Genomic DNA, 55,456 nt, shown 5'->3' with positions numbered 1-55,456 from the left:
GGGGACGTCTGCCGTTACTACCCCTCGTGCTCCGCGTACGCGCTCCAGGCGGTCCAGCTCCACGGGCTCGTCCTCGGCTCCGTCCTCGCGGCCCGCCGTCTGCTCCGCTGCCACCCGTGGGCGGCCGGCGGCATCGACGACGTCCCGACCTCGATCCCCCTGCACCGACCGGCTTCCGGCCGGACCCGCTTCGCCGTGACGCGAGCCGGGTTCGTCGTGGGCCCTCGAAAGGACTGACCCCACTCCATGGACCTCCTCGGCACGATCCTCTGGCCCCTCAAGTGGGTGGTCGAGCTGCTCCTCGTCGCCTTCCACCAGCTGCTGACCTTCACCGGCATGGAGGCGGCCGCGGGAATCACCTGGGTCCTCTCGATCGTCGGCCTGGTCATCGTCATCCGCGCCGCGCTCATCCCGATCTTCGTCAAGCAGATCAAGAGCCAGCGCCGGATGCTCGAGGTCGCGCCCCAGCTCAAGAAGATCCAGGACAAGTACAAGGGCAAGCGCGACCAGCTGTCCCGCGAGGCGATGTCCCGCGAGACCATGGAGCTCTACAAGAAGACGGGCACCAACCCGCTCGCCTCCTGCCTGCCCCTGCTGATCCAGATGCCGATCTTCTTCAGCCTGTTCTCGGTGCTGAACGCGGCGCAGCACAGCCAGAAGGGCGTGGGCCCGCTCGACGAGACGCTCGCCCGCCAGTTCGGCGAGGCGAACCTCTTCGGCGTCGCACCGCTGCACCAGTCGATCCAGGGCGCACTCGCCGAGGGCGGCCAGGAGCCGGTCATCATCATCGCGGTGATCATGGTCGTCCTGATGACCGCGTCGCAGTTCATCACGCAGCTGCAGATCGTCTCGAAGAACATGTCGCCCGAGGCGAAGGCCTCGCCGACGTTCAAGCAGCAGCGGATCCTGCTCTACATCCTCCCCCTCGTCTTCGCCTTCTCGGGCTTCGCCTTCCCCCTCGGCGTGATGTTCTACTGGCTGACCTCGAACATCTGGACGATGATCCAGCAGTTCATCGTCATCCGGAACATGCCGACGCCGGGCAGCGAGGCCGCCAAGGCCCGCGAGGAGCGCCTGCGCCGCAAGGGCAAGCTGGTCGAGGAGACCACGGCCGCCGGCGACGTCACCCTCGTCGAGAAGAAGGCCGTGCAGCGCACGCAGCCCGTGAGCAAGAACCGCTCCAAGAAGCAAGCCGGAAAGAAGTAGAGCCGCCATGACCGATCCGATGCAGACCATCACCGACGACGCGTCCGCACCCGCGGACGTGGACGCGTCCGCCGTCGACGAGGCGCCCGAGTCCACGCTCTCGCAGCTCGAGGACGAGGGCGACGTCGCCGCCGACTACATCGAGGAGTTCCTCGACATCTGCGACCTCGACGGCGACATCGACATCGAGGTCCGCAACGGCCGCGCCTACCTCTCGGTCACCGCCTCCGGCGACACGAACCTCCGGGTGCTCTCCCGCCCCGACGCCGTCCAGGCACTGCAGGAGCTGACGCGCCTGGCGGTCCAGACGAAGACCGGAGCGTTCTCCCGCCTCATCCTCGACATCGGCGGCTCCCGCGACGCCCGCGAGGCTGAGCTCGCCCAGCTGGTCGACCGCGCGATCGAGCGGATCGAGGACGGCGCCACGTCGGCCTCGCTCCCGCCCATGTCGTCGTACGAGCGCAAGCTGGTCCACGACATGGTGGGCGAGCGCGGCTTCGTGTCGGAGTCGCGCGGCGAGGCGCGCGAGCGCCACACCGTCATCACCCGCGGCTGAACGGCGTGGAGTCGACCCTCGAGGCCGAGCCCGCAGCCGCTGCGGCGATCGCCGGCGACCGCCTGCCCCTCCTGCGGCGGTTCACGGAGGCTCTCGCCGACCAGGGTGAGGAGCGCGGCCTGATCGGGCCCTTGGAGCTCCCCCGTCTCTGGACGCGGCACGTGCTCAACAGCGCCCTGGTGGCCCCTCTCCTGCGTCCGGGACTGGTGGGTGATGTCGGCAGTGGCGCGGGCCTTCCCGGGCTCGTCCTGGCCATCGTGCGGCCCGACGTCCGCTTCGTGCTCATCGAGCCGATGGAGCGTCGCGTCGTCTGGCTTCAGGAGCAGGTGGACGGACTCGGAATCGAGAATGTCTCAGTTCTTCGAGCCCGTGCTGAAGAGGCGGAGCTCGCGGAGCCTCTCGACCAGGTGACCGCTCGGGCGGTCAGCGCCCTCTCGAAGCTGATCCCGCTGACCGCGCCGCTGCTGCGGCCCGGAGGCGAGCTGGTCCTGCTGAAGGGCATCAACGCCGAGAAGGAGATCGAGGCGGCGGCCAAGCAGATCCGTCGTTTCCGGCTCTCCCCGCCCGAGGTCGTCGTGCTCGGCGGCGGCGTGCTCTCCGAGGTGACGAGGGTCGTCCGGGCTACAGTGGGTTGATCGCCACGACGCCGCAGTGAGCCCCCGACTCCTCGTCCGTCGACTCCTCGGTGCTGATGTCCGTCCCACTCGCTGAGCGAAGGTTTCACGTGAAACAAACCGATTCCGCCGGTCTGACCGGAGGCTTCGATTCCTCGACTCCCCTGGCCCGGGAGATCGCGGACATGACCCGCCGGCGCGCACTGCTGAACGCCCAGCCGCTGCCCAAGCCCGAGTCGACGCGCGTCATCACGATCTCGAACCAGAAGGGCGGCGTCGGCAAGACGACGACGACCGTCAACCTCGCCGCCGGGCTCGCCCGCGGTGAGGCGAAGGTGCTCGTCATCGACCTCGATCCGCAGGGCAACGCGTCGACGGCCCTGGGCATCGAGCACCGCGCCGAGACGGCCAGCGTGTACGACGTGATCGTCAACGACACTCCCCTCGCGGACGTCGTGCAGAAGAGCCCGGAGTTCGCCTCGCTCTACGGTGTGCCGGCGACCATCCACCTGGCCGGCGCCGAGATCGAGCTGGTCTCGCTCGTCGCACGCGAGCAGCGTCTCCGTCGTGCGCTCGACCGCATGCTCGACACCATGGACGAGCCGTTCGACTACGTCTTCATCGACTGCCCGCCGTCGCTCGGTCTGCTGACCATCAACGCGTTCGTCGCCGCTCGCGAGGTGCTCATCCCGATCCAGTGCGAGTACTACGCGCTCGAGGGGCTCAGTCAGCTGCTCAAGAACATCGACCTGATCGAGCGGCACCTCAACCCGAACCTCGGTGTCTCGACGATCCTCCTGACCATGTACGACGGCCGCACCAACCTCTCCCAGCAGGTGGCAGCGGATGTCCGAGAGCACTTCCCGAAGGAGGTGCTGCGTGCGGTGATCCCGCGCAACGTGAGGATCTCGGAGGCGCCGAGCTACGGACAGAGCGTGATCAGCTACGACCCGCAGTCGTCCGGCTCGCTGGCGTACCTGGAGGCGGCCGCCGAGATCGCACGACGCGGAGCCCGGAAGACACCCGAGACGGCACACGAAGGAGAGGCACGCTGATGGCGACCAAGCGCACGGGACTCGGCCGGGGGATCGGCTCGCTCATCCCGACCAGCGACGAGTCGCGCTCCCGGCCCGTCGACGTCTTCTTCCCTGATCAGGTCGGCGATTCGGCCCGTGCCGAGGAGCTCCTCGAGGTCCCCGGAGCGCGCTTGGCGCGAATCCCCCTCGCCGACATCACCCCGAATACGGCGCAGCCGCGGTCGGTGTTCGACGAGGACGACCTCGCGGAACTCGTTCACAGCATCCGCGAGTTCGGAGTGCTGCAGCCGATCGTCGTTCGGCCCGTGACGGCTCGCGGCGGAGCGAAGTACGAGCTCGTCATGGGTGAGCGCCGGTTCCGCGCCTCGAAGGCCGCTGGACTGACCACCATCCCCGCGGTCGTCAAGGACACGGCCGACGAGAACATGCTCCGCGACGCGCTGCTGGAGAACCTGCACCGCGCCGACCTCAACCCGCTCGAGGAGGCGTCCGCCTACCAGCAGCTCCTCAGCGACTTCGGGATCACCCAGGAGGCCCTGGCGACGCGGCTCGGACGTTCGCGGCCGCAGATCTCGAACACGCTCCGTCTCCTGCGGCTCCCGGCCGATGTGCAGGCCCGCGTCGCTGCCGGCGTCCTGACCGCAGGACACGCGCGTGCGGTTCTGTCCCTCGACGACGTCGAGATGATGCGCCGCCTGGCCGACAAGATCGTCAACGAGGACCTGTCCGTCCGCGCCGCCGAGGCCGCCGCGGCGCAGATGAAGGCGCCGCGGACGACCACGCGTCCCGTGGTGGAGGAGCAGGGCGGGCACTCCGGACACCTCTCGTCGATCGCGGATCACCTCGGCGACCGGTTGAATACGCGCGTCAAGGTCACCCTGGGCGCACGTAAGGGCCAGATGGTCATCGACTTCGCCACCATCCAGGACTTGAACCGCATCCTCGCCGAGATCGGGGAGCCGACCGAGGTGTCGCTCGCTCCGTAGAGGGCCGGCCTAGCGGCGGCCACTGATTCGCCGTGCGGCTGGCGTGCGCGTGCTCGCGCTGTGTTCTTGGCCGCAATCGCCGATGTGGCGGTATCCGCTCCCCTCGTCGGCACCGCGATCGCAGATCAGCACGCTTGGGGCGATCTTCGAGATGCTTTGTGAGCTGAGGATTCTCGGTTGTCGTCCTCTCTCTGATTGATAGGCCCTTCTGACTGGTACAGTCCGATGAAGTGGTTCCAGGTTCTGCGGGGCCCTGCTTACTCCGGTCCTGGTCGAGAATACGGCTGGTATTGCCGAACGGTGACGATCGCCGGGTATCTGGGGCATTGATCTCTGGATAGAGCAGCGCACGATGCGCCTACATGGCGGTTGAGTAGGCGTGGAGCGCCGGATCTAGGGTTGGCTGAGTTCAGAGATCGTCGGTCTCCGTAGTTCTTGTCGCGTTCAGTGGCTCGCTGGCGGCGCTGGACTGGCACTTGGACTGGTCGCACTCGGTGCGGCTCTCCTCTGCCAGGGGCGACGCCCTCATCGCCGATAGTTGGCGGGAGCAATGTTTCACGTGAAACAGCCGTCCATCCGCCGCTGAGATGAGGACTCCCTTGGCCGACCGTGCATCCCATGTCCCTCGGGAGGAGCGCCTCCTGGGCCTCCAGGCATTGGCTGGCGGGCGGGCAAGTAAGACGAAATACAGTACCCTCCATTTTCGCGGATCGACGCCGATGTGATGAGTGGGTTCGCCGATGTCTTACGGAGGACCCAGTCGGTGGTCGCCCCCAGAGGCACTGAAAGACTCAATGGAAGGGCCGTTTCACGTGAAACGGTGCGCTCTAGGGCGGCCTGGCCATTGAAGAGCTACGATCTCGTCGGGTCAATCAGGAGGCCCTCGTCGGCTGGACTCCCTCCACAGGGCGCAACTTTTCCGATTGAAGTTGCTCAACGGCCGCGGAAGCGTTTCACGTGAAACGCCCCTGCCGAGAACCCTGGACGCACGTGCAGATCATCGTGGGACGGACTTCGACCGCAGTGTTCGAAAGAGATCGCTCGCCTGACTAACGAGATTCAGGCACCACCCCCCGAGGCGGAGTTGAGGTCGGAGAACCAAGCGAGAGGGATCCCTTCCGGCCGTGGGTCTCGATACGTCGCGGTGTGGCTACTCGACGAGCATGGCGACGGGTGCTGGCGTCGATCAGCGTCGATAGAACGAGTTGTTTCCCAGAGATAGCGCGGGTGGCGATTGTGGTGAGCCTCGATTCGACGCACTACTGCTCTTCGCCGGTATGTCTGCTCATATGAGGAAGCGATTGGCGTGGATATCTTGCCCCAGGCAATGCCTCACCTGGTACCCACCGAGGGTGTCCGGGTCTTGATACTCAGCAATGCGCTTCCTCGACCAGCATGACGACGAGGACCAGGTGCCGATGGAAGCCATGGGCCAGGTCGATTCCTGGTGGGTTCAGCGCGACGAGGGGGTCTGACCACGCGGATCTACGGATACTCGACCGGCGCGGCGATGGATGTCTGGCGTTGTGGGAGTCGAGGCGCGGCCTCGGGTTCTTCTCTCGAGTCGGCACTACTGGTCTGCTGACGAAGACCAAGACACGTTGTTGGGCGGCTACTCGACCCATGTCTTAGGAGAAGGGGGCGATCGCAGGTCTCGATATGCCGCGATCCGGCTACTCGTCTGGCATGGTTTCGCGCACTTGTTCACAGCGCTGCAGCCTCGCGACCAGGAGCGGACGCGCAGCGGACCGTTTCACGTGAAACGGCATGGAGTCAGGAGGCGGCGAGCTTCGCGAGGGTGGAGTAGACGTCGCCGAGGTAGCGGCCGGATGCCTCAATGGCCTGGGGAACGAGTGAGGTCTCGGTCATTCCGGGAAGGACGTTCGCGTCGAAGAACCAGGGGAGTCCGGCGTCGTCGATGATGAAGTCGAGCCGCGACAGGTGGCGGAGTCCCAGCAGTTCGTGGATCGCAACGGCCACGCGGGACACCTCCTCCGTGATCTCCGGCGAGATCCGTGCCGGCGTGTAGAAGTGCGTCTCCCCCGCGTTGTAGCGCGCCTCGAATGTGTACTGGCCCGCGACGGGTGCGATTTCGACAGGCGGCAGGGCGAAAGGACCGTCACCGAGGTCGAGAACACCGACGGAGACCTCGGTCCCCTGGATCTGCTGTTCGATGAGCACGACGTCGCCATAGGTGTACGCCTCGACCATCGCTCGCGGGAGCTGCGACGACTCCGTCACGATGCTGACGCCCTGGGCCGAACCGCCCTGAGCGGGCTTCACCACGAGGGAGCCCGGCAGGTGCGCCTCGACCTGCTCCAGAATCCCGGCGGCTCCGAGCTCGCGGAAGGTCTCGCGGGGGAGGGTGACGGAGCGCGGGGTCGAGAAGCCCGCGCGAGCGACGAGCGTCTTCGCGGTCGGCTTGAACCAGGCCAGGCGCGCCGCGTCCGTCTGCGAGCCGACGTAGGCGAAGCCAGCCGCCTCGAGGAGCCCGAGGAGCGCACCGTCCTCACCGCTCGCCCCGTGCACCGCGGGCCAGACGACGTCCGGACGCTTCTGCAGGAGCGTCGAGAGGAGGCCGGCGTCCGGTTCGTGCAGGGAGACGCGGTGGCCCATCGCGGAGAGACGATCCGCCACGCGACGGCCCGACCGCAGGGAGACGTCGCGCTCGTGGCTGATGCCACCGCTGATGACGACGATGTCGAGTGTACGGTCGAGCACAGAGAAATCGGTCATGACCAGGGCTTTCTTATCGAAGGAGCGGTGTCAGGAGACGTTCGGCGGCAGGACGGCGTCACGCTTGCTCGCGTCGGCGTTGCTCAGCCGGCCCGTGCCCGCGAAGGTCGACAGCAGATCGAGCTCTCCGTTGATGACCGTGGCGAGGCGGCGGATGCCGTCACCGATGCGCTCCGGCGTCGGGTAGCAGAACGAGAGGCGGATGTTCTGACGTCCGTCTCCGTTACCGTAGAACGCAGTGCCCGGCGTGTACGCGACGAGCTCCTTCACTGCGCGCGGCAGCATCGCCTTGGAGTCGAGCTCCTCGGGCAGCGTGACCCAGACGTAGAAGCCGCCGTTCGGGTTCGTCCAGCTGAGGCCGGGCAGATGGGTCTGCAGGCCCTTCAGCATCGCTTCCTTCCGCTCGCGGTAGACGCCGCGGAAGGTGTCGATCTGTCCGCGCCAGTCGGCCGTCTCGAGGTACTTCGAGATGACCAGCTGGCTGAAGGACGACGGACTGAGGACGGCCGCCTCGTTGGCGAGGATCAGCCGCTCGCGGATCGCGTGCGGAGCGAGAGCCCAGCCCACCCGGAAGCCGGGAGCGAGCGTCTTCGAGAACGTGCCGAGGTAGATCACTCCGTCCTCCTCCAGCGAGCGCATCGCCTTCGGCGGGACGTCCTCGAAGTAGAGGAGGCCGTACGGGTTGTCCTCGAGCACGAGGATTCCCTCGGACTTGCAGATCTCGAGGATCTCGACGCGGCGCTCCCAGCTGAGGGTCACGCCCGCGGGGTTGTGGAAGGTGGGGATCGTGTACAGGAACTTGATCGTCTTCCCGGCGGCGCGCACGCGGGCGATGTGCTCGCGGAGGGCCGCGGGGATGAGCCCGTGCTCGTCCATGGGGACGTGCTCGACTTCGGCCTGGTACGACCGGAAGATGACCATCGCCGTGACGTAGCTGGGGCCCTCGGAGAGGACGACGTCCCCCGGGTCCAGGAACAGCTTCGAAACGAGCTCCAGGGCGTGCTGAGAGCCCGTGGTGACCACGATGTCGTCCGCGCTGGCGGAGATGCCCTCGAGGGCCATGACGTCGAGGATCTGCTCGCGCAGGACGGGGACGCCCTGGCCCGACCCGTACTGCAGCGCGACGGGCCCCTGCTCCCGCATCACGGTGTCGATGGCGCCGGTCACCAGGTCCTGGGGGAGCGCGGACACGAACGGCATGCCGCCGGCGAGCGAGACCACTTCGGGGCGTGACGCGACGGCGAACAGGGCTCGAACCTCGCTGGCGGCCAGACCGGCCGTGCGCTCCGCATAGGAGTTGTACCAGGGGTCGAGGTTGGTGCCGCGGTTGGTCACGATGGTTCCGCTTCGCTCGGTGGACAGTGTTTCTCCGGCCGGAGCCGGGTGGATCCACAGTACCGGCCGGTCCTGTGCTGCGGCGGGGCGGTCGGGCGCCACCGCAGGGATCGTGGCCTGCGCCCCAGCGGGTCTGTTTCACGTGAAACAGCCCCGGGAACGAGGAGAGCCCCCGTCACGACGTGACAGGGGCTCTCGGAGACCGCAGAGGGCGGTCAGGGGTGCGAACTCAGAGGAACGCGGCCAGGTCGGCCTCGAGGGCCGGCTTCGGCTTGGCGCCGATGACAGTCTTCACGACCTCGCCGTTCTGGTAGACCTTCATCGCCGGGATCGACGTGATCTGGTACTTCGCAGCGGTCTGCGGGTTCTCGTCGACGTTCAGCTTGACGATCTCGATCTTGTCGCCGTGCTCGGCCGAGATCTGGTCGAGGATCGGCGCGACCATGCGGCAGGGGCCGCACCACTCGGCCCAGAAGTCGACCAGGACGGTCTTCTCGGAGTCGAGGACGTCGGACTGGAACGATGCGTCGGTGACGCTCTTCGCGGTGGACATGGTGTTCTCTCCTTCACGAGTCGGCGGGCTGCCGGCTCCGATGTGCGATGACCGGACGGTCAGCGGGTGATGAGCTCGGCCCGGGGTGAGCCTTCGGTGTGGGCGGTGCCATCGGCGAGCGAAGCGAGGTAGTGCTCCGCGTCGAGGGCGGCGACCGTTCCGGATGCCGCGGCGGTGACGGCCTGACGGTAGGTCGGGTCGATCACGTCGCCGGCGGCGAAGACGCCGGGAACGGAGGTCTGGGAGGAGCGGCCGACCACCGAGATGGTGCCCTCGGTGGTGAGGTCGAGCTTGCCGTGCACGACGTGCGTGCGCGGGTCGTTGCCGATCGCGATGAACAGGCCGTCGAGGTCGAGGTGGGACTCGGTGCCGTCGACCGTGTCGCGCAGCTTCACGCCGTCGACGTGGTTCTCGCCGGTGATGCCGGTGACCTCGGCGTTCCAGATGAACTCGATCCTCTCGTTGTCGAAGGCGCGCTTCTGCATGACCTTCGAGGCGCGGAGCGAGTCCTTGCGGTGGATCACGTAGACCTTCGCGGCGTGCTTGGTGAGGAAGGTCGCCTCCTCCATGGCGGAGTCGCCCCCGCCGACGACGGCGATGGTCTTCCCCTTGAAGAAGAAGCCGTCGCAGGTGGCGCACCACGAGACACCGTGTCCCGATAGGCGGTCCTCGTCGTGGAGGCCCAGCTTGCGGTACGCGGATCCGGTCGCGACGACGACGGTCTTCGCCTCGATGCTCTCGCCGGAGCCGAGATGGACGGTCTTGACCTCGCCCTCGAGATCGAGGGAGGTGACGTCGTCGTAGAAGGTCTCGGCGCCGAACTTCTCGGCCTGCGCCTGCATCGAGGTCATCAGCTCGGGGCCGAGGACGCCGTCGGGGAAGCCGGGGAAGTTCTCGACGTCCGTCGTGTTCATCAGGTCGCCGCCGATCTCGACCGACGAGGCCACGACCACCGGGTGCAGCTCGGCGCGCGCCGCGTAGATGGCGGCGGTCCAGCCGGCGGGGCCGGATCCGATGATGACGATGTCGCGCACGGCAACTCCTCGGGGTCTGTACGAGCGGTGACGGGTGGGGCGGGAGCCGAGCACCCGGAGCCGGTCGCTCGAATCGTTCCGCGGCTCCGTGGGCTACAACACATCCTAGGCGGGCACTATTCCGCGGGCCCGGGAGTGCCGGTCGTGCCACGCGCCGCTCGATGCAGCAGCCCAGGAAATGCGATCTGACCAGGCTTTTACCGGAGCAGCATCAGCGGCCGGGTCGGCGGAGCACCGGAGCCAGGACGGCGCGCAGCTCCGGCACCCGGAGGAACCAGAGGACCGCGAAGTAGACGAGCGCCATCACGGTGCCGATCGCGGCCATCGAGAGCAGCGGCTCCACGTAGTTCGAGACGGCGAAACCGCCCGCGCGCGTGCCGCCGAGGGCGACCAGGACGCCGTAGCCGGCGGCGGCCGAGGGCACCGCGGCGAGGACGTACTGCGCGAGCCTCACGAGGATCCGCCTGCCTCCGCGGCCGCCGAGCCGGCGGCGCAGGAGGAGGGCCGCCACGAGGGCCTGCACGCAGATGCCGAGCGAGGTCGCAGCGGCGATGCCGACAGCGGTGCGGTCGGCGGGGAGCCGGAGCACGATCAGGTACCCGGCGACCGCCACGACGACCTGCACCAGGGTGAACAGGAACGGCCGCGCTCCGTCGCTCAGGGCGTAGAACGCGCGCTGCATGATGGCGATCGAGGAGAACAGCGGCAGGGCGATCACGTAGGCCACGGCGATCGCTCCGATGGCCTGCGCGTCCGCGAACGAGTCGGTGAAGACGGAGCCGAACGGCACTGCGACCACGACGATCGCGGCGGCGGCGAAGACGAGCATCATCAGCACCAGGCGGAGCGAGGTGGAGACGTCCGAGCGGAACTCCTTCATCTCCCCCCGTGCGGTGTGGCCGCTCATCTTGGTGAAGTAGGCCATGGCGATCGAGATCGCGATGACCGAGTGGGGCAGCATGAAGATCAGCCACGCCTTCTGCAGCGCCGCGGCCGAGGGCCCCTCGCCGGACGCGGTGGAGGAGACCTGGCTCTCGACGATGCCGGCGACGATGGTCAGCAGCACCGTGGCGAACGACCACAGCGACATCCGCCCGGCCGTGCCGAGGCCGACGCCCCGGAAGCGGAAGTCGGGGCGGTAGCTGAGGCCGACCCTCCGCCAGAAGAGCATCAGGAACAGCGACTGGACGACGATGCCCAGCGTCGCGCTCCCGCCGAGGAGGGTGACCATCGCCGGGGACCACGAGTCGACCGGACGGTTCCCCTCCGGATCGGCGCCGAACAGCACCATGAAGGCGACGAGCCCGGCGATCACCACGACGTTGTTCAGCACGGGCGCCCAGGTGAAGGGGCCGAACGAGCCGCGGGCGTTGAGCACCTCGCCGAGGATCGTGAAGAGGCCGTAGAAGAAGACCTGCGGCAGGCACCAGAACGCGAAGGCGACGGCCAGCTGGTACTGCTCCGGTCCGTAGCCGGGCGCGTAGAGGCGCACGAGCAGGGGAGCGACGACCGTGGCGGCGATCGTGGTCACCAGGAGCAGGCCGAGCGCCAGGGTCAGCAGGCGGTTGATGTAGCCGCGGCCGCCGTCGGCGTCGAGGCCCGCCCGCACGATCTGCGGGACGAGGACGGCGTTCAGAGCGCCGCCCGCGATGATCGAGTAGATCGTGTTGGGCAGCAGGTTCGCCGTCGTGAAGGCGTCCGCGCCCGGCGCGACCGCGGCTCCGATCGTGTTCGCCATGACGATCGACATGATGAAGCCGAGGATCCGCGAGACCATCGTGCCGGAGGCGAGGACGGCGCTCGCGCGTCCGAGGGAGAAGCTAGCCACGCGGGTCCGATCGCTGGTCGTCGAGATCGGGCTGGACCTCGAGCACGGCGTTCGGGTCCTCCTCGTCCTCAGGGGTGTCGCCTCGACGGCGACGGCGGATGTTGCGGAGGATGCCGGCTCCGAAGACGACGACGAGCGCGATCCCGATGACCAGGGTGCCGACGGTCTCCCAGTCGGCGCGGACGCTGGTCGTCATGCCCGTGGGGGTGCCGATGGGGACGCCCTGCGCCGAGGTCAGCTGCAGGCCGAGGCTCGTCTCGCCGTTGCCGACCCGGGCCTTCACGGGGATGAGGACGCGGCCCTGCGAGCGGGCGTCGATCTCGGTGGTCTCGATCGCCTCCTCGTCGATGTCGAGGACGGCGTTCGAGGTCGAGGCCTGGATGCGGACGGCGATCGGCCAGGGGAGCTCGTTGCGGACGTACACGGGGATGCTCGAGTCGCGGGAGACCTGCAGGATGCTGCCGGTCGCGTCGATCGACACCAGCGAGAGCGTCCGGTCGGCCTCGGTCATGGCCACGCCGACGGCGTCGCCCCAGCCGCTGCCGTCTCCGCGCCAGGTCACCGAGAGCAGCGCCAGCACGTCGTTGCGGCTCTTGCCCGACAGCAGCTCCGGCTCCTGCAGCACGGAGGAGAACGCCTCGACCTCGGAGCCGGCGTCGAGCAGGTCGCGCACCCGGTCGAGCCGCGACTCCGACTCCGGCGAGTCGACGACGCTCGCGCCCTCGGTCGCGGGGACGGCGAGGGCGGTGGAGAGGGCGACTCCGCGGGCCCAGGGCAGCGACTCGATCGCGTCGAGGGTCTCGGAGAGGCGCGCGGCGCCGATCGCCGAGCCGCGACCGAGGGTGAGCACGACGTCCGGCGCGGTCCCCTCCTCCTGCACCTCGGCGAGATCGGTGGCGATCTCGGACATGCGGGCGCGCCACTCGGTGTCGTCGGTGGCAGTCGCGGCCGCGTCGAACGCCTCGGTGAGGCGCGAGTCGGCCACGACCAGGTCCGAGTCGCCGACGGTGGCGCGCGAGGTCGTGGTCACCTCCTCCGGCAGCAGGAGACCGGATGAGGGGACGACCGTGCGGTTCATGCCGCTGGCCGCGTAGACGTCGAGGTCCGACCCCCGGAGAGTGCCCTCGTCGGGCCAGGCGACGCTGCCGAGGGAGGTGCTCCAGTCGGAGGCGAGCAGCGACTCGGTGCTCGGACGCGCCGGCAGGTCCTCGGCCGGCTGGTCGGAGTCGACGGCGACCGTGGGCGCCGGGCTGGCGGTGCCGGGGACCGCGGCGAAGCGGGTGTCGTCGATCGCGTACTCGAAGGAGGTGGGAGAGAGGAGGACGGAGAGCCCGGCCTGCGCCTGGGCCGAGACGTCGGCGTCGGCGTACGGCAGGGCGAAGCGCTCGTTCGGCACGGACTGCAGCCGGTCGAGCCAGTCGAGGGCCGACTCCGGAGCGGCGCTGCCGAGGATCCGGATCGAAGCGAGGATGCGCGGGTCGACCCCGATCGTGACGCCCTTCCCCGCGACCGCGTCGAGCTGCCGGGTGAGGGTCCCCGTGCCGTCGGTGTAGTCGGCGAGGGCCTCGGCCGAGAGCAGGCCGTCGGCCGTGTCCGGGACGGTGAGCGGGACGAGGACGCTGACGCCGGTCTCGCGCTCCGGGGCCACCGCGTCGTCGGTCAGCTCGACGGCGGTGCGAGCGGTCGAGACGACACCACCCGGACCGGTGACCGTGACGAGGACGGCGTGGGTGCCGAGCGCGGTCCGGTCGTTGGAGAAGGGGATCTGGTCGACCGGCACGGTGAGGCCGGCCTCGGCGGTGCTGGAGGGCAGCAGGCGCAGCTGGGCGGTCGCACGGACCGGGTCGGTGTCGTTGTCGGCCTCGGCGTCGAGCCAGTCGTGCAGCTCCGCGCGGGTGTCGAGGGTGGCGTAGGAGAGGGCGACCGTCACGTCGGCGCTGTCGATCGCCTCGGTGGTGCCGTTGCGCACGGCGATCGAGAGCTCGAGGTCCTGGCCGGGCCGCAGGACGCCGTCACTGCCGGCCCCGGCGGTCGTGGTGACGGTGCCGGGAGCGGGCGTCGAGGTCGCCGTCGCGGCGGCGACCGGGGCCGCGAGGGCGGGGGAGGCCACGCCGGTCAGGCCGAGCGCGAGAGCGGCGGCACCTGCCGAGCGGAGCAGGAGGAGGGCCGCCCGCGAGCGGCGGGAGCGGAGGGAGGGGTCGCGCCGATGCATCGGACTCACTCGGCCTCCATGCGGGTGATTCTACGGGCAGCCCTCCTCGGGGCAGGCGGTGCGTCCGCTGTGCAGGCGGTTCCCCCCCCGTAACCCCCTGGCACGGTCACCCGCTGCCGGGACACCCCCCGCCACTAGGATCGTGCGAATGCACAGCGTCCAGACCGCTCTCGAGACCCTCCGCGCGCTCGCGGGGACGCCCACGGTGACGCGGCTGGCGGAGGCGTTCGCAGCCCAGGGCCACGAGCTCGCGCTGGTCGGCGGCCCGGTCCGCGACGCCTTCCTCGGCCACGGCGTGCACGACCTCGACTTCACCACCTCCGCACGCCCCGACGACATCGTGCGGATCGTCGCTCCGATCGCCGAGGCGCACTGGGACATCGGCCGGGCCTTCGGCACGATCGGCGCTCGCGTGGCCGGCGAGACGGTCGAGATCACGACCTACCGCAGCGACAGCTACGACGGGGTGAGCCGCAAGCCCGAGGTCGAGTTCGGCGACTCGCTCGAGGGCGACCTGGTGCGGCGCGACTTCACGGTCAACGCGATGGCGCTGCGGCTTCCGGAGGTCGTCCTCGTCGATCCCTCGGGAGGAGTGGAGGACCTGCTCGCCGGCCGGCTGCGCACCCCCTCCCCCGCCGACCTCTCCTTCGGCGACGATCCGCTCCGGATGCTCCGCGGCGCGCGCTTCACCTCGCAGCTCGGCTTCCGCACCACCGACGAGGTCGAGTGGGCGATGGCCGAGCTCGCCGGACGGATCGACGACGTCTCGGCGGAGCGCGTGCAGGAGGAGCTGCGGAAGCTCCTCGCGACCGCCACGCCCCGTGCCGGCCTGGAGCTGCTCGTCGACACCGGTCTGGCCGGTCGCTTCCTCCCGGAGCTGCCCGCGCTGCGCCTGGAGCAGGACGAGCACCACCACCACAAGGACGTCTACACCCACAGCCTCACCGTGCTGGAGCAGGCGATCGCGCTGGAGGAGTCGCGGCACCCCGGAGCCGCGCCCGACGTCGTGCTGCGGCTCGCCGCCCTCCTGCACGACATCGGGAAGCCGGCCACGCGGCGGCTCGAGCCGGGCGGAGCGGTGAGCTTCCACCACCACGACCTGGTCGGCTCCAAGCTCGCGATCAAGCGGATGCGCGCACTGAAGTTCGACAACCAGACGACGAAGGACGTGGCCCGCCTCATCGAGCTGCACCTGCGCTTCTTCGGGTACACGGACGGCGCGTGGACCGACTCCGCGGTGCGCCGCTACGTGACCGACGCCGGGCACCTGCTCGAGCGGCTGCACATCCTCACCCGCGCCGACGTGACCACGCGCAACCGCCGCAAGGCCGACCGGCTCGCGCACGCCTACGACGACCTCGAGGCGCGCATCGCGGAGCTCGCCGAGAAGGAGGAGCTCGCCTCCAAGCGCCCCGACCTCGACGGCACGCGGATCATGGAGATCCTCGGCCTCGCCCCGGGCCCCGAGGTCGGGCAGGCGTACCGGTTCCTGTTGGAGCTGCGGCTCGAGGAGGGTCCGCTCGGCGAGGAGGTCGCGACGCAGCGGCTCCGCGAGTGGTGGGCGTCGCGCTGAGGCGCTGAGCCGGGCCCCGTGCTCGCCTCGCCCTGCGCCCGGGATGGTGCGCCTCGAGCGGATCCGTCCGGCGCGTCGCGGCGGTCCTGTTGTAGTCTGTACAGGTTGTCCACGACCAGACGCACTCGCGTCCGCGGGAGTGGGCAGATGCTACATACCCTCCTGTCACGGAAATACCGTGGCCGTTCAGTCCGAAGGAGGTGGGTTAGTGACGCATCAGTACGAGATCATGGTCATCCTGGACCCCGAGATCGATGAGCGCACCGTCGCTCCGAGTCTCGACAAGTTCCTCAACGTCATCCGCACCGATGGTGGATCCATCGACAAGGTCGACGTCTGGGGCCGCCGTCGTCTGGCGTACGAGATCAACAAGAAGTCCGAGGGCATCTACGCCGTCGTCGACTTCACGTCGACCTCCGCCGCAGCGAACGAGCTCGACCGTCAGCTGAAGCTGTCCGAGGCCGTCATGCGCACCAAGGTGCTGCGGGCCGAAGAGGGCATCGCCCAGGTCGCGGCCGCCGCGAAGCTCGCCGACGAGAAGGCCGCCCGCAAGGCCGCCAAGGCCTCGGCCGCTCCCAAGGCGTAGCGCTCATGGCCGGCGAGACGATCATCACCGTGGTGGGGAACCTCACCGCCGACCCCGAGCTGCGCTACACGCAGGGCGGGCTCGCGGTCGCGAACTTCACCATCGCCTCCACGCCGCGCACCTTCGACCGTCAGGCGAACGACTGGAAGGACGGCGAAGCGCTGTTCCTCCGCGCCTCCGTCTGGCGCGAGTTCGCCGAGAACGTCGCAGGAACGCTGACCAAGGGCAGCCGCGTCATCGCGACCGGCCGCCTGAAGCAGCGCTCCTACGAGACGAAGGAAGGCGAGAAGCGCACCAGCATCGAGCTCGAGATCGACGAGATCGGGCCCTCGCTGCGCTACGCGACCGCGCAGGTCACGCGCGCCTCCGGTGGAGGCGGACGCGGCCAGGCCGGTGGCGGCCAGGGCAACGGCGGTCAGATCGGCGGCGGCCAGGGCGGCTTCGGCGGCGGCGGTCAGGGGGGCTCCGGCAACGCCGGCGGCAACCGTGGCGGTCAGGCCGAGGAGCCGTGGGCGCCGAGCGCTCCCGCCGGTGGCGACGTGTGGAGCACGCCGGGCAGCTACAACGACGAGACGCCGTTCTGAGCCTCGGCTCGGACGCTCTCCTCACCTGAATCACGCCTCCCCCGCACCGCGATCGCTCGCGGCGGGGCAGGGGCGAACCAGAATCTAAGGAAACCACTATGGCTGGAAAGAGCAGCGGCGACCGCCGCAAGCCGATCCGCGGCAAGGGCGCGAAGAACGCGGCCCCCGCGAAGTCGGTCCGCGTGGGTGTCATCGACTACAAGGACGTCGCGACCCTCCGCAAGTTCATCTCGGAGCGCGGGAAGATCCGCGCCCGTCGTATCACCGGCGTCTCCGTTCAGGAGCAGCGCCTCATCGCCCGTGCCGTCAAGAACGCCCGCGAGATGGCGCTCCTGCCCTACGCCGGCAGCGGAAGGTAGGTAACGGTATGTCCAAGGTCATCCTGACCCACGAGGTCGACGGACTCGGCTCGGCCGGCGACGTCGTCGACGTGAAGAACGGGTTCGCCCGCAACTACCTCATCCCGCAGGGCTTCGGCGTCGCGTGGACCCGCGGTGGCGAGAAGCAGGTCGAGCAGATCAAGTCGGCGCGAGCCGCTCGTGAGCACAAGACCATCGAAGAGGCCCAGCACACCAAGCAGGTCCTCGAGGCCAACCGCGTGAAGCTGACGGTCAAGGCCGGCAAGGACGGCCGCCTGTTCGGCTCGGTGAAGACCTCCGACATCGCGAACGCGGTGGCGGCGGCAGGATTCGGCGAGCTCGACAAGCGCAAGATCGTCATCTCGAACGCGATCAAGCACGTCGGCGAGCACGAGGCCGTGGTGCGTCTGCGCGACGACATCCAGGCCACTGTGAAGCTGCAGGTGGTCGCGGCCAAGTAAGGCCGCGAGAACGCCGCGGAGGGCGGTGCGACGGGACTTCCGAGTCCCCTCGCACCGCCCTTCGTCGTTCCCGTTCTCCACAGCTCCATCCACATACACCCTCCGGCGGGACCAACCTTCACTGTGGTCTTGAGACTCTTTTCCCCACACACCTGTGGAAAGCAGGAAATGCCTGGTCAAGAGCCGGAAAAAACTTGCTGAGGGCCGCTGATCCCACAGGGTTGTCCACACGTTGCCCACAGTGGGCCCGGCGTTTCCCCTCGGTTCTGCACAGCTCTCTCCACAGGGCGGTTTGCGTGCCGCGGGCGGCGGTCCGTAGGGTGGCGCAGCGCCCCGCGAGGGGTGCGGGCAGGCGCCCGCGCGCCGCTGTCGGAGGTCGCTGGTAGACCGGATCCCGGCACCGGCTCGACCGGACGCGCAGCACCCGACAGGAGGAGGCGAAGGCATGACGATCGCGCACCTGGCGGTACCCGGCTCGGACGGACGGGACGGTCGCGGTGACCGCGGCGAGTCGCGCGGGAACGAGCGGACCCCTCCGCACGACCTCCTCGCCGAGCAGTCGGCGCTGGGCGGCATGCTGCTCTCGAAGGACGCGGTCGCCGATGTCGTCGAGAGCGTCAAGGGCACCGACTTCTACATCCCCAAGCACGAGATCGTCTTCGACGCGATCCTCGCCCTCTACTCGCACGGCGAGCCGACCGACGTCATCGCGGTCACCGACGAGCTCACGAAGCAGGGCGAGCTGCAGCGGGCCGGCGGCGCCGACTACCTGCACACGCTCACCTCGATGGTCCCCACCGCGGCCAACGCCGGGTACTACGCCTCCATCGTCGCCGAGCGCGCTCTGCTGCGCCGCCTCGTCGAGGCGGGCACCCGCATCGCGCAGATGGGCTACCAGGGCGAGGGCGAGGTGCTCGACCTGGTCAACACGGCGCAGGCCGAGATCTACAACGTCACCGGCTCCGAGACGGCGGAGGACTACGTCCCGCTGACCGACGCGGTGACCGTCGCGATCGACGAGATCGAGGCGGCCGCTCACAAGGACGGCAGCTTCACCGGCGTCCCCACCGGCTTCGCCGACCTCGACGACCTGACCAACGGCTTCCACGCCGGGCAGATGATCATCGTCGCCGCGCGCCCCGCGCTCGGAAAGTCGACGCTGGCGCTCGACTTCGCCCGCGCCGCCGCGATCAAGCACAACATGGCCACGATCTTCTTCTCCCTCGAGATGGGGCGCAGCGAGATCGCGATGCGCCTCCTCTCGGCCGAGGCGTCCGTGCCGCTGCAGCACATGCGCAAGGGCACGGTCGACCAGCGCGACTGGACGACCATCGCCTCCACCCGCGGCCGGATCAACGACGCGCCGCTCTACATCGACGACTCGCCCAACATGACCCTCGTCGAGATCCGGGCGAAGTGCCGCCGGCTCAAGCAGCGGGTCGGGCTCAAGATGGTCGTCATCGACTACCTGCAGCTGATGACCTCCGGCAAGAAGGTCGAGAGCCGCCAGCAGGAGGTCTCGGAGTTCTCCCGTGCCCTCAAGCTCCTCGCGAAGGAGCTGCAGGTGCCGGTCATCGCGCTCTCGCAGCTGAACCGAGGCCCCGAGCAGCGCGCCGACAAGCTCCCCGCCATCTCGGACCTCCGCGAGTCCGGCTCGATCGAGCAGGACGCCGACATGGTGATCCTCCTGCATCGCGAGAGCGCCTACGAGAAGGACAACCCGCGCGCGGGCGAGGCCGACCTCATCGTCGCCAAGCACCGCAACGGCCCGACCCGCACGGTCACTGTGGGCTTCCACGGCCACTTCTCGCGCTTCGCCGACATCCCGGCGGTCTGACGTGACAGGCGCCGCTGCCGTTCCCGAGCCCGTCGACGTCCCGCTGGGCGGCGGGTCGATCCGCCTGGGCCAGTTCCTCAAGTTCGCGGGGATCCTCTCGGGCGGCGAGGCCAAGGAGGCGGTCGCCGAGGGGATGGTGACCGTCAACGGCGAGGTGGATCTGCGCCGCGGGCGCCAGCTCGCCGTCGGCGACGTCGTCGGGTTCGATCGGAACCGCTTCCGCGTCTGCGAGTGAGGGCGGCCGCCCCTCGGCGGTGCGATCGGCCGAGACGCCGCGGAACGGATGAGACGCCGCTCAGAGGCGGCCGCGTCGGCGTGTTGAGCGGTGGCTCGGCGCACACTGGCTCCTGGACATCCCGGGACGACAGGAGACGCGCGTGCAGCTCGGCATTCACTTCATGAACTTCACCCTTCCGGGCGGAAGCGCGGGGATCGCGCCGATCCTCGGAGCGACCGCGCGGACGGCCGAGGACGTCGGCTGCGCCTGGTTCACGCTGATGGACCACTACTTCCAGATGGAGCACTTCGCGACGAGCGAGGATCCGATGCTCGAGGGCTACACCTCGCTCGGCTTCGTCGCCGGCCGGACGGAGCGGATGCGGCTGGGGCTCCTCGTCACCGGCGTGACGTACCGCCATCCGGGACTGCTCGCGAAGATCGTCACCACCCTCGACGTGCTCTCCGGCGGGCGCGCGATGCTCGGCATCGGCGCCGCCTGGTACGAGCGCGAGCACCTCGGGCTCGGCGTGCCCTACCCGCCGCTGAAGGAGCGGTTCGAGCGGCTGGAGGAGACGCTGCGGATCTGCCGTCAGATGTGGAGCGATGACGACGGGCCGTTCGAGGGGACGCACTACCGGCTGGCCGAGACGCTGAACCACCCGGCGCCGATCCAGCAGCCCGGCCCGCCCATCCTCATCGGCGGCGGCGGAGAGAGGAAGACGCTGCGGCTGGTCGCGCAGTACGGCGACGCCTGCAACCTGTTCGGCACCGGCGCGGACGACGTGGCGCACAAGCTCGACGTGCTGAAGCGGCACTGCGACGACCTCGGGCGCGACTACGCGACGATCACGAAGACCATCACCGGGGGCGGCGATCCGATCGGCGACCCCGACGGCTTCGTCCGCGCGATGGAGGAGTACGCGGCTCTGGGGATCGACCACGTGCAGCTGGCGCCGGCCGGGCCGGATCCGGAGGGGTACGTCGCCCGGCTGGGCGAGGGCGTGATCGAGCGGGTGGCGGCTCTCGGCTGAGGGCTCCCGGGCCGCGCGGCACCCGGACCGGCGCCGGTGCCGCGGGCGTCACCGCTGATCCGCTCCGCCGGCCGGGTCCGCCGTCACCGGCGCGAGGACTCCAGTGGCGGCCATGTCCCGGGTCGGGGGACGCCGTCGGCGGATCCTGCCCCCCCGTCAGGGTCGCGGCGTAGACGCGGGCGAGGAGCGCGACCTACGGTTCGAGCCTCCCACCTCGGGTTGTTGAGCTCACGCTGACGTGGGCAGATCGCTGGCCTCATGCCGCACGTGTCCTCTCGCACCTCGCTCCGCCGTCATCGGCAGGACCGCAGAAGAGGGGCGATCGGGACGGGTGTCGTCCTCGCCGTCGTGGGCGCCGCGCTCTTCGCCGGCGTCTCGGCGCAGGCGGCCACTGCTCCCGACCTCGGCACGGCGGAGGACTACTCGGTCCTGGCCGCGTCGACCGTGACGAACACGGGGTCGAGCGTCCTGGACCAGAGCGTCGGGGTCAGCCCGCTGACCGCCGTCACCGGGTTCCCGCCCGGACGGACGGACGGAGTGATCCACCGCGGAGACGCGGAGGCGGCTCAGGCCCAGGCCGACGTGGGCACCGCCTACGGACAGCTCGCCTCGCAGGCGACGACCGCGCAGATCGGCGCCGAGATCGGCGGCAGCACGCTGAAGCCCGGGGTCTACACCGCGGCCGGACCGGTCGGAGTGACGGGGACGCTCACGCTCGACGCCGAGGGCGTCAACGAGGCGGTCTTCGTGATCCGCGCCGCGTCGACGCTGACGACGGCCTCGTCGAGCACGGTGGCCCTGATCAACGGAGCGCAGGCCTGCAACGTCTACTGGCAGATCGGCAGCTCCGCGACGCTCGGCACCGACTCGGACTTCGTGGGCTCCGTGCTCGCCTCGGCCTCGATCACGGTGACGACGGGCGTCTCCGTCGAGGGCCGCGCACTGGCCCGCACGGGAGCGGTCACGCTCGACTCCAACGACTTCACCGAGCCGGGCTGCGAGCCCTCCGACGGCGGACCGTCGCCGACGGCTACGCCGACCGTGACGCCGACGGTCACGCCGACCGTGACGCCGACCGTGACGCCGACGGTCACGCCGACCGTGACCCCGACGGTCACGCCGACCGTGACGCCGACCGTGACCCCGACGGCACGCCGACCGTGACGCCGACCGTGACCCCGACGGTCACGCCCACCGTGACGCCGACGGTCACGCCCACCGTGACGCCGACGGTCACGCCGACAGTCACACCGACCGTGACGCCCACGGTCACGCCGACGGTGACCCCGACCATCACGCCGACCGTGACCCCGACGGTGACCCCCACCGTCACGCCGACCGTGACGCCGACGGTCACACCCACTGTCACGCCGACCGTGACTCCCACCGTCACCCCGACGGTGACTCCCACCGTCGTGCCGACGGTGACTCCGACGGTGACTCCCACCGTCGTGCCGACGGTGACTCCGACGGTGACTCCGACGGTGACTCCGACGATCGCGCCCACCGTGGCTCCGACGGTGACTCCGACGATCGCGCCCACCGTGGCTCCGACGGTGACTCCGACGATCGCGCCCACCGTGGCTCCGACGGTCACGCCGACGACCACGCCGACGGTGACCCCGACCGTGGCTCCGACGGCGACTCCCACCACCACGCCGACGGCGACCCCCACCCCCACGCCGACCGCGACGCCCACGGCCTCGCCCACTCCGACCGCGACCACAGCGCCGCGACCGGCGCCCTCCTACGCCGCGGTCGTTCCCGTGTCCGGGTCGAACGGTCCCCGCGGTCCGGCTCTCGCCTCGACCGGAGTGGACGCCGCAGCGACGGCGACCGCCGGAGTGCTGGGCCTGCTCGCCCTGCTCGCCCTGCTCGGCGGCGGTCTGATGCTCCTCACCCTCCGACGCCGCGGTGAACGCACCGGGAGCTGATCCCGGCTGATCACCGGCAGCTGATCACCGCCAGGCCGTGCGCCGGACTCCCGAGGGGTCCGGCGCACGTCTGCGCCCACGATCGCGCTCCGCCCGTCCCTCCGGTGTCCTCGCCGATGCGCGCTGGCCCGCTCGTGCGTCGAGACGCCGCTCCGAGCGTCGGGACACCGCTGAGCAGGCGGTGTCCTCCGCGTTCTCGCGGAGGGCGGGGGCGTCAGCCGGAGGACTCCCGCGGCACGAAGCGGACGGGCATGGCCTGCACGCCCGCGGTCGGACGTCCGTGGATCGCGTTCGAGAGCTCCTCCGCGGCGGCGCGGCCGAGCGTGTCGAGCATCATGTCGATGCTCGAGAGCGGCGGGCGGGCGGCCTCGACGAGGAGGTCCCAGTTGTCGAAGCCGACGACGGCCACGTCCTGCGGAACCCGCCGACCGGTCTCGCGCAGGTGGTCGAGGGTGCCGCGGGCGATCTGGTCGCTCGCGCAGATGATCGCGTCGAGGTCCGGATGCGCGCGCAGCAGCGTCTCGGCGCACTGGCGGCCCCAGCTCTCGGACCACTGCCCGAAGAGGACGCCGCCGCCGACCAGCGGCAGCCCCGCCTCCGTCAGCGCCTGCTCGACGCCCCGGGCGCGGTCGTGGGCGGCGGTGTAGCTCGGCTCGCCGTTGACGAGGGCGATCCTCGTCCGTCCGCGCTCGATCAGGTGGCGGGCGGCGAGGACGCCGGCCTGCACGTTGTCGGGCGTGAAGGAGGAGTCGCGCGGATCCTCCGAGGGCGCATAGGCGTAGACGACCGGCACCGGGATGGTGCGCGTGATCGAAGGGCGCGGGTTCGTCGTCCGGCCGAGCACCACGATCCCGTCGACGCGCTTGGCGAGCAGATTCTTGATGTGGTGCTGCTCGCGGATCGAGTCGCCGCGGGCGTCGCAGAGGAGCACCGACGTCGATCCTGCGCCGAACGCGTCCTCGGCGCCGAGCAGCACGGGGAGCACGAAGCGGTTGTCGAGATCGTTGGTGAGCATCCCGATGGTGCCCGTGCGCCGGGAGTTGAGGGCCTGCGCGAACGGGTTCGGGGTGAAGGAGAGGGCCTCGGCGGCGTCCAGCACGCGCTGGCGGGTCTCGGCGCGCACCTGGTCGCGGCCGTTGAGCGCCTTGGAGGCGGTGGCGATCGAGACGCCGGCGGCGGCCGCCACGTCGGTGAGCGTGATGGTGCCGGTGGGCTTGCGTGGTGGCACCGCGCCTCCGTTCCGGGCCCGGCGGGCCGCCGCGTCGATCCTCGCACGACTCCGGCGAAAAACCGAAAAGACCGAAAAGGTCGCATCTCTTGACGCGCTGACCGCCCCTGCTTAGGTTTACCCGACAGAAAGTAGTTTCGGCCCGGCGTAGACGATCGGGACGACTGCCGAGGAATCCATCAACGACGAAGGGATCATCCGTGAAGACGAGGAAGCACGCTCGGGGCCTCGCCGCCGCCGTCCTGCTGGGGACGGCCGCCGCCGCACTGACCGGCTGCGCGAGCGGCTCCGGGGGAGACTCCGGCTCCGCCGCGGGAGGCAGCTACACGTTCTGGGACCCGTACCCCCAGTTCGACGAGTCGTCCGACTGGGCGAAGCTCATCGACTCCTGCGGGACCGAGGCCGGCGTCACCGTCGAGCGCACCGGCTACGACACCACCGACCTGACCAACAAGGCGCTGCTCGCCGGCCAGCAGGGCAACTCGCCCGACCTCCTGCTCGTCGACAACCCCGTGGTCTCGACGCTCGCGGAGTCGGGCATCCTGACCACGACCGCCGAGTCCGGGCTCTCCACCGACGGGATCGACGCGAACATCCTCGCGGCCGGCCAGACCGGCAGCGACACCTTCGGCGTGCCGATCGGCGCCAACACGCTCGCGCTGTACTACAACAAGGCCGTGCTCGAGAAGGCCGGCGTGGACGCCGCCTCCATCACCGACTGGGCCGGGCTGACCGACGCGCTCGAGGAGGTCACCGCCTCCGGTGGCAAGGGCATCACGTTCTCCGGCATCGGCACGGAGGAGGGGACCTTCCAGTTCCTGCCGTGGTTCTGGGGCTCCGGCGCCGAGCTGACCGACCTCGACTCGCCCGCCGCGGTCGACGCCGTCTCGCTCTGGAGCGACTGGCTGGAGAAGGGCTACGCGCCCAACTCCGTGATCGGCAACACGCAGACCACGAGCTGGCAGGAGTTCGAGACCGGCGAGTACGCGTTCGGCGAGAACGGCACCTGGCAGCTGGCCAACGCGAAGGCCTCGGGCATCGACTACGGCGTCCTGACCATCCCGTCGAAGGACGGCGGAGCGGCCCCCGCACCGACCGGAGGCGAGTTCCTCACCCTCCCGGTGCAGTCGGACACGGCGCGCTACGAGACCTCGAAGCAGATCGCCGAGTGCCTGACCTCGACGGAGAGCCTGGTCACGACCGACAACACGCTCTCGTACATCGCGCCGACGGCCGAGGCGCAGCAGGAGCAGGTCGCCGGCAACGCCGACCTCGAGCCGTGGGTCACCGCCGTGCAGGCCGCGAAGGGCCGCACCTCGGACGACCTCGGCACGAAGTACCCGAAGATCTCGGAGCAGCTGTGGGGCGCGGTGCAGACCGTGCTCAGCGGCTCGCAGTCTCCCGAGGACGCCCTGAAGGCCGCCCAGTCGGCCGCCGAATCCGCCACGAAGTAGGACGACCGGGGGCTCCCGCTCCCCGAACGAGGTCCCCCCGGCCGGTGCTCCGCGCACCGGCCGGGGGGACGGGAGAGACCATGACCACTGCCACCGAGACCGCCCGCCTCCTGCGGCGCGGCACCGAGCCGCCGGCCCCGCCCGCCCCGGCCGCCGAGAGCCGTCGGCGCCGCCGGCGCCCCGAGGGCGGCCGCCTGGTCGCGTGGGCGTTCCTCGCCCCGCTCGTCGCCTACCTGCTCGTCTTCTACGCGTTCCCGCTCTACCGCAACCTCGAGCTGAGCCTGAAGGACTACACGGTCCGCTCGTTCGTGCAGGGGAACGCGCCCTTCGTCTGGTTCGACAACTACGTCCAGGTGTTCCAGGACGCGACCTTCGGCCCGGCGCTGCTGCACACGGCGGTCTTCACCGGCGTCTCGCTCCTCTTCCAGTTCACGCTGGGGCTGGCGCTCGCCGTGTTCTTCTACCGCCGCTTCCCGCTGGCGAGCACGCTCCGGGCGCTGTTCCTGGTGCCGTGGCTCCTGCCGCTGATCGTCTCGGCCTCGACCTGGTCGTGGATGCTCAACAGCGACTCCGGCATCGTGAACGCGTTCCTGGAGTCGTTCGGGATCGGCCAGATCAACTGGCTCACCTCGCCGACCACCTCGCTGATCGCGGTCCTGATCGCGAACATCTGGATCGGCATCCCGTTCAACCTGGTGATCCTCTACTCCGGCCTGCAGAACATCTCGCAGGACCTCTACGAGGCGGCCTCGCTCGACGGCGCGACCGGCGCCCAGCAGTTCTGGCGGATCACGCTGCCGCTGCTGCGGCCGGTGTCGGCGATCACGATCCTGCTCGGCCTCGTCTACACGCTGAAGGTGTTCGACATCATCTGGATCATGACGAAGGGCGGCCCCGCCGACTCCTCGACCACGCTCGCCACCTGGACGTACCAGCTCGGCTTCGGCTCGATGCTGCCCGACTTCGGACCGGCCGCGGCCGTCGGCAACCTGCTGATCATCCTGGCCCTCGTCTTCGGCCTCGTGTACATCCGGGTCCAGCGGAAGCAGGCCGACTCGTGACCGCCCGCCGCCCCTGGTACCTGACGGTGGTCGGGATCGCCCTCACGGCGGTCATGCTGTTCCCCGTCTACTGGATGATCAACGTCTCCCTCACTCCGACCGGCTCGATGCGGAAGGATCCGCCGGACTGGTTCCCGTTCTCGCCCACGTTCACTGGCTACCAGGCGGTGCTGAGCGAGCAGCTGCCCTACCTGGGCACCAGCCTCGTCGTCGGCCTCGGCACGGTGCTGCTGACCGTGGCGATCGCCGCTCCCGCCGCCTACTCGCTGGCGAAGCTGCGGCCCCGCGGCGGGCAGGCCCTCTCGTTCGTGCTGCTGATCGCGCAGATGATCCCGGCGATCATCATGGCGATGGGCTTCTACGCCATCTACCTCAACCTGGGGCTGCTCAACTCGATCCCGGGCCTGATCGTGGCCGACTCCACCATCGCGGTGCCGTTCGGCGTGCTGATCTTCACGGCCTTCATGTCGGGGATCCCCGACGAGCTCACCCAGGCGGCCCGGATGGACGGAGCGAGCGCCTGGCGCACCTTCACCTCGGTGATCATGCCGATCAGCCGCAACTCCGTCGTCACCGTCTCGCTGTTCGCGTTCCTCTGGGCCTGGTCGGACTTCATCTTCGCCTCGACGCTCGACAGCGGCGGGAAGCTCCAGCCGATCACCCTCGGCATCTACAAGTACATCGGCAACAACAACCAGGAGTGGAACTCGATCATGGCGACCGCCGTGGTCGCCTCGCTCCCGGCCGCCGTCCTCCTCGTCGTCGCCCAGCGGTACGTCTCGGCGGGAGTCACCGCCGGCGCCGTCAAGGACTGACCCGTCCCTCCAAGGAGACACCGTGACCCTCACCGCCCCCACCGCCACCGCCCTCGGCGGCCCGGTCGCCCCCTCGCGGAGCGTGCTCCGGCCGCTCCGCCAGGACGAGATCAGCCTCACCGGCGGCTTCTGGAAGCACTACCAGGACCTCAACTCCTCCGCCGTCATCGAGCACTGCCGCTCGTGGATCGAGCGCGTCGGCTGGGCCGGCAACTTCGACCGCGCGGCCGACGGCTCGATCTCGTCCGCCGAGGGCGGCGACGCGCACGCGGGCATCGAGTTCGTGGACTCCGAGGTCTACAAGCTCCTCGAGGCCATGGCCTGGGAGCTCGGCCGGAGCGACGACGCCGGGCTGCAGGAGCGGTACGACGACCTCGTCGCGCGGGTCGCCTCCGCCCAGGACCCGGACGGGTACCTGCACACGAGCTTCGGCCGGCCCGGCCAGCGTGCGCGCTACTCCGACCTGGAGTGGGGCCACGAGCTGTACAGCTTCGGGCACCTGATCCAGGCCGCCGTGGCGCGGCTGCGCACCGGTCACGACGACCTCCTGCCGCAGGTCGCCCGGCGCCTCGCCGACCACGTGCATCGCGAGTTCGGGCCCGAGGGGAGGGTCGCCGTGTGCGGCCACCCCGAGATCGAGCCGGCGCTCGCCGAGCTGGCGCGGGCGACGGGGGAGGAGCGCTACCTCGAGCTGGCCCGCCTCTTCGTGGAGCGGCGCGGGACGGGGACGCTGAAGCCGATCGCGTTCGGCGCCGAGTACTTCCAGGACGACGTGCCCGTGCGCGACGCGGAGGTGCTGCGCGGCCACGCGGTGCGGGCCCTCTACCTCGCCTCCGGGGCTCTCGATGTCGCGGTCGAGACCGGCGACGCCGAGCTGGAGGAGGCGGTCCGCCGCCAGTGGGAGGCGACCGTCGAGCGGCGCACCTACGTCACGGGCGGGATGGGCTCGCACCACCAGGACGAGGCGTTCGGCGCCGACTACGAGCTGCCGCCGGACCGCGCCTACGCCGAGACCTGCGCGGCGATCGGCTCCACGATGCTCAGCTGGCGGCTCCTGCTCGGCTCGAACGAGCACCGCTACGCGGACCTGATGGAGCGGACGCTGCTGAACGCGGTGCTCCCCGCCACCCGCGACGACGGCCGCGCCTTCTTCTACACGAACACGCTGCAGCAGCGCGTCGACGGAGTGGCGCCGGACGAGTCGCGCGAGACCGACCGCGCGCAGTCCAGCCTCCGCGCGCCCTGGTTCTGGGTCTCGTGCTGCCCGACCAACACCGCCCGCACCCTCGCGAGCGTCGAGCTCGGCTTCGCGACCGCCACCGACGACGGGGTGCAGCTCCACCAGTACGGCGCGTACGAGGTGCGCACCGGAGGCGTCGCGCTGCGCGTCGAGACGGAGTACCCGGCCGACGGCGAGATCGTCGTGCGGATCCTCGAGGACGCGGAGTTCGCGTTGACGCTGCGGGTGCCGCCGTTCGCGCGGGGCTCGGCGCTGCTCGACGGCGAGCCGGTCTCGACGCCGACCGTCACCGTCCGCCGGGCGTTCTCCGCCGGCGACACCGTGCGGCTCTCGCTGCCGATGACGGCCCGCTTCGTCGCCCCGCACCCCCGGATCGACGCGGTGCGCGGCCAGGTCGCCCTCGAGCGCGGGCCGTTCGTGCTCGCGATCGAGTCGCTCGACCTGCCCGAGGGCCTGGACACCGAGCACATCGCGGTCGACGCGTCGGTGCCGCCCGTCGTGACGGCGGAGGGAGCGCGCGTGTCCCTCGTGGCGCGGGAGGCGGCATCCGGCTGGCCCTACGGCTCCGTGCCTGTGGAGGAGGGGCGCCGCTTCGAGGCGGAGTTCCGGCCGTACCACCGCTGGGCGAACCGCGGACCGTCGACGATGCGGATCTGGACGCCGACGGCCTGACGGGCACCGCTCGCGAGAACGCAGAAGTCGTCGCACTCGAGCGCGAATGCGACGACTCCTGCGGAGTGGCTGCCGTTGCGGCGCCTGCGCTCAGATCCAGCCGCGCTCGCGGGCCTCGATGACCGCGCGCTGGCGGGTGTCGACGTCGAGCTTGCGCAGGATCGACGAGACGTGGTTGCGGACGGTGCCGGAGGAGAGGTGCAGCGCCGCGCCGATCTCGCCGATCGTCTCGCCGCGGGAGCCGGCGCTGAGCACGTCGAGCTCGCGGTCGGTCAGCGGGCTGCGCGTGCTCGCCAGGGCGTCGGCGGCGATCTCCGGATCGACGTAGCGGCGTCCGCTCGCGACCTGGCGGATCACCTCGGCGACGTCCTCGACCCGGCGCGACTTCGGCAGGAAGCCGCTGACGCCCGCTCCGAGCGCTCGCCGCAGGACCCCCGGCCGCGCGTGCCGGGTGACGACCACGACGCGCGTCGCCGAGACCCGGCGCAGCCGCTCCGCCGCCTCGATCCCGTCGAGCCCGGGCATCTCGACGTCGAACAGGCACACGTCGGGCTGCAGGCGCAGCGCCTCCGCGACCGCCTGCTCGCCGTCGCGGCACTCGCCCACGATCTCGAGGTCCTCCTCGAGGCGGAGGAGCGCGGCCAGCGCCGTGCGGATCATGTCCTCGTCGTCGGCGATCAGCACCCGGATCACGAGTCGCTCCCCACCGGCAGGCGCGCGTCCAGCTCGAAGGAGCGGCGGACCGCCCCGGCGCGCAGCGTCCCGCCCGCCCGCTCGACCCGCTCCGCCATGCCGAGGACGCCCGAGCCGGTCCCGTCCGCCTCCTCCGCGTCCGGTGCCAGGTCGTTCACCGCCTCGAACCGCCACTCGTCCCGCTCCCGCGCGAGCCGCAGCCGCGCGCTGGAGCCGCCGCCGTGCTTGAGGATGTTGGTCGTCGTCTCGCGGACCACCGGCCCGAGCGTCTCGGCCGGCGCGTGAGCCGCCGCCGGGTCGACCTCGAGCTCGACGCGGAGCCCGGCCGAGCGGAGCAGGTCGGCGGCGTTGGCCAGCTCGTCGGCGAGCGGGACGCTGCGGAAGCGCGTGGCGAGCTCGCGGGTGCCGGTGCGGGCGCCGTCGACCGAGCGCTGGGCGGCGCGCAGCTGCTCGAGAGCGGCCTCCGGGTCGCTGCCGAGGAGGCGCTCGGCGAGCTCGAGCTGCAGCGCGATCACCTGGAGGTGGTGCCCCTGGAGGTCGTGCACGTCGCCGGCGAGCAGCAGGCGCTCCTGCGCGGCGGCGAGTCGGCCCTCGGCGGCGCGCGCCCGGTCGAGCTCGCGGACGATGTCCCACCACCACAGCGCGCTGACGACCGTCAGGGGCAGCAGCGTCGCGAACAGCAGGAGGGTCGAGAGCGCGGCCGACGCGTCCGGCGCCGCGCGCGTCTGCTCGAGCACCGCCGCGACCGCGAGGACGATCGTGCAGAGCACCATCACCCGGAGCCGCACCCCGCTCTGCCAGGGCAGCACGGCGACCAGGGTCGCGGCGAGCGAGAGTCCGAGCGCGAGGCTCCCGGCGGCCGTGCCGGTGAGCGCGGCGGCCGCCACTCCGAGGCAGAAGACCAGGGTCGGCGCGGCCCGGAGGCGCACCGGGCCCTCGCGGTCGGCGCGCCGGTACGCGAGCGCGGTCGGCGAGAACACCGCGACCCAGGCGGCCGCGCCCAGGAAGTAGGCGGCCTTCCGCCACTCCTCGGCCTCGGCGCTCAGCACCGCCACGGACCAGACGGCCAGGACGACCACCACGAAGGAGGCGGCTGACGCGAGGGTGTACCACCAGGTCACGGCGACGCCGCGGCCTGCGCGCACGGGCGGATCCGCCTCGGTCGAGTTCACCATGCGGCCCAGGCTACGACCATGACACTTGTCACCCCTCGGGCCGTCGATCCTCCCGGGAAGCGGTGATCCGGCGGCACTGCCGTGGCGCTCCCGGACACGGTCGGATGGAGGAGTCCCGAGAGCCGGGGCCACGTACCGGAAGGCACGACCATGACGATCATCAGCGACGCGATGCTCGGATTCCAGGACCTGATCGGCCGCGTTCCCGAGCTCGTGCAGCCCCTCGTCGTCGCCGCGGCCGGGGCCGTCCCCTTCATCGAGGGCGAGGGAGCGGCGAGCATCGGGATCATCGGCGGCATCCACCCGGTCGTCGCCGGGCTTGCGGGGGCGATCGGCAACTTCGTCTGTGTGGCGCTGCTCGTGCTGCTGGGCACCGGCGTCCGCTCGGCGATCACGGGCCGCTCGGAGGCGAAGCGGACGACTCCGCGGCGCGAGAAGTTCCAGCGGGCCTTCACCCGCTACGGCGTCCCGGGCGTGAGCCTGCTGGGGCCGCTGCTGCTCCCGACGCACTTCACCGCGGTGATGCTGGCGGGCGCCGGAGTCGGCCGCGGGCGGATCCTGCTCTGGCAGGGCGTCGCGATCGCGCTGTGGACGACGGTGCTGACGGTGATCGTCGGGCTCGCGGTCTCGGGCGCGACGCAGGCGGGCTGAGCGGGCCGGACACGGTCCTGAAGCGTGCGACCCCGGTGGCGCAGAGGCGTCCGCGCCATCGGTCAGCGCCGGATGCGCCGTCCCGGTCCGCCGTCCGGGTCCGCCGGGCCGGCGGACTGCAGGTGGGTGTGCAGGCGGATGAGGGTGTCGCGCAGCCGGGTCTTGACGGTGCCGAGCGGGATTGACAGCTCCTCCGCGATCTCGGAGTGGCTGTACCCGCGGACGTAGGCGAGGTAGAGGACGTCGTGGTGGATGGCGGCGAGCTGCCGGATCGCGCCGGCCGCGGGCGCCAGGGCCAGCCGGACGTCCGAGCGCTCCCACTCGTGATCGCGCCGCCGGTCGAGGACCGTGTACTGCAGCTCCCGGCGCCGCGCCGACCGGTCCGCCCGGGCGCGGTCCACGGCACGGCGGTGCGCGACCTGGGCCAGGAAGGCGAGCACGGGACGGCCCGGGTCGAGCGAGCGCGCGGTGCGCCAGAGCTCGAGGTAGACCTCCTGCGCGACCTCCTCGGCGGCGGCGCGGTCGTCGAGCACGGCGTCCGCGACGGAGACGACCCTGCCCGCGGTGAGCGAGTAGAGCTGCCGGAAGGCGGTCCGGTCGCCCGCGCAGACCCGCAGCAGTAGGGCCGCTGACCGCGCAGGGCCGTCCCCGGGCTCACGCCGCTTGCCCGTCATCGTCGACACAGGGCTCAGCCTGGCACCGCGGACGCGCTCCTCCCGAGGTCGTGCCCCGAGAGGTGGCCCCCATTAGAGGCTCACTTCTGCTCGCGTCCGCTGATGTGCGCCGCCCGACCCCCACTCTGCCCAGGGCCGGCCGTGCGCAACCGAGGCCCGGAGCGTCCGACAGTGGCCATCAGGCCGGTGCCGGGCCGCTCGACCTCGGTTGCGGACGGGCTCAGGCGGCGACGCGCGCGTTCGACTGCGCGAGGAGAGCGACCGAGCGCAGGCGCGCCTCCGTCTGCAGCGACGCGTGGGCGACGATGACCTCGTCGGCGTCGGCGGAGCGGGCGAAGTCGGCGGCGTAGTCGGCCACCTGGTCGCCGGTGCCGACACCGGTGTAGGTGGTCATGCTCGCGACGTGGGCGCCGATCGGGGCGCTGAGCAGGGCGTCGAGCTCCTCGTCGTCGAAGGTCTGGCCGACGGGGATCTGCCCGCTCTGGCGCAGCAGCATCATCAGGCGGGCGCGCTTCATCTGCGCGAACTGCTCCTGCGCGTCCTCCTCGGTGTCGGAGGCGATGGCGTTCATCCCGGCGATCACGTAGGGCGCGTCGAGCTGCTCGGAGGGGCGGAAGCCGCGGCGGTACTCCGCGACGGCCTGGTGCAGCGCGTCCGGAGCGAAGTGCGAGGCGAACGCGTACGGCAGGCCCAGCGCGGCTGCGAGCTGCGCGCCGAAGAGCGAGGAGCCGAGGATGTAGAGGGGGACGCGGGTGCCGGCACCGGGCGTCGCGCTCACTCCGGGGATGCGGGACTCACCGGCGAGGAACGCCTGCAGCTCCAGCACGTCCTGCGGGAAGCGCTCGGAGGAGTCGGGGTCGCGGCGGAGCGCGCGGAAGGTCGCCTGGTCGCTGCCGGGGGCGCGGCCGAGTCCGAGGTCGATCCGTCCCGGGTGCAGCGTCTCGAGGGTGCCGAACTGCTCGGCGATGGTGAGCGGGGAGTGGTTCGGCAGCATGACGCCGCCGGAGCCGAGGCGGATCGTGGAGGTCTGCGAGGCGACGTGCGCGATGAGCACCGAGGTCGCGCTGGAGGCGATGCTCGCCATGTTGTGGTGCTCGGCGTACCAGACGCGGCGGTAGCCGTTCCGCTCGGCCTCCTGGGCCAGGGCGACGGAGGCGGCGAAGCTGTCGCGAGCGGTCTCACCGGGGGCGATGGGGGCGAGGTCGAGGATGGAGAGGGGAACGCTCATGGTGAGGGCAACGCCCGCGACGGCTCCGGTGTTCCCGTCGCGGGCGCCGTCCTCACGCCTCGGGGATGTCGCGGCCGTACGCCTCCAGCGTCACGGCCTCGGGCTCCGGTCCGCCGCGCACGCCGGCCTCGAGGGCGTCGATCCGGGCGAGCTCCGAGCCGGAGAGCGCGAAGTCGAACACGTCGATGTTCTCGGCGATGCGCTCGGGGCGGGTCGACTTCGGGATGACCTGGCGGCCCTCCTGCAGGTGCCAGCGGAGCATCACCTGCGCGGCCGTCTTCCCGTACTTGGCGCCGAGCTCGAGGAGCACCGGGTCGTCGAAGCTGCGGCGCGGGGAGTCGCGGTAGGCGGTGATGCCGCCGATCGGCGACCAGGCCTGGGTGAGGATGTCGTTCTCGCAGCCGAAGCGCTCGACCCGCCGCTGCTGGAAGTACGGGTGAACCTCGAGCTGGTTCACCGCGGGGACGACGTCGGTCTCGGCGAGGAGGCGGGTGAGGTGCTCGACCATGAAGTTGCTCACGCCGATCGCCCGCACCCTCCCGTCGGCGAGCAGCCGCTCGAGCGCCCGGTAGGCGTCGAGGGTGCGGTCGAAGGCCTCGGGCAGGGCCTGGTGCAGGATCAGCAGGTCGATCCGCTCGACGCCGAGCTTGCCCGCGCTCTTGTCGAAGGCGTGCAGCGTCTCGTCGTAGCCGTAGTCGCTGATCCACACCTTCGTCTCGAGGAAGACGTCGTCGCGGCCGGCGATCGCCTCGCCCACCTCGCGCTCGTTGCCGTAGGCCGCCGCCGTGTCGATGTGCCGGTACCCCGCGTCGAGCGCGGCGGCGACGGCGGCGCGGGTCTCGTCGGGCGGAGTCTGGAAGACGCCGAGTCCGAGGGCGGGGATCTCGACACCGTTGTGGAGAGTGAACGTGTTCATGAGCCCACGCTACGTCCGCAGACGCCGAGTCGCCCGGGAAGCCGCGCGCGACTCCTCAGGCGACCCCGTCGCTCCGGCCCTGCTCAGCCGTCGATCGGCAGCAGGATCCCCTTCACCGTCTCGTCCGTGGCGAGGAACTCCTGCACGGCCGGGTCCTGGAAGGCCTGGACGAGCTTCTTCACGTTCTCGGTGTCGCGGTACTTCGAGCCGATGGTGAGCTGCCCGGCGAAGTCGTCGGGGGCCTGCGGGGCGAAGATCTGCTGCTCGATCGGGATGCCGGCGGCGAGGTAGTACTCGGTGTAGCCGACGGCCGCGTCGAGGTCCGGCAGCGCGCGCGATTGGGCGGCGAAGTCGAGCAGGGTGAACTGCAGGTTCTTCGGGTTCTCGGCGATGTCGTCCTGGGTCGCGGTGCCAGGCTCCGTGCCCGGCTTCAGCGTGATCAGGCCGGCGTTCTGCAGCAGCCAGAGGCCCTGCGCCTCGTTGGCGGGGTCGGAGTAGAGCGAGACCGTGCCGCCGTCGGGGATCTGGGAGACGTCGGAGTACTTGTCGCTCCAGAGCCCGAAGCCCCAGCGGAAGACGGGGGTGGCCGCCTCCTCCTCGAAGTCGGGGTTGGCCTCGAGCACCTGTCCCAGCCAGAGCTTGTGCTGGTAGACCGTGGCCGCGACCTCGCCCTCGCTCACCGCGCGGTTGATGGTGTTGCTGTCCGAGAGCCCCTTGAAGGCGACGGTGATGCCGTAGCGCGGCGCCACCTCCTTCGCGACGAAGTCGACCAGGGCCTGCTCGGAGGCATTGCCCTCGGCGGTCGCGACGTAGAGCGTCGCTCCCTCCTGCTCGTTGGCCGAGACGGCGGGGGAGAGGAGCGGGACGGCGATCGCGGAGGCGACGCCGACCACGACGACGGCCGCTCCGGCGATCCAGGGCCAGCGGCGCTTCTTCTTGAGATCGAATCCGAGGTCGTCGGGAGTGGACATGGCGGTGCCTTTCGAAGAGGGGGTGCGCGGGCGCGCGGGAGGGGCGCCCGAGGGCGCAGGAGGAGGAGTGGTGGTTCTAGACGGCGGCCGCGACCCGGGGCGCTCGCCGCGAGCGGGAGGCGCCGGGCGTGGTCGCGCGGACGAGGGCGTCGCCGGTGAGCTGCACGGTCGCGACGGTGGCGACCAGGATCACGATGGTGGCGAGCATGACGGTGGTGTCGAAGCGCTGGTAGCCGTAGGTCACCGCGACGTAGCCGATGCCGCCGGCGCCGATCGTGCCGGCGATCGCCGAGTACTCGATCATCGCGATCGTGTTGATCGTCAGGCCGCCGATGATCTGGGGCACCGCCTCGCTCAGCTGGGCGGTCCGCACCACCTGCAGCCGCGACGCTCCGGAGGCGCGGGCGACGCGGGTGAGCGAGAGCGGCACGCTGCGCAGCGCGTTCTCGACGATCCGGGTGAAGAAGGCGATCCCCGCGATCGACATCGGCACGACGGCGGCCGCGATCCCGATGTTGGTGCCGGTGATCAGGCGCGTGAACGGCATGATCGACGCCATCAGGATGAGGAACGGCAGCGAGCGGCCGACGCTGATGACGGCGCTGAGCACCTGGTGGGCGGCCCGGTTCTCGGCCAGCCCGCCCGGAGCGAGGTTGTGCACGAGAGCGCCCAGCGGCACGCCGACCAGCACCACGATCGCCATGACGATGCCGACCATGATCAGCGTCTCGCCGAGCGCCGGCAGCACCAGCGCGGGGATCTGCTCGAGCGGGACTTTGTTGTCGAGGTGGAGGATCATGCCGCCACCTCCTCGGCGAGGACGCGCACGCCGGCGGGCCGGACCGACAGGCCGAGCTCGGCCGCCGCACGGGTGAGCCGCGCCTCGTCGACCGGGCCGAGCCCGATCGTCGCGTGGCCGACCGCCTGCCCGTCCACCGTCTCGATCGCCGCGCCGAGCAGCGAGACGGGGCCGACCGCCTCCGCGAGCCGGGTGACCCAGTCGGTCGGCACTCCGGAGCGGGAGTAGCCCACCACCCATTCGCCCAGACCCGGGCCGGGCGCGACGGAGGGGCGCACCGGGTTGAGGGCGAGGCCGAGCGGGGACGCGGGGTCGCGCAGCAGGTCGACGAGGCGCCCCGACTCCACGATGCGGCCGTGGTCGAGGCGGGCGACGGAGTCGGCCACCTGGCGCACCGTCTCCATCTCGTGGGTGATGAAGAGGATCGAGAGGCCCAGGTCGTCGCGCAGCTCCTTCAGGAGCGTGGTGATCGCGGTGGTCGAGGCGGGGTCGAGGCCCGAGGTCGCCTCGTCGGAGAGCAGCACCGAGGGGCGGAGGGCGAGCGCGCGGGCGATGCCGACGCGCTGGCGCTGACCACCGGAGAGCTGGTGCGGGTAGTAGCGGGCGCGGTCCGAGAGGCCGACGCGCTCGAGCAGCTCCGCGACGCGGTGCTTCGTCTCGGCGGCGGTGACGCCGAGGTACTCCAACGGCAGGGCCACGTTCTGCTCGGCCGTGCGGCGGCTGAAGAGTCCGTCGGACTGGAAGACGGTGCCGATGCGGCGGCGGGCGACGCGCAGCCGCTCCTCCGAGAGCTGCGAGAGCGCCTCCCCGTTGACGACGACCGTGCCCGAGGTGGGCCGCTCGAGGAGGTTCACGCAGGCGGCGAGCGTGCTCTTGCCCGCACCGCTCGGGCCGACGACGGCGAAGATCTCGCCGGTCGCGACCGAGAAGTCGAGGCGGTCGAGCACGGTCGCCGGACCGTACGACTTGCTGAGCTGCTCGAGCCGGATCATCGCGTTCCTTCGGACGGGTCGGGCGGCCGCGGCCTCTCCGCGTCGTCCCGGACACGATGATGGAGCACCGCGGGCCCGCCCGTCCCGGCCCGCGTCGCCCGGCGTAACCCTTCGTCGCGGGGCGTAACAGTGCGCGGGGCGGAGGGGGTCGCGGCCGCGAGACGCGACAGGACCGCCGCGGCCGGCAGCACGCGGGCTACCGTGACCGGATGCAGCCGAAGTGGGAGTCGACGACCATCGAGCGCGCCTTCGACGAGGGGTGGTCGGACGAGCCGATGGGGACGAAGGAGAAGTTCTGGCTCGTCGCCGACGGCGATCTGTGGCTCTTCAAGTTCGCCCGCCAGCGAGGAGACGAGACCCGCGGTGAGGACTGGGCGGAGTGGGTGTCGTTCCATCTCGCGCGGATGCTCGACGTCCCGTGCGCGGAGGTCCGACCTGCGACGGTGGGCGGTCGGCGCGGAATCATGTCGAGGAACGTCATCGAGCGCGAGCAGATCCAGAGCCTCGAGATCGGGAACAGCCTGCTGCGCCACTCCGATCGCCACTACGACCACGCTCGGAGGCGGCCCAACGACCGCTACACCGTCGATGCGGTGAGACGTGCTCTCGACGGCGTCGACGCTCCTGCAGGCTTCGACGCCGTCGCCGGACTGAGCGGTTTCGACGTGTGGGCGGGCTACCTGCTGTTCGATGCCTGGGTAGCTGGACGGGATCGACACGACGAGAACTGGGCCGTCATCGCCGGACGCGGTCATCGGACCCTCTCGCCCTCGTTCGATCACGGCAACGCCCTCGGGTTCCAGGAGACCGAGGAGAAGCGCGCCGCCTGCATCGCCGATGAGGCTCTCTTCGACCGGTGGGTGCGGAGAGGAAGGAGTCACCATTTCGCCGGAAGACCGCTGCTGGTCGACCTCGCAGCGGAGGCCCTCGCGGCGGCCTCTCCGGAGGCGCAGGCGTTCTGGCCTGCTCGGCTCCGAGCGGTCGATCCCTCTGCGGTCCGCGAGGTCCTCGCGGCGGTTCCTCCGACCCTGATGTCGGAGACGTGCGCTAGTTTCACGGAAGGACTGCTGGCAGCGACACGGAGGAGGATCCTCGATGACTCTCCTCGTTGATCGACCGGCGCCGCGTCCGACCCCTGGTGTCCGCGAGCTGCTGCTCGTCTGGCAGAACCCTCGTACTCGCCGGTTCCTCCGCGCGGCGGTGCTGTCCGTCGGGGTCGACGGCTTCCTCTTCCGGTACGAGCCGGCGGCTGTCGCCGACGAGGACTTCTTCCCGCTCGCGGAGTTCCCCCGTGTGGACGCGGAGTACCGGAGCTCGTCCCTTCCGCCGTTCTTCGCCAACAGGGTGATGTCGTCCGAGCGCGGCTCGTACGAGGAGTACCTGGGGTGGCTCGGTCTCGAGGCGGCGTCCCCCGACCTCCCCGTCGAGATCATGGTCCGGACCGGCGCGGCGCGAGCGACCGACACCTTCCATGTCGTGGAGAAGCCTCTCCGCACCGCGCAGACCCTCATCAGTCGTTTCTTCGTGGCGGGAGTCCGCCATCGGGCCGAGCTCCCGCTTCCGGTGCTGCCTCTCGAGCAGGGCGACGGGCTGGTCCTCGTGCCCGACGCCTCGAACCTCCGCAACCCGGAGGCCTACGAGGTGGCCTCGGTGTCCGGCGAGCGGATCGGATGGGTGCCGGACTGGCTGTGCGGTGAGGTCGCCGCGCTCATGGCGTCCGGATGGGAGGTCGAGGCGGTCGCCGAGAAGGTGAACCCCGAGGCCCCGTCCCACGTCCAGGTGCTCTGCCGGATCACCGCGACCCTGCGTCACTGAACCCGCTCCCGCTCAGCTCGCGGCGGCCGCCGCGCGGGGGCTCTCGGCGCTCGCCTCGCGGTCGAAGCGCTCGCGGCTGAAGACCTGGTCGGCGGTCGTCAGGGCGAGGCCGATCACGCCGGCCAGCTCGCCCAGGTCCGATGTGTGGATGGTCAGGTGCCGCGTGGCGAGCGGGTGGGTGCGCAGGTAGACGCGCTCGCGCAGGCCCGACATCAGCACCTCGCCGCAGTCGCCGAGCTGGCCCGAGATCACGATGGTCCGCGGGTTGAGGATGTTGACGAGGTCGGCGACCGCCTCGCCGAGGACGCGGCCGGCCTGGCGCACCGCCTGGGTGGCGCGCATGTCGCCGCGGAGCACGCGGGCCGTGACGTCGGCGACGTGCTTGATCGAGGGGTCGTCGGCCGAGAGGTCGCGGACGAGGGCCCAGCCGCTCGCATACGCCTCCACGCAGCCGGCGTTGCCGCAGCGGCAGGGCAGCGGATCCGCGTCGACCGTGCCCGTGACCGCGCGGGTGTGGCCGATGTCGCCGGCCGCGCCGACGGCTCCGCGGATCGTCGCTCCGTTGAAGACGAGGCCCGAGCCGATGCCGGTGCCGAGCTTCAGGCTGATCAGGTTGTCGGAGCCGTGGTGGCGCGACTCGGCGAGGGCGCGGGCGTTCGCGTCGTTCTCGATGACGACCTGCACGCCCTCGTACGGCTCGGCGAAGTAGCCGGCGATGTCGAAGTCGTCCCAGCCGGTCATGATCGGCGGGTTGCGCACGCGCCCGGCGGCGAACTCGACCGGCCCCGGGACTCCGACGCCGATGCCGGCGACCGCGTCGCCCTGCTGCAGCCGCTCGAACGCGGCGATCACCAGCGAGAGCACGGCGTCCGGTCCCTCCCAGACGTCGACGACGCCGCTCTCGTGCCGGAGGGGGGTGCCGCGCAGGTCGCAGGCGGCGGCGACGAATCCGCTCGCCCCGATGTCGGCGGTGAGGAACACGGTGCCGACCAGGTTCATCGCGAACATGCTCGAGGGGCGCCCGCCGGTCGACTCGCCGCCGGTGGTGGGGGCGATCAGGCCGAGCTCCACGAGGGTCGCGAGGCGCTGGTTGACGGTGGAGCGGGAGAGCCCCGTCTGCTCCATCACCGCGTTGCGCGAGATCTCGCCCTGCTCGCGGAACAGCGCGAGGACGTCGGCCACGTGCGAACCGGCCTCGCCGGTGGAGTACCCCGTCATCGCTCCCCCTCTTGTCACGGTCAGCGTACATGCCTGCCGACGGGAAACCTGAAGTTCCCCGACTTTCGTATTGCGGTAACGCGAAAGCCCCGGTAGTTTTCACACACCGGCACGCAGTGGTGCCACTGATCCTCAAGGATGACGATGAACCGCACAGCACGCCGCCTCCTCCCGGTTCTCGCACCGGTCGGCGCCCTCGCACTCCTCCTCACCGGCTGCGCCTCGGGTGGCGACACGGCCGCCGGCGGCTCCGGATCGACCAAGGTCGCCGCGGTCATCAAGGGCCTCGACAACCCCTTCTTCCAGGCGATGGAGAACGGCATCGAGGACACCGCGAAGGACGACTCCGTGGACGTCTCGGTGCAGGCCGCCGCCGACATCGGCGACACCACCGGCCAGGCCGACAAGCTCACCACCGTCGCCGGCCAGGACTTCGGCTGCCTCATCGTCAACCCGATCAGCGGCACGAACCTGGTGCAGGCCCTCGCCTCCGCCACCGGCAAGACGATCGTCAACATCGACAGCCCGCTCGACCCCGACGCGGTCGAGGCCGCGAACCTCGACGTCACCACCTACATCGGCACCGACAACGAGGCCGCCGGCGGCAAGGCCGGCGACTTCCTCCTGCAGCAGCTGCCCGCCGGCTCCGAGGTCGCCGTCATCGGCGGAGTCTCGGGAGACGTCACCAGCGCCGCCCGCGTCGACGGCTTCACCGCCGCGATCGGCTCCGACCTCACCGTCGTCCAGGAGGCCGCGGCCGACTGGAAGCGCGAGGTCGCGCTGACCAAGGCGACCGACATCCTCGCCGCGAACCCCGACGTGAAGGCGTTCTTCGCCGCGAACGACGACATGGGCCTCGGCATCGTCAAGGCCGTCGAGAACGCGGGCCTCACCGGCTCCGTCCAGGTGGTCAGCGTCGACGGCAACGAGGACGCGCTGCAGTCCGTGAAGGACGGCGGCCTCACCGCCACCGTCGCCCAGTACCCCTACGCGATCGGCCAGCTCGGCGTGCAGGCGTGCGAGGCCGTCGGCGCCGGCGAGGAGATCCCCGCCGAGATCGAGTCGCCCACCGCACTCGTGACCTCCGAGACCGCGGAGCAGGCCCTCGGCGCCTTCCCCCAGCCGTTCGAGGAGTTCGACAACCCGCTCGCCGCGCTCGTCCCCAGCAAGTAGGACCTCCCGCCCATGGCAACCCAGGAAGCGACCATGACCTCAGTCACCGCCCGACCCCCGGCCAGCGCCTCCCCGCTGCTGGCGAACCTCCGTCAGCTCAGCTTCTGGGCTGAGAACGCCGCACCGATCGGGCTCGTCGCCCTGGTGATCGTGTTCTCGATCGCGACGCCGACGTTCCTCAGCCTCGGCAACATCAAGGCGATGCTCGTCGCCGCCGCGATCCTGGTCATCCTCTCGATCGGCCAGTCCTTCGTCATCACCACCGGCGGCATCGACCTCTCGATCTCGGCGACGATGACCGTCGGAGCGGTCGGCTTCGGCATCGGCTGGAGCGCCGGCTGGGGCTTCTGGCTCTCGGCGCTCGCGGCCCTGCTCTTCGCGGGGCTGATCGGAGTGATCAACGGCTTCCTGATCGCGAAGGGCAAGGTCACCGACTTCATCGCGACACTGGGCACGCTCTCGGTGGCGACCGGCCTCGCGCTGATCGTCTCCGACGGCAAGCCGATCACGGTCGGCAGCCCCGAGCTGCTCCGCCTCACCACCGGCTCGATCGGGATCATCGGCTACCCGATCATCCTGGCCGCGGTCATCGGAGTCGTCGCCTGGGTCGTCATGTTCCGAACCCGCTTCGGCCTGCACGTGCAGGCGGTCGGCGGCAACGAGGAGAGCGCGGTCGCCAACGGCATCAAGGCCGGACGCGTGCGCATCGCGGTGTACATCATCGCCGCCGTCCTCGCCGGAGTCGGCTCGCTCCTCCTCGTCGCCCGCGTCGGCGCCGCGGAGCCGGCCATCAACACGCAGTACCTGCTCAACTCCATCGCGGCCGTCGTGCTCGGCGGAGTGAGCCTCACCGGCGGCAAGGCCAAGATCGTCGGCCCGATCATCGGAGCGTTCCTCCTGACCGCGCTGACCAACGGCCTGACCCTGCTCGGCGTCTCGCAGTTCTACCAGCCCCTCGCCGTCGGCCTGGTGGTCGTGCTCGCCGCCCTCATCACCCGCTACCAGAAGAAGTGAGCCCAGCCATGACCAGCGACATCCTGCTCGAAGCGCGGGACATCAAGAAGTCCTTCGGCGGCGTCCACGCTCTCAAGGGAGCGTCGATGTCGATGCGCCGCGGCGAGATCACCGCCCTGATCGGCGACAACGGCGCGGGCAAGTCCACCCTCGTCCGCTGCCTCTCCGGAGTGCACCCCGCCGACTCCGGCACCATCACCCTGGACGGCGACGTGGTGCACTTCACCACTCCGCTCGGCGCCCGGGACGGCGGCATCGAGACGGTGCACCAGACCCTCGCCCTGGTCGAGGACCTGACCGTGTGGCAGAACTTCTTCCTCGGCCGGGAGCTCACCAAGGGCGTGCCCGGGGTGCGGTTCCTCGACCGCACGCAGATGAAGAAGACGGCCCAGGAGCTGCTCGGCGACCTCGCCGTGAACGTCCCGCCGGTCACCAGCAAGGTCCGCCGCCTCTCGGGCGGCCAGCGCCAGGCGGTCGCGATCGCCCGGGCCGCGGGCTGGGGCAGCAAGATCGTGATCATGGACGAGCCGACCGCGGCGCTCGGTGTCCAGGAGACGGCGCGCGTCGAGAAGATCATCCTCAAGCTGCGCGACGCCGGAGTGGCCGTACTGCTGATCAGCCACAACTTCGACCAGGTGATGCGTCTGAGCGACCAGGTGTGGGTGATGCGCGCGGGCCTCGCCGTCGCCGGCCGCCGCACCGCCGAGACCAGCGGCGACGAGCTCGTCTCGCTGATCACGGGCGCGAAGGCCGCCTGATGCACCCCGAGTTCCTGCACCGCGGGAGCACGGAGCGCTCGTCGCCGATCGGGGTCCACGCGGGCCTGCTCGTCGGCGACTGGACGCCGGAGTCGGGGCGCCGCGCGATCGGCGCCGCCGCCTCGATCGGCTTCGACCTGATCGAGATCCCGGCGCCCGACGACCCCGACGCCTCCGCGTGGACCGCCGATCTGCTCGACGAGCACAGGATCGACGCGGTCGTCTCGCTCGCGCTGGACGCCGACTCCGACATCACCGACCAGGCCACGGCCGGCCGCGGCGAGGAACGGCTGCTGGCGGCCGTGCGGTTCGCCGAGGCGATCGGCGCGCGGTACGTCGGCGGAGTCACCTACTCGGCCATGCGCAAGTACGAGCACGCGGCCGACGCGGCTGCCCGCTCGCGCTCGCTCGACGTGCTGCGGAGGGTCGCCGCGGCCGCCGCTCCCGCCGACGTCGTCGTCGGAGCGGAGTACGTGAACCGCTACGAGAGCAACCTGCTGAACACGGCCGCCCAGACCGCCGCGTTCCTCCGCGAGCTCGACGCGCCGAACGTGCTCCTGCACCTCGACACCTTCCACGCCCACCTCGAGGAGGTCGACCTCGCGAGCGCCGTCCGCGACGCCGGCGACCTGCTCGGCTACCTCCACGCCTCCGAGAACCACCGCGGAGAGCTGGGCACCGGGAGCACCGACTGGACCGGGCTCGCGGCGGCGCTCGCCGACTCCGGCTACCGCGGTCCGCTCACCCTCGAGAGCTTCTCGCCCGCCGTCCAGCCCCCGGCCTCGGCCGAGGGCATGGGTCTCTGGCGCGAGCTCTGGCACGACCCCGTCGCCCTCGCGACCTCCGGCCACGCATTCCTCGCGGACCTGCTCGACACCGACCCCGCGGCCCGACGCCGCCCCTGAACCTCTCGAACCAAGGAGCACCACCATGACCACGAACCCTCTCGGAGTGCACGCCCTCGTCTTCGCCGGCGGCACCACCCCCGACGAAGTGACCGCGACGATCGAGCAGACCAAGGCGGCCGGATTCGACCTGCTGGAGCTCTCGCTGCACGACGTGCAGAACCTCGACACCGCCTCCGCCCGCGCCGCACTCGAGGCGAACGACCTCGGCATCGTCTGCTCGCGCGGCCTCGCCTTCTCGGCCGACGTCTCCAGCGACGACCCGGAGGTGGTGGCCCGCGGCGCGAAGCTGCTCGCCGACTCCCTCGAGACCACCCACGCGCTCGGCGGCACCCACTTCACCGGCGCCCTCTACAGCGCGCTCGGCAAGTACAGCGCGCCCCTCTCGGCCGCCGGCCGCGCGAACGTCGTCTCGGTGCTGACCGACCTCGCCGCCGAGGCTGCGACGAAGGGCATGACCCTCGGCCTCGAGATCTGCAACCGCTACGAGACCAATGTCATCAACACCGCCGCGGACGCCCTGCGCCTCGCCGACGACATCGGCGCCGACAACGTCCTGATCCACCTGGACACGTACCACATGAACATCGAGGAGGACGACTTCTTCCGCCCGGTGCTGCTGGTCGGGGATCGTCTCGGGTATGTCCACATCGGCGAGAACCACCGCGGCTACCTCGGCAGCGGCCACCTCGACTTCACGACGTTCTTCCACGCCCTCGCCGCGATCGACTACCGCGGACCCATCACCTTCGAGTCGTTCTCGTCGGCCGTCGTCTCGCCGACCCTCTCGAACGACCTGGCCGTGTGGCGGAACCTCTGGAACGACGGCCCCGCGCTCGCCCGCCACGCCCACGGCTTCCTGGTGAACGCGCTGGAGAGCAGCCGTGGCGAGGCCTGAGACCGAGGTCGCGCCCGACGCGGTGCGGCCCGGCCTCGACGAGCTGGCCGGGCGCGCGCTCGCGCTGACCTCGCCGGGCCGCCGCGCGATCGTCGCGATCGCCGGCAGCCCCGGGGCCGGCAAGACCACGCTCGCCCGGGCCGTGGTCGCCCGCGCGAACGAGCTCGCGGGGGAGGGGACCGCCGCCTTCGTGCCGATGGACGGCTTCCACCTCGCCAACGCCACGCTCGACGAGCTCGGCCGCCACGACCGCAAGGGCGCCCTCGACACGTTCGACGGCTGGGGCTTCCTCGCCCTGGTGCGGAGGCTGCGCGCCGAGACCGACCACGTCGTCTACGCGCCCACCTTCGAGCGCACCGTCGACGAGGGAGTGGCCGGCGCGCTGGCGGTGCACCCCTCCGCGTCGCTCGTCGTGCTGGAGGGCAACTACCTCCTCGTCGACGAGGGCCCGTGGGCGCTGCTGCGCGCCGAGTTCGACGAGGCCTGGTTCTGCGCGACTCCCGAGACCGAGCGCTTCGAGCGCCTGGTCGACCGCCACGTCTCCTTCGGCCGCGCCCCCGAGGCGGCCTCCGCCTGGGCCTCCGAGGTCGACGGGCGGAACGCGCTGCTGATCGAGGCCACTCGCGACCGCGCCGACCTGATCGTATCGGGGACGGCGGCGGGGGTGGTCTGATGCCGGACGGGCCGAGGGGCTGTCCGCTTCGGGGCGCGACGTGGGCTCTCGGGCGTGTCCGGCCGGTCGGCCGGTCGGACGACGGAGGACCCGTCGCCCGGCGGATGCGGTCTCGAGGGGTCGGTGTCAGGCTCGAGGGATGGACGACTCGACACGGAACTCCTTGGAACAGCCCGCTCCCACCACCCCGCCGGCCGCTGCGCCCCCCGGAGCCGGGCAGCCGCCCCTCCCCGTCGCTCTCCTCCTCCTGCTGCGGCGGAGCGACGGGCGGCCCGCGGCTTCGTCGGGCGCTCTCGACACCGTCCTGGCCGCCTCCGTCCTCGCGGAGCTCTCCCTCCAGCGGCGCGTCGAGGTGGACGCCGGAGTCGTCGCCCTCGGGCCGGAGCGGTCCGCGCTCGGGGACGCCGTGCTCGACGGGGCCCTCGGGTGGATCGAAGCGGAGCGAGCACCGCGCAGCGTCTCCTGGTGGATCGCCCGCCTCACGCGGAGGGAGCTGCATGCCGCCCTCCTCGAGCGGGTCGCCGCCGTGGAGCCGGCGGAGGACGAGCGGCTGCGGATCCGGGTCGCCGAGGTCCTCGCGGCTCGGACGGCGCCCCTTCCGTCGGACGCGGCGCTCATCGGCCTGCTCGACGCGGCCGGAGCGCTCTCGCCGAGGCCCGGCATCCCGGACCGGCAGGCGATCCGGTCGCTCGCGGCGCAGCACTGGGCAGGGCCGGCGGCCGCCGCCGTCCTCGCGGGAACCGCCGCGAGCGTCACGGGAGCCGCGGTGATCGCGGCGACGACGACGGTCACGATCACCGGCATGTGATCCGACGCGTGCGGCTCGCTGAAGCCGCGCGCCCCTACTCCGCCGGGTAGTCGGGCGCGACGAAGACGCAGAACGGGTGGCCCGCCGGATCGGCGAGGACGTGGAGCGCCTCCTCCGGGTCGTCGCTCCTGTCCTCGATCAGCTCGGCGCCGAGGGCGAGCGCCCGAGTCTTCTGCCGGTCGAGCTCGTCGGCGTCCGCGACCATGAAGTCGAGGTGCAGCTGCTGCGGGACGGGCCCCTCCGGCCAGGTCGCGCGCGGCAGGGCGGCCACCCGCTGGAACGTGAGCTTCGCGCCGTCGGCGGTGACGATCGCGACCCACTCCGCCTCGTCGTCCGAGCCGTCCGCGGGCGGCTCGTCGCCGGGGCGGTACTCGCCGCCGAGCAGGGCGAGGTAGAAGGCGGAGAGGGCGCGAGCGTCCTCCGTGTCGAGGACGACCTGGCGCAGGCGCATGCGGGCAGGGTACCGCCGGACGGCACCGGAGAGGGATGACGTGCTGTGCGGGACGGCTGCGGCGGGCCGGGCGTCGTGGGTCGCGGCCCGACGTCGGCGGAGAAGGGGGTCCCTGCCCCGACACGGCAGGCAGGCCCCTCTCGGCCGAGGTCGTGCAGCTCTCCGACCGCGCCGCCCTGCCACTCCGCGCCCGCTTCCTCAACCCCTCCCGGCTCCCGGCCTCGCGCCAGGGCCCGGCGCGTACTGTGGCGGCTGACTCACGACGGCTACGAGGGAGACACCATGACGGAGCAGATCGGAATCCCCGAGGCCGCGGCACTGGGGAGCGAGCGGCGGAGCATCGCGATCCTCGGAGCGGGCGGCGACCTCACCGAGCGGCTGCTGCTGCCGGGCCTGGGCCGGGTGGCCGAGCTCGCGCGCGACCTCGAGCTCACGCTGATCGGCGCGGCGCGCACGCCCCAGACCGACGAGGAGTGGCAGAGCCTCGTCCGCCGCAGCCTCGAGGCGGCCGGAGTCGCCGCGCACACGGTCGAGGCCCTCGCGTCGCGCGCGCGCTTCGTCGCCACCGACGCCTCCGACCCGGAGCAGCTGAAGGCCCTCCTCGACGCCTGCCCGTCGACTCCGGTGCTCTACGTCGCCCTGCCGCCGGCGATGGGGCACAAGGTCGCCGCCTCGCTCGCCGAGCTCGACCTGCCCGAGGAGCTGGTCGTCGCCATCGAGAAGCCGTTCGGCGAGGACCTCGACGACGCGATCGCCCTCAACGCGGCGTTCGCGAAAGTCCTCCCCGAGAGCCGCCTCTGGCGCATCGACCACTTCCTCGGCAACGCGACCGTGCTGGGGATGCTGGGCCTGCGCTTCGGCAACAGCCTGCTCGAGGCGAGCTGGAGCGCCGAGTGGATCGAGAAGGTCGAGATCGTCTACGACGAGACGCTCGGCATCGAGGGCCGCGCGGCCTTCTACGAGAAGACCGGCGCGCTGCGCGACATGCTGCAGAGCCACCTCCTGATGGTGCTCGCGCTGACCACGATGGAGCGCCCCGACGAGGTCGCGCCCGACGAGGTCCACGCGCGCATGGCCGAGGTGCTCGGCGCCGTGCGGCTCTGGCGCGACGACCCCTCCTCCGCCCGCCGCGCCCGCTACACCGAGGGCCGCGTCGACGGCCGCTTCTTCCCCTCCTACATCGACGAGCCCGACGTCGACCCCGAGACCGGCACCGAGACCCTCGCGCAGCTGCTGCTCCAGGTCGACACTCCGCGCTGGGCGGGCGTCCCCTTCGTCCTCCGCTCCGGCAAGGCGATCGGCGACCCGCGCCGCGAGGTGGCGATCCACTTCCGCGCCGCCACGCCCCCGCGCGGCCTGCAGGCGGCCGAGGGCGACGCCGGGACGGTCCTCCGGATCGGCCTCAAGGGCGGCGACGTCAGCCTCGACCTGGTCGTGAACAGCGCCGACGAGCTGACCGATCTCGAGCGCACCACCCTGACGGCGCAGCCCGGCGCGGCCACGCTCGACCCCTACGCGCAGGTCCTCGCCGGGATCCTGCAGGGCGACACCCTGCTCTCGGTCCCGGGCGACGTGGCCGAGCAGTGCTGGCGCATCATCACTCCGGTGCTCTCCGCCTGGGCCGCGGGCGACGCTCCGCTGGACGAGTACGAGGCGGGGAGCGCGGGGCCCGAGGGCTGGTGAGCGCGCGGTGAGGCGGGCGGGCTGAGGCGTCGGCGCGTGGCGTGATGCGGGGTCGGGTCCGCCGACGCCGGTCGCGTCACCTCCCGCCCGGCTCCGCTGCTAGCCGTCCCGCTGGTCGACCCGTCCCGCCGGTCGACCCTCCTGCCGGTCGACCTTGCCGCCCATTGACCCTCCCGCTCGTTGACCCTCCCGCCGGGGGAGACGGGATGCTGGAGGCATGGTGGGCATCGGGGAGTACGCAGGCATCACGGGTCTGAGCGTGAAGGCGCTCCGGCACTACGACGAGAAGGGCGTGCTGGTCCCGGCGGAGGTCGACGAGCGGTCGTCGTACCGCCGGTACGCCGACGCCCAGGTCCGGGCCGGAGTCGTGATCAGCGCCCTCCGGAGCGCGGGGGTGCCGCTGCCCGAGGTCGCGGCGGCGACTCGAGCCGGCACCGCGGCGGCGACTCGAGCCGGCACCGCGGCGGAGGCGCTGCTGGCGCACAGGGAGCGCGTGCTCGCGGAGCGGGAGCAGGAGGACCGGGCGTTCGAGGCCGCCGAGGTGACGCTGCGGGCGCTCGCCGTGCCGGTCGAGGTCGCCGAGCGGACGATGCCGGCGCAGCCCTACGTCGGCCAGGTCCTCACGATCGCGCTGGACGAGGCCGACGGGCCGGGCGACGACGAGGCGAACGAGATCCTCGGTGTGCTCGCCATTCGAGTGCACGCGGCAGTGCTCGGGCCGACGGGACGTTTCTGGACGGCGCTCCGGGCGGGCGAGCCGGGTTCGGCGGAGCTCGTCTGCTGCTGGCCGACGTCGGCGGAGGCGGAGGGCGACCTCGCCGATCTCGCCGCGATCCTCCCGGCGCGCACCGAGCTGGTCGCCACCTGGCGCCCCCGCGACGGGGAGGAACTGCCCGAGGGGACCCTGCATCCGGCGATCGTCGCGCTCTTCGACGCCGCCGGAGACCGCGGTCTGCGGCTCGACGGGGTCGAGGTGCGGCAGACGGTGCTGGGGGAGGGGCCGGAGGACGTGGCGGTCGAGGTGTCGCTGACCGTCGCGGGGTGAGCGGAGGGCGGGGCGTGCCTCAGGTGGGCCGGGTGCCAGCGCTCGAGGACCGGCTCGGCAGGACCGGCTCCTCAGGACCGAGCGGAGGCAGGTGTGGCGCCGTCCGGCCGATCCCGCGCCACTTCGTGCCGCGGTCCGGGCCGTCTCCGTAGGCTCCGACGCATGACGAGCGGAGTCGAGGCCGGAGTCCATCGCGGTGACGAGCGGACGGTCCTCGACCGCCCGTGGTTCGCGGTCGCGGCCTCCCTGGTCTTCGCCTTCGGCTGGCTGGTGATCCCCGGCGTCGGCTGGCTGATCGGCGCCGTCGCCGTTCTCTGCAGTTCGGCGTGGACGCGGTCCGAGAAGGGATCGGCGCTGGCGATCCCGCTGGTCGCGGCCGCTCTGGTCGGCAGCGGGGTCGGGCTCTTCTACGGTCTGCACGGCGCGCCGAGCTCCAGCCTGACGACGTGGACGGCGTTGGGTGCCGGGATGCTGGCGGGAGGCGCGGCGACTGCGCTTCTGGGGGTCCGACTGTGCGCTCGGGCACTCCGCCGGCCGGAGGAGTCCGCTGGGGGCTCGCTCTCGGCAGCTGCCCCGGCCTCGGGCGCGCACGACGTCAGCTGAGAGGAGGGGCGTGGGCTCCTGAGGGAGGCCGCCCTGTCTCAGCGGAGGTTGTGCGGCCGCTCGCCGGCCCCGCTCGCGTCGTAGCGGAGCCGCACCAGCTCAGAGCCCGGCAGAACCGTCGCGTCGAGGAGGCGCAGCCCGTGCTGCGGCGCCCCGGAGTAGAGCGGCGTCCCGCCGCCCGCGAGTCCTGCGCCGACGAGGACGATCAGCTCGTCCACCAGGCCCTGCTCGAGGAGCGGGTTCCAGGTGGTGCCGCTGCCGAACATCAGCAGGTCGCCCTGGTCGCCCTGCTTGAGCAGCTCGATCTCGGCCGGACCCTGCTTCCGCGGCACGATCCGGGTGGTGGCGGCCCACGGCGCCTCCGGATCGGGAGCCAGGGAGTCGCTGATCACCAGCGCGTCGAGCGACGTGACCAGCCGCGCGGTCTCGTGCTCCCGCTCGCCCGCCGTCCCGTCCGCGGCGACGGCGCTCCAGCTGTCCCAGTTGTCGCGGAACCAGCGGCCGCCGTAGACGAGTGTGCCCGCGCGGCGCAGCAGCTCGAGGTTGCGGTCGTTGAACGCGTCCTCGAACGGCAGCGCCGAGAGGTCGTGCCCGGGCCCCTCGAAGCGGCCGTCGAGCGAGGTGAGGACGGAGACGACGAGCCTGCTCATGCGGGGGATGCTACTCAGGCGGGGGTGCCGGGTGAAGGGGCGCGGAGGGCCGCGAGCCGGAGGAAGAGCGGCGGGGGCGACTCATCCGGCAGGGGTGTCCGAGAAGCGTCGGCAGCGGTGTTCCCGATCACCTTTCGATACGCGGCTGGATAGTGTCGAGCCGGGAAAAGGCGTCTACGGGGAACAGGTACAGGTGATGGTCGAGCGACCGGAGTTGGACAGGGCGAAGGAGAGAGTCGCGCGAGCTGCCGGCGATCTGAGCAAGCGTGCGCGGAGCGCTACGACGCAGGTGATGGAGCAGGCCGGCGATCTCCGCGAAGCAGCCGCCGAGAAGTTCGGCCCGAGGAGCCTCCAGTCGTACGAGGAGGTCACGGCCGAATACAACCGCGCCTTCACGGCGATGAGCGACGACGGGCTCTCCCTCCTCCGGCAACGCGAGCGCTCCACCGACCTGATCGCTCTCGTCGAGCTCGTGGTGAACAGCATCGCCAACACGCCCAAGTCCTTCAGCAGGGACTTCGAGCAGATCGAGCTCGACAGAGCCCGGTTCCTGGACGCCGAGGAGATCGCCCGCGCGGATCTCGTCGCTGCACGGAAGTCCGCGGCGGGAGCGGGCGCCGGTGTCACCGCCGGCGCGGCGATCGCGAGCGTCGCGCCGACCGCCGCCATGTGGGTCGCCACCACGTTCGGCACCGCGTCGACCGGGACCGCGATCTCGACCCTGTCCGGTGCCGCTGCGAGCCAGGCCGCCCTGGCATGGCTCGGCGGCGGGGCCGTCGCTGCCGGTGGCGGAGGGACCGTCGCGGGAGGAGCGCTGCTCGCGCTGGCCGGCCCGGTCGGCTGGAGCCTCGCAGGCGCCGCCGTCCTCACCTCGGTCGTCCTGTTCACGAAGAAGAAGTTCGAGAACCGCGAGACGAAGCACGAGATGCTCACCGCCGTGATGCGGAACATCGCGCAGGTGCAGGCGATGGACGCGCAGATCGACGACCTCCTCCAGCGCACCGCCTCTACTCGAGAGCTGCTTCTGAAGGTCTACGGCGAGGCGCTGCCGCTCTTCGGGGCGGACTTCGCGACCCTGGCTCCCGCTCAGCAGTCGCAGCTCGGCGCGCTGGTGAACATCGCGAAAGCGAGTGCGGCACTGCTGAGCGCCCGTGTGGAGCAGGCCGCCGACGATGCCTGATCTCGCCGACGTCGCCCGAAGCACTCACGAGCAGGCCGTCGCCGCCTGGGTGGGCTACCTGAACCAGGTCCGCGTCGATCGACTCATGGGCGCCCTGAGCAGGCAGGACCAGAACCTCTCGACGGCTCTCGACCATCTGGATACGGCCCTCCTGCACATAGGCGACGTGGTCTCGTCGAACCGCGGTGGAGTGAAGGGCGCGCACGGATTCATCGCCGAGGTCGCCGAGGTCGGCATCGGCAACGCCCGCGCCGCTGTGCTCGGGGAGACCGGCGGCAACTCCTGGGTGAACGACAACGGCCCTGTCGATCTCATGCGGAACGGCCTGCTGATCCAGCAGAAGTTCTCCACCGCCGGCGGGCGGTTCGGCCTCGGCGCGATCACGGAGCACCTCGAGAGGTACCCGGACTTCGTGAGGAACGGCGGCAGGTACCAGATCCCGAGCGACCACTTCGAGGCCATCCAGAAGCTGCACGCGATGTCCGCCGAGGATGCAGCGAAGCTCCTCTCCCGCAGCGGGGACGGCCCGTCCCTCCGCGACTGGAACCGTGTGGAGGCCTTCTTCTCGAGCGAGACGATCGACATCGCGGCACTCGAGCCCTCCCGGCTGGAGTACCGGGACGTGCAGCTCGGTGCGTACGCCGACACGTTCGCGGCGGAGGAGGGAAGGATCACGGCGACCGACGAGGCCGCCCGCACGGCTGCCGTTCGGGAGAACCGGGCGACGGTGCGCCAGGGCGCTCAGGCCACCGTCGTCGCCGCCGGGATCGAGGGTGGGACCGCATTCGTCTCCGCGGTCCTCGCCAAGCGCCGCGAAGGCACGAAGCTCAAGGAGTTCTCGGCCGACGACTGGAAGGACATCGCGAACGCCTCCGGTCTCGGCGCGGTGAAGGGCGGTGTCCGCGGTCTCACGATCTACTCACTCACCAATCTCACTGCGACGTCGGCCGCCACGGCGAACACGGTCACGACCGCCGCGCTGGGGATCGCGGGCCAGGCGAGCAGGCTGCGAGCGGGCGACATCTCCGAGATCGAGTTCATCGAGAACTCCGAGATCCTCTGCCTCCAGGCCGGCATCAGCGCGCTGTCCTCGGTCGTCGGGCAGGTGCTCATCCCGGTCCCCGTCCTCGGCGCCGTCATCGGCAACACCGTCGGCTCCGTCATGTTCAGCGTCGCGTCGTCCTCGCTCTCCGCCCGGGAAGAAGCGCTCATCGCCGGATATCTCGAGGATCAGCGCTCACTCGATCAACAGCTGGCCGCCGACTACGCCGATCTCCTGGCGAAGCTCGAGACGAGCATGCTGCACTTCATCGACATCCTCGACCGGGCGTTCTCTCCCGACATCGAGGTCGCGCTTCTCGGGGCGATCGACCTCGCGGCCCGAGTCGGGGTGCCCTCGGAGGAGATCCTGGACACCGACGAGAAGGTGAACGCGTACTTCCTCGACTAGGTGCCTGCGGGGCGGGGCCGGACGTCGTTCGTGGCGGGGGCGTTGTGCCGGCCTGGCCCCACGTGTTCCGGATGGTGCTGCCGGCACGCCCGCCCCGCACCCCTCCTCACATCGCTGCTCCCAGCGCCTCCCGCAGCGTCGCCCGCGCCCGCGCGTGCCGGCTCCGCACCGTCGCGGCGCGGAGGGACAGGATCTCGGCCGCCTCGGCGAGGGAGAAGCCGTCCCAGTAGACGAGGGTGATGATCTCCTGGTCGACGGGCTTCAGCTGCGCGATCGCGGCGCGGACGTCCTCGGCCGCGTCGTCGGCCGGCGCGGGCGGAGTGATGCGGAGCTCCTCCGCCAGCCGCTCGACGAGCGCGCTCCTCCGGGTCGCGGTGCGGCGCTGGCCCGAGAGCACCCGCCGTGCGACGCCGAACGCCCACATCCGCGCGCGCGTCTCGTCCTCGGGGATCGACCGCTCCTTCCGCCACAGGATCAGGAGGGTGTCGCTGAGGAGGTCCGCGGCGTCCTCGGGGCTCGCCGTCCGCCGTGCGAAGTAGCGGAGCAGGTCCGGCGCCTCCCGCTCGACCAGGGCCGTGATCTCGGCCTCCCGGTCGCGCGCGGGGGAGCGGACGACGCTGCGCGCGATGGACGGCGCCGCCTCGCCGGCGCTCATCACAGCTCTCCCGTGCAGTCGGTGCTGCCGCCCAGGCCGCCGTCGCCCTCGACGATCACGCCCTCGGGGATCGTGTCGAGGATGTGGTCGTCCGCCGCGGTGATCCAGGCGCGCCAGCGGATCGTCTCCTCCGAGAGGCCGGGGCCGTCGCTGTTCATGTCCGAGGCCAGCCAGGCGGGGTCGGTCGTGTAGGCGAGCGCGTCGTCGTGGATCCGCTGGCCGATGCCGTTCCAGTCCTGCGCGCGCAGGTAGTCGGTCGCGGAGGTGGTGACCTCGCGGTAGTCGATCTCTCCGTTGAAGTAGTCGATCGAGCACGACACCGCCGCGCCGGAGTCGGTGGTGTAGCTGATCGGGATCGTGAAGTCGGGGACCGAGCGAACGTCGGTGCCGGCGCTGGTCGCCAGCACGAGACCCGGGACGAGGAGGACGGGAGCCGCCAGCCACCACGCCCTCGACCGCGCGGGACGGCGGGGCGCGCGTTCGCGGGTCTCGGCGATCACGCTGTGCAGGGCGGTGCGGACGCCGGGCGCCCGGTCGTCGGTCGCGGGGTCGCTGCGGGAGAGGAGGTCGTCGAGTGTGCGTCGCGTCATCGGGTCCATCCTTCGTCGGTCGGGTGTGTACCGAGTACGTGGCCGGGTGGGGCCCGAGCGTTGCACGGGACCTGACGGGAGGAGTGAGCCGAGCCGGTCGCGCGCGCTCACTTCTTAGAACTCCTTCGCGAGGACCCGTCAAAAGGCGCCATATTCGGCTTCACCCCGGTCCTTTTCTCATCGGTTATGGCCCCGACAAGGGGGGCTCACTTCTCTATGGCGAGAGGGAGGCCGACCTATACGTTCATCTTCGGAAGCCCGCGGGGAATGCGTGCTCCCCTCCGGAGTCTGGGGCCTCCGCACTCGCTGCGACATCCGTGTCGTTCGTCGTGTCGACGTTTCGCTCATCTCCACGATCGACAACACGACTGAGAAGCAGAACCATGGCTTTCACGACCCGGCGGCGCCGCCACTCACGGCACCGATCGCCGTCGCGCCTCGGAATGCGGGCCGTCGTCTTCGCGACGATCGGCGCTCTCCTCGTCGGCTCGTGGGGGCTCGGCGACGTCTCCGCCTCGTCTCCCGCTCAGGCCGCGAACCAGGCGGATCCGGTCGCCGGCGACGCCCCCGCCCTTCTCCCGACGCCGGCGACCGGATCCGCCTGGTTCGCGGCCTGAGCGGGAGACGAGGCGGAGAC

Annotated in this window: 56 protein-coding genes (1 of these 56 cut by a window edge); 35 read left to right on the top strand and 21 right to left on the bottom strand. The window is 71.2% G+C overall.

Annotated elements, in window-relative coordinates:
- From yidD to C5C35_RS03475, 6 genes are all read left to right on the top strand, one after another.
- A protein-coding gene (gene yidD, locus C5C35_RS03500) for a membrane protein insertion efficiency factor YidD (RefSeq protein WP_244230695.1) crosses the window boundary here: on the top strand, positions 1-237 show its 3' portion. Its footprint begins 117 nt before the window's first position; only the last 237 of its 354 coding nucleotides appear in the window; its start codon lies beyond the left edge, outside the window; its stop codon occupies positions 235-237.
- 9 nt (positions 238-246) lie between these two features.
- Positions 247-1,206 carry a membrane protein insertase YidC gene (gene yidC, locus C5C35_RS03495; RefSeq protein ID WP_104222681.1) on the top strand — a complete coding sequence of 320 codons (960 nt, stop codon included), beginning with the start codon at positions 247-249 and terminating at the stop codon, positions 1,204-1,206.
- A gap of 7 nt (positions 1,207-1,213) precedes the next feature.
- Positions 1,214-1,762 (top strand): R3H domain-containing nucleic acid-binding protein, encoded by a 549-nt coding sequence (locus C5C35_RS03490; protein ID WP_244229531.1) that lies wholly within the window; start codon positions 1,214-1,216, stop codon positions 1,760-1,762.
- Positions 1,763-1,767: 5 nt separating this feature from the next.
- Entirely contained in the window at positions 1,768-2,397 is a 630-nt protein-coding gene (gene rsmG / locus C5C35_RS03485; protein ID WP_181133770.1) for a 16S rRNA (guanine(527)-N(7))-methyltransferase RsmG, read from the top strand.
- Between the two features lie 164 nt (positions 2,398-2,561).
- A complete protein-coding gene (locus C5C35_RS03480; RefSeq protein ID WP_104247021.1) occupies positions 2,562-3,431 on the top strand; it encodes a ParA family protein in 870 nt (289 codons plus the stop codon).
- Positions 3,431-4,399: a ParB/RepB/Spo0J family partition protein gene (locus C5C35_RS03475; RefSeq protein ID WP_104262574.1), complete on the top strand. Its 969-nt coding sequence runs from the start codon at positions 3,431-3,433 to the stop codon at positions 4,397-4,399. The genes C5C35_RS03480 and C5C35_RS03475 overlap by 1 nt, the downstream gene beginning before the upstream one ends.
- A gap of 1,773 nt (positions 4,400-6,172) precedes the next feature.
- On the opposite strand, the gene C5C35_RS03470 is transcribed toward C5C35_RS03475, so the two are convergent.
- The 6 genes from C5C35_RS03470 to C5C35_RS03445 form a co-directional block, all read right to left on the bottom strand.
- Positions 6,173-7,135 carry an ATP-grasp domain-containing protein gene (locus tag C5C35_RS03470; RefSeq protein ID WP_104262573.1) on the bottom strand — a complete coding sequence of 321 codons (963 nt, stop codon included), beginning with the start codon at positions 7,133-7,135 and terminating at the stop codon, positions 6,173-6,175.
- A gap of 30 nt (positions 7,136-7,165) precedes the next feature.
- Positions 7,166-8,470, bottom strand: a complete 1,305-nt coding sequence (locus C5C35_RS03465; RefSeq protein WP_104233029.1) for a PLP-dependent aminotransferase family protein — start codon at positions 8,468-8,470, stop codon at positions 7,166-7,168.
- Positions 8,471-8,699: 229 nt separating this feature from the next.
- Positions 8,700-9,023 (bottom strand): thioredoxin, encoded by a 324-nt coding sequence (gene trxA, locus C5C35_RS03460; protein WP_104247024.1) that lies wholly within the window; start codon positions 9,021-9,023, stop codon positions 8,700-8,702.
- Between the two features lie 59 nt (positions 9,024-9,082).
- A complete protein-coding gene (trxB, locus tag C5C35_RS03455) occupies positions 9,083-10,057 on the bottom strand; it encodes a thioredoxin-disulfide reductase (protein WP_104225794.1) in 975 nt (324 codons plus the stop codon).
- 211 nt (positions 10,058-10,268) lie between these two features.
- Positions 10,269-11,885 (bottom strand): murein biosynthesis integral membrane protein MurJ, encoded by a 1,617-nt coding sequence (gene murJ / locus C5C35_RS03450; protein ID WP_258068993.1) that lies wholly within the window; start codon positions 11,883-11,885, stop codon positions 10,269-10,271.
- Positions 11,878-14,097: a DUF6049 family protein gene (locus tag C5C35_RS03445; protein WP_104262572.1), complete on the bottom strand. Its 2,220-nt coding sequence runs from the start codon at positions 14,095-14,097 to the stop codon at positions 11,878-11,880. Before C5C35_RS03445 ends, murJ begins: the two co-directional genes overlap by 8 nt.
- Before the next feature lie 148 nt (positions 14,098-14,245).
- On the opposite strand from C5C35_RS03445, the gene C5C35_RS03440 reads away from it, so the two are divergent.
- The 9 genes from C5C35_RS03440 (at position 14,246) to C5C35_RS03400 (ending at position 21,911) form a co-directional block, all read left to right on the top strand.
- Positions 14,246-15,670, top strand: coding sequence for a CCA tRNA nucleotidyltransferase (locus C5C35_RS03440; protein WP_104262571.1), 1,425 nt, complete (start codon positions 14,246-14,248; stop codon positions 15,668-15,670).
- 208 nt (positions 15,671-15,878) lie between these two features.
- Positions 15,879-16,256 carry a 30S ribosomal protein S6 gene (gene rpsF / locus C5C35_RS03435; protein ID WP_068207796.1) on the top strand — a complete coding sequence of 126 codons (378 nt, stop codon included), beginning with the start codon at positions 15,879-15,881 and terminating at the stop codon, positions 16,254-16,256.
- Positions 16,257-16,261: 5 nt separating this feature from the next.
- Positions 16,262-16,840, top strand: coding sequence for a single-stranded DNA-binding protein (locus tag C5C35_RS03430; protein ID WP_104222691.1), 579 nt, complete (start codon positions 16,262-16,264; stop codon positions 16,838-16,840).
- A gap of 98 nt (positions 16,841-16,938) precedes the next feature.
- Positions 16,939-17,199, top strand: coding sequence for a 30S ribosomal protein S18 (rpsR, locus tag C5C35_RS03425; protein ID WP_055784551.1), 261 nt, complete (start codon positions 16,939-16,941; stop codon positions 17,197-17,199).
- Between the two features lie 8 nt (positions 17,200-17,207).
- A complete protein-coding gene (rplI, locus tag C5C35_RS03420; protein WP_104222692.1) occupies positions 17,208-17,660 on the top strand; it encodes a 50S ribosomal protein L9 in 453 nt (150 codons plus the stop codon).
- A gap of 445 nt (positions 17,661-18,105) precedes the next feature.
- Complete coding sequence (gene dnaB, locus C5C35_RS03415; protein ID WP_104225797.1) at positions 18,106-19,497, top strand: replicative DNA helicase; 1,392 nt, start codon at positions 18,106-18,108, stop codon at positions 19,495-19,497.
- A 1-nt stretch (position 19,498) separates the two neighbouring features.
- On the top strand, positions 19,499-19,732 hold the full coding sequence (locus C5C35_RS03410) for an RNA-binding S4 domain-containing protein (protein ID WP_104247028.1): 234 nt from the start codon (positions 19,499-19,501) through the stop codon (positions 19,730-19,732).
- Between the two features lie 142 nt (positions 19,733-19,874).
- Entirely contained in the window at positions 19,875-20,747 is an 873-nt protein-coding gene (locus tag C5C35_RS03405) for an LLM class F420-dependent oxidoreductase (protein ID WP_181127373.1), read from the top strand.
- Positions 20,748-21,014: 267 nt separating this feature from the next.
- Positions 21,015-21,911, top strand: coding sequence for an ice-binding family protein (locus C5C35_RS03400; RefSeq protein ID WP_258065774.1), 897 nt, complete (start codon positions 21,015-21,017; stop codon positions 21,909-21,911).
- On the opposite strand, the gene C5C35_RS16875 is transcribed toward C5C35_RS03400, so the two are convergent.
- The gene (locus C5C35_RS16875) at positions 21,862-22,473 is read right to left on the bottom strand and encodes a hypothetical protein (RefSeq protein ID WP_181127374.1); all 612 of its coding nucleotides are present in this window, start codon (positions 22,471-22,473) and stop codon (positions 21,862-21,864) included. The genes C5C35_RS03400 and C5C35_RS16875 overlap by 50 nt on opposite strands.
- 422 nt (positions 22,474-22,895) lie before the next feature.
- Positions 22,896-23,909, bottom strand: a complete 1,014-nt coding sequence (locus C5C35_RS03390) for a LacI family DNA-binding transcriptional regulator (RefSeq protein WP_104237753.1) — start codon at positions 23,907-23,909, stop codon at positions 22,896-22,898.
- A gap of 200 nt (positions 23,910-24,109) precedes the next feature.
- On the opposite strand from C5C35_RS03390, the gene C5C35_RS03385 reads away from it, so the two are divergent.
- From C5C35_RS03385 to C5C35_RS03370, 4 genes are all read left to right on the top strand, one after another.
- Positions 24,110-25,363: an extracellular solute-binding protein gene (locus C5C35_RS03385; protein WP_104262569.1), complete on the top strand. Its 1,254-nt coding sequence runs from the start codon at positions 24,110-24,112 to the stop codon at positions 25,361-25,363.
- A gap of 80 nt (positions 25,364-25,443) precedes the next feature.
- Positions 25,444-26,424 carry a carbohydrate ABC transporter permease gene (locus tag C5C35_RS03380; RefSeq protein WP_104247032.1) on the top strand — a complete coding sequence of 327 codons (981 nt, stop codon included), beginning with the start codon at positions 25,444-25,446 and terminating at the stop codon, positions 26,422-26,424.
- Entirely contained in the window at positions 26,421-27,239 is an 819-nt protein-coding gene (locus tag C5C35_RS03375; protein ID WP_104222699.1) for a carbohydrate ABC transporter permease, read from the top strand. The genes C5C35_RS03380 and C5C35_RS03375 overlap by 4 nt, the downstream gene beginning before the upstream one ends.
- Positions 27,240-27,261: 22 nt before the next feature.
- Positions 27,262-29,151 carry a glycoside hydrolase family 127 protein gene (locus tag C5C35_RS03370; RefSeq protein WP_104262568.1) on the top strand — a complete coding sequence of 630 codons (1,890 nt, stop codon included), beginning with the start codon at positions 27,262-27,264 and terminating at the stop codon, positions 29,149-29,151.
- A gap of 90 nt (positions 29,152-29,241) precedes the next feature.
- Here C5C35_RS03370 and C5C35_RS03365 read toward each other — a convergent pair whose 3' ends face one another.
- Positions 29,242-29,844, bottom strand: coding sequence for a response regulator transcription factor (locus tag C5C35_RS03365; protein WP_104222701.1), 603 nt, complete (start codon positions 29,842-29,844; stop codon positions 29,242-29,244).
- Positions 29,841-31,019 (bottom strand): sensor histidine kinase, encoded by a 1,179-nt coding sequence (locus tag C5C35_RS03360; protein WP_104262567.1) that lies wholly within the window; start codon positions 31,017-31,019, stop codon positions 29,841-29,843. Before C5C35_RS03360 ends, C5C35_RS03365 begins: the two co-directional genes overlap by 4 nt.
- Positions 31,020-31,169: 150 nt before the next feature.
- On the opposite strand from C5C35_RS03360, the gene C5C35_RS03355 reads away from it, so the two are divergent.
- Positions 31,170-31,670 (top strand): small multidrug efflux protein, encoded by a 501-nt coding sequence (locus C5C35_RS03355; RefSeq protein ID WP_104262566.1) that lies wholly within the window; start codon positions 31,170-31,172, stop codon positions 31,668-31,670.
- 62 nt (positions 31,671-31,732) lie between these two features.
- Here C5C35_RS03355 and C5C35_RS03350 read toward each other — a convergent pair whose 3' ends face one another.
- From C5C35_RS03350 to C5C35_RS03325, 6 genes are all read right to left on the bottom strand, one after another.
- Positions 31,733-32,344: a sigma-70 family RNA polymerase sigma factor gene (locus C5C35_RS03350; protein ID WP_258066358.1), complete on the bottom strand. Its 612-nt coding sequence runs from the start codon at positions 32,342-32,344 to the stop codon at positions 31,733-31,735.
- Between the two features lie 220 nt (positions 32,345-32,564).
- Positions 32,565-33,572 (bottom strand): LLM class flavin-dependent oxidoreductase, encoded by a 1,008-nt coding sequence (locus C5C35_RS03345; protein ID WP_104222705.1) that lies wholly within the window; start codon positions 33,570-33,572, stop codon positions 32,565-32,567.
- 52 nt (positions 33,573-33,624) lie between these two features.
- Positions 33,625-34,488, bottom strand: a complete 864-nt coding sequence (locus tag C5C35_RS03340) for an aldo/keto reductase (protein ID WP_104222706.1) — start codon at positions 34,486-34,488, stop codon at positions 33,625-33,627.
- Between the two features lie 83 nt (positions 34,489-34,571).
- A complete protein-coding gene (locus C5C35_RS03335; RefSeq protein WP_104257783.1) occupies positions 34,572-35,459 on the bottom strand; it encodes a MetQ/NlpA family ABC transporter substrate-binding protein in 888 nt (295 codons plus the stop codon).
- 76 nt (positions 35,460-35,535) lie between these two features.
- Complete coding sequence (locus C5C35_RS03330) at positions 35,536-36,258, bottom strand: methionine ABC transporter permease (protein WP_104222708.1); 723 nt, start codon at positions 36,256-36,258, stop codon at positions 35,536-35,538.
- Positions 36,255-37,250, bottom strand: a complete 996-nt coding sequence (locus C5C35_RS03325; RefSeq protein WP_104262564.1) for a methionine ABC transporter ATP-binding protein — start codon at positions 37,248-37,250, stop codon at positions 36,255-36,257. The genes C5C35_RS03330 and C5C35_RS03325 overlap by 4 nt, the downstream gene beginning before the upstream one ends.
- Positions 37,251-37,459: 209 nt before the next feature.
- On the opposite strand from C5C35_RS03325, the gene C5C35_RS03320 reads away from it, so the two are divergent.
- Positions 37,460-38,362: a hypothetical protein gene (locus C5C35_RS03320; RefSeq protein WP_104262563.1), complete on the top strand. Its 903-nt coding sequence runs from the start codon at positions 37,460-37,462 to the stop codon at positions 38,360-38,362.
- On the top strand, positions 38,346-39,065 hold the full coding sequence (locus C5C35_RS03315; protein ID WP_146079454.1) for an HIRAN domain-containing protein: 720 nt from the start codon (positions 38,346-38,348) through the stop codon (positions 39,063-39,065). Before C5C35_RS03320 ends, C5C35_RS03315 begins: the two co-directional genes overlap by 17 nt.
- Positions 39,066-39,077: 12 nt before the next feature.
- On the opposite strand, the gene C5C35_RS03310 is transcribed toward C5C35_RS03315, so the two are convergent.
- Positions 39,078-40,283: an ROK family transcriptional regulator gene (locus tag C5C35_RS03310; protein WP_104262562.1), complete on the bottom strand. Its 1,206-nt coding sequence runs from the start codon at positions 40,281-40,283 to the stop codon at positions 39,078-39,080.
- Positions 40,284-40,427: 144 nt separating this feature from the next.
- On the opposite strand from C5C35_RS03310, the gene C5C35_RS03305 reads away from it, so the two are divergent.
- From C5C35_RS03305 to C5C35_RS03275, 7 genes are all read left to right on the top strand, one after another.
- The gene (locus C5C35_RS03305) at positions 40,428-41,456 is read left to right on the top strand and encodes a substrate-binding domain-containing protein (protein WP_104222713.1); all 1,029 of its coding nucleotides are present in this window, start codon (positions 40,428-40,430) and stop codon (positions 41,454-41,456) included.
- Between the two features lie 33 nt (positions 41,457-41,489).
- Positions 41,490-42,470, top strand: coding sequence for an ABC transporter permease (locus tag C5C35_RS03300; RefSeq protein ID WP_104222714.1), 981 nt, complete (start codon positions 41,490-41,492; stop codon positions 42,468-42,470).
- An 8-nt stretch (positions 42,471-42,478) separates the two neighbouring features.
- A complete protein-coding gene (locus C5C35_RS03295) occupies positions 42,479-43,228 on the top strand; it encodes an ATP-binding cassette domain-containing protein (protein ID WP_104222715.1) in 750 nt (249 codons plus the stop codon).
- Entirely contained in the window at positions 43,228-44,133 is a 906-nt protein-coding gene (locus C5C35_RS03290) for a sugar phosphate isomerase/epimerase (protein WP_104262561.1), read from the top strand. The genes C5C35_RS03295 and C5C35_RS03290 overlap by 1 nt, the downstream gene beginning before the upstream one ends.
- Positions 44,134-44,158: 25 nt before the next feature.
- Positions 44,159-45,031 (top strand): sugar phosphate isomerase/epimerase, encoded by an 873-nt coding sequence (locus C5C35_RS03285; RefSeq protein ID WP_104222717.1) that lies wholly within the window; start codon positions 44,159-44,161, stop codon positions 45,029-45,031.
- Entirely contained in the window at positions 45,018-45,704 is a 687-nt protein-coding gene (locus C5C35_RS03280) for a nucleoside/nucleotide kinase family protein (protein WP_208543338.1), read from the top strand. Before C5C35_RS03285 ends, C5C35_RS03280 begins: the two co-directional genes overlap by 14 nt.
- Before the next feature lie 139 nt (positions 45,705-45,843).
- The gene (locus tag C5C35_RS03275; RefSeq protein ID WP_104262560.1) at positions 45,844-46,512 is read left to right on the top strand and encodes a GPP34 family phosphoprotein; all 669 of its coding nucleotides are present in this window, start codon (positions 45,844-45,846) and stop codon (positions 46,510-46,512) included.
- A 34-nt stretch (positions 46,513-46,546) separates the two neighbouring features.
- On the opposite strand, the gene C5C35_RS03270 is transcribed toward C5C35_RS03275, so the two are convergent.
- Entirely contained in the window at positions 46,547-46,963 is a 417-nt protein-coding gene (locus tag C5C35_RS03270; RefSeq protein WP_104262559.1) for a VOC family protein, read from the bottom strand.
- Between the two features lie 282 nt (positions 46,964-47,245).
- Between C5C35_RS03270 and C5C35_RS03265 the strand changes: the two genes are divergently transcribed.
- The 3 genes from C5C35_RS03265 (at position 47,246) to C5C35_RS03255 (ending at position 50,294) form a co-directional block, all read left to right on the top strand.
- Positions 47,246-48,646: a glucose-6-phosphate dehydrogenase gene (locus tag C5C35_RS03265; RefSeq protein WP_104262558.1), complete on the top strand. Its 1,401-nt coding sequence runs from the start codon at positions 47,246-47,248 to the stop codon at positions 48,644-48,646.
- Positions 48,647-48,863: 217 nt separating this feature from the next.
- Positions 48,864-49,691, top strand: coding sequence for a MerR family transcriptional regulator (locus C5C35_RS03260; protein WP_104262557.1), 828 nt, complete (start codon positions 48,864-48,866; stop codon positions 49,689-49,691).
- 162 nt (positions 49,692-49,853) lie between these two features.
- Positions 49,854-50,294 carry a hypothetical protein gene (locus C5C35_RS03255; RefSeq protein WP_104247046.1) on the top strand — a complete coding sequence of 147 codons (441 nt, stop codon included), beginning with the start codon at positions 49,854-49,856 and terminating at the stop codon, positions 50,292-50,294.
- Between the two features lie 38 nt (positions 50,295-50,332).
- On the opposite strand, the gene C5C35_RS03250 is transcribed toward C5C35_RS03255, so the two are convergent.
- On the bottom strand, positions 50,333-50,944 hold the full coding sequence (locus C5C35_RS03250) for a dihydrofolate reductase family protein (protein WP_104262556.1): 612 nt from the start codon (positions 50,942-50,944) through the stop codon (positions 50,333-50,335).
- A 292-nt stretch (positions 50,945-51,236) separates the two neighbouring features.
- On the opposite strand from C5C35_RS03250, the gene C5C35_RS03245 reads away from it, so the two are divergent.
- On the top strand, positions 51,237-52,124 hold the full coding sequence (locus C5C35_RS03245) for a hypothetical protein (protein ID WP_219812167.1): 888 nt from the start codon (positions 51,237-51,239) through the stop codon (positions 52,122-52,124).
- On the top strand, positions 52,117-53,574 hold the full coding sequence (locus tag C5C35_RS03240; RefSeq protein WP_104262554.1) for a hypothetical protein: 1,458 nt from the start codon (positions 52,117-52,119) through the stop codon (positions 53,572-53,574). The genes C5C35_RS03245 and C5C35_RS03240 overlap by 8 nt, the downstream gene beginning before the upstream one ends.
- A 106-nt stretch (positions 53,575-53,680) precedes the next feature.
- Here the strand turns inward: C5C35_RS03240 and C5C35_RS03235 are convergent, their stop codons facing one another.
- Positions 53,681-54,229, bottom strand: a complete 549-nt coding sequence (locus C5C35_RS03235) for an RNA polymerase sigma factor (protein ID WP_104262553.1) — start codon at positions 54,227-54,229, stop codon at positions 53,681-53,683.
- The gene (locus tag C5C35_RS03230) at positions 54,229-54,819 is read right to left on the bottom strand and encodes a hypothetical protein (protein ID WP_104262552.1); all 591 of its coding nucleotides are present in this window, start codon (positions 54,817-54,819) and stop codon (positions 54,229-54,231) included. Before C5C35_RS03230 ends, C5C35_RS03235 begins: the two co-directional genes overlap by 1 nt.
- A 383-nt stretch (positions 54,820-55,202) precedes the next feature.
- Between C5C35_RS03230 and C5C35_RS16675 the strand changes: the two genes are divergently transcribed.
- Positions 55,203-55,436 (top strand): hypothetical protein, encoded by a 234-nt coding sequence (locus C5C35_RS16675; protein WP_146084560.1) that lies wholly within the window; start codon positions 55,203-55,205, stop codon positions 55,434-55,436.
- The last annotated feature ends 20 nt before the right edge of the window (positions 55,437-55,456 follow it).

This window comes from Rathayibacter sp. AY1F8 (genome assembly GCF_002932165.1).
Taxonomy (GTDB): Bacteria; Actinomycetota; Actinomycetes; order Actinomycetales; family Microbacteriaceae; genus Rathayibacter.
This window is presented reverse-complemented; position numbering and strand designations above follow the sequence as displayed.

Excerpts from the sequence above, each read along its gene's own strand:
- C5C35_RS03300 (WP_104222714.1), top strand. The coding sequence starts at position 41,490 with ATGACCTCAGTCACCGCCCGACCCCCGGCCAGCGCCTCCCCGCTGCTG.
- C5C35_RS03430 (WP_104222691.1), top strand. The coding sequence starts at position 16,262 with ATGGCCGGCGAGACGATCATCACCGTGGTGGGGAACCTCACCGCCGAC.
- C5C35_RS03255 (WP_104247046.1), top strand. The coding sequence starts at position 49,854 with ATGACGAGCGGAGTCGAGGCCGGAGTCCATCGCGGTGACGAGCGGACG.
- C5C35_RS03305 (WP_104222713.1), top strand. The coding sequence starts at position 40,428 with ATGAACCGCACAGCACGCCGCCTCCTCCCGGTTCTCGCACCGGTCGGC.
- C5C35_RS03250 (WP_104262556.1), bottom strand. The coding sequence starts at position 50,944 with ATGAGCAGGCTCGTCGTCTCCGTCCTCACCTCGCTCGACGGCCGCTTC.
- C5C35_RS03260 (WP_104262557.1), top strand. The coding sequence starts at position 48,864 with ATGGTGGGCATCGGGGAGTACGCAGGCATCACGGGTCTGAGCGTGAAG.
- rplI (WP_104222692.1), top strand. The coding sequence starts at position 17,208 with ATGTCCAAGGTCATCCTGACCCACGAGGTCGACGGACTCGGCTCGGCC.
- yidC (WP_104222681.1), top strand. The coding sequence starts at position 247 with ATGGACCTCCTCGGCACGATCCTCTGGCCCCTCAAGTGGGTGGTCGAG.
- C5C35_RS03295 (WP_104222715.1), top strand. The coding sequence starts at position 42,479 with ATGACCAGCGACATCCTGCTCGAAGCGCGGGACATCAAGAAGTCCTTC.
- C5C35_RS03340 (WP_104222706.1), bottom strand. The coding sequence starts at position 34,488 with ATGAACACGTTCACTCTCCACAACGGTGTCGAGATCCCCGCCCTCGGA.
- C5C35_RS03345 (WP_104222705.1), bottom strand. The coding sequence starts at position 33,572 with ATGAGCGTTCCCCTCTCCATCCTCGACCTCGCCCCCATCGCCCCCGGT.
- C5C35_RS03320 (WP_104262563.1), top strand. The coding sequence starts at position 37,460 with ATGCAGCCGAAGTGGGAGTCGACGACCATCGAGCGCGCCTTCGACGAG.
- C5C35_RS03475 (WP_104262574.1), top strand. The coding sequence starts at position 3,431 with ATGGCGACCAAGCGCACGGGACTCGGCCGGGGGATCGGCTCGCTCATC.
- rpsR (WP_055784551.1), top strand. The coding sequence starts at position 16,939 with ATGGCTGGAAAGAGCAGCGGCGACCGCCGCAAGCCGATCCGCGGCAAG.
- C5C35_RS03290 (WP_104262561.1), top strand. The coding sequence starts at position 43,228 with ATGCACCCCGAGTTCCTGCACCGCGGGAGCACGGAGCGCTCGTCGCCG.
- C5C35_RS03310 (WP_104262562.1), bottom strand. The coding sequence starts at position 40,283 with ATGACGGGGTACTCCACCGGCGAGGCCGGTTCGCACGTGGCCGACGTC.
- C5C35_RS03440 (WP_104262571.1), top strand. The coding sequence starts at position 14,246 with ATGCACAGCGTCCAGACCGCTCTCGAGACCCTCCGCGCGCTCGCGGGG.
- C5C35_RS03355 (WP_104262566.1), top strand. The coding sequence starts at position 31,170 with ATGACGATCATCAGCGACGCGATGCTCGGATTCCAGGACCTGATCGGC.
- C5C35_RS03235 (WP_104262553.1), bottom strand. The coding sequence starts at position 54,229 with ATGAGCGCCGGCGAGGCGGCGCCGTCCATCGCGCGCAGCGTCGTCCGC.
- C5C35_RS03380 (WP_104247032.1), top strand. The coding sequence starts at position 25,444 with ATGACCACTGCCACCGAGACCGCCCGCCTCCTGCGGCGCGGCACCGAG.
- C5C35_RS03480 (WP_104247021.1), top strand. The coding sequence starts at position 2,562 with ATGACCCGCCGGCGCGCACTGCTGAACGCCCAGCCGCTGCCCAAGCCC.
- C5C35_RS03265 (WP_104262558.1), top strand. The coding sequence starts at position 47,246 with ATGACGGAGCAGATCGGAATCCCCGAGGCCGCGGCACTGGGGAGCGAG.
- C5C35_RS03230 (WP_104262552.1), bottom strand. The coding sequence starts at position 54,819 with ATGACGCGACGCACACTCGACGACCTCCTCTCCCGCAGCGACCCCGCG.
- C5C35_RS03285 (WP_104222717.1), top strand. The coding sequence starts at position 44,159 with ATGACCACGAACCCTCTCGGAGTGCACGCCCTCGTCTTCGCCGGCGGC.
- C5C35_RS03240 (WP_104262554.1), top strand. The coding sequence starts at position 52,117 with ATGCCTGATCTCGCCGACGTCGCCCGAAGCACTCACGAGCAGGCCGTC.
- C5C35_RS03325 (WP_104262564.1), bottom strand. The coding sequence starts at position 37,250 with ATGATCCGGCTCGAGCAGCTCAGCAAGTCGTACGGTCCGGCGACCGTG.
- trxA (WP_104247024.1), bottom strand. The coding sequence starts at position 9,023 with ATGTCCACCGCGAAGAGCGTCACCGACGCATCGTTCCAGTCCGACGTC.
- C5C35_RS03270 (WP_104262559.1), bottom strand. The coding sequence starts at position 46,963 with ATGCGCCTGCGCCAGGTCGTCCTCGACACGGAGGACGCTCGCGCCCTC.
- C5C35_RS03360 (WP_104262567.1), bottom strand. The coding sequence starts at position 31,019 with ATGGTGAACTCGACCGAGGCGGATCCGCCCGTGCGCGCAGGCCGCGGC.
- C5C35_RS03315 (WP_146079454.1), top strand. The coding sequence starts at position 38,346 with ATGACTCTCCTCGTTGATCGACCGGCGCCGCGTCCGACCCCTGGTGTC.
- C5C35_RS03245 (WP_219812167.1), top strand. The coding sequence starts at position 51,237 with ATGGAGCAGGCCGGCGATCTCCGCGAAGCAGCCGCCGAGAAGTTCGGC.
- dnaB (WP_104225797.1), top strand. The coding sequence starts at position 18,106 with ATGACGATCGCGCACCTGGCGGTACCCGGCTCGGACGGACGGGACGGT.
- C5C35_RS03490 (WP_244229531.1), top strand. The coding sequence starts at position 1,214 with ATGACCGATCCGATGCAGACCATCACCGACGACGCGTCCGCACCCGCG.
- C5C35_RS03335 (WP_104257783.1), bottom strand. The coding sequence starts at position 35,459 with ATGTCCACTCCCGACGACCTCGGATTCGATCTCAAGAAGAAGCGCCGC.
- C5C35_RS03350 (WP_258066358.1), bottom strand. The coding sequence starts at position 32,344 with ATGACGGGCAAGCGGCGTGAGCCCGGGGACGGCCCTGCGCGGTCAGCG.
- C5C35_RS03445 (WP_104262572.1), bottom strand. The coding sequence starts at position 14,097 with ATGCATCGGCGCGACCCCTCCCTCCGCTCCCGCCGCTCGCGGGCGGCC.
- C5C35_RS03470 (WP_104262573.1), bottom strand. The coding sequence starts at position 7,135 with ATGACCGATTTCTCTGTGCTCGACCGTACACTCGACATCGTCGTCATC.
- C5C35_RS03275 (WP_104262560.1), top strand. The coding sequence starts at position 45,844 with ATGGACGACTCGACACGGAACTCCTTGGAACAGCCCGCTCCCACCACC.
- C5C35_RS16675 (WP_146084560.1), top strand. The coding sequence starts at position 55,203 with ATGGCTTTCACGACCCGGCGGCGCCGCCACTCACGGCACCGATCGCCG.
- C5C35_RS03330 (WP_104222708.1), bottom strand. The coding sequence starts at position 36,258 with ATGATCCTCCACCTCGACAACAAAGTCCCGCTCGAGCAGATCCCCGCG.